At 39.4% G+C, this 45,350-nt stretch carries 42 protein-coding genes and 2 pseudogenes; 10 read left to right on the top strand and 34 right to left on the bottom strand.

The features are described 5' to 3' along the window. Window positions 1-78, bottom strand: a pseudogene (locus EXS92_RS08200) (restriction endonuclease subunit S); the annotation flags it as partial. Further along, window positions 71-1,678 carry a type I restriction-modification system subunit M gene (locus EXS92_RS07450; RefSeq protein ID WP_165516046.1) on the bottom strand — a complete coding sequence of 536 codons (1,608 nt, stop codon included), beginning with the start codon at window positions 1,676-1,678 and terminating at the stop codon, window positions 71-73. The gene EXS92_RS07450 and the pseudogene EXS92_RS08200, both read right to left, overlap by 8 nt. Window positions 1,679-1,858: 180 nt before the next feature. Between EXS92_RS07450 and EXS92_RS07445 the strand changes: the two genes are divergently transcribed. Then, window positions 1,859-2,542: a phosphatase PAP2 family protein gene (locus EXS92_RS07445; protein WP_165516045.1), complete on the top strand. Its 684-nt coding sequence runs from the start codon at window positions 1,859-1,861 to the stop codon at window positions 2,540-2,542. A 243-nt stretch (window positions 2,543-2,785) separates the two neighbouring features. Here EXS92_RS07445 and EXS92_RS07440 read toward each other — a convergent pair whose 3' ends face one another. Then, window positions 2,786-3,730, bottom strand: coding sequence for a COG2958 family protein (locus tag EXS92_RS07440; protein ID WP_165516044.1), 945 nt, complete (start codon window positions 3,728-3,730; stop codon window positions 2,786-2,788). After that, window positions 3,727-5,328 (bottom strand): ABC-F family ATP-binding cassette domain-containing protein, encoded by a 1,602-nt coding sequence (locus EXS92_RS07435; RefSeq protein ID WP_165516043.1) that lies wholly within the window; start codon window positions 5,326-5,328, stop codon window positions 3,727-3,729. Before EXS92_RS07435 ends, EXS92_RS07440 begins: the two co-directional genes overlap by 4 nt. Window positions 5,329-5,525: 197 nt before the next feature. Between EXS92_RS07435 and guaC the strand changes: the two genes are divergently transcribed. Then, window positions 5,526-6,503 carry a GMP reductase gene (gene guaC, locus EXS92_RS07430; RefSeq protein ID WP_165516042.1) on the top strand — a complete coding sequence of 326 codons (978 nt, stop codon included), beginning with the start codon at window positions 5,526-5,528 and terminating at the stop codon, window positions 6,501-6,503. A gap of 18 nt (window positions 6,504-6,521) precedes the next feature. On the opposite strand, the gene gmhA is transcribed toward guaC, so the two are convergent. The 15 genes from gmhA to cdh all read right to left on the bottom strand — a co-directional run bounded on the left by gmhA (window position 6,522) and on the right by cdh (window position 19,913). Next, window positions 6,522-7,100: a D-sedoheptulose 7-phosphate isomerase gene (gmhA, locus tag EXS92_RS07425; RefSeq protein WP_000564558.1), complete on the bottom strand. Its 579-nt coding sequence runs from the start codon at window positions 7,098-7,100 to the stop codon at window positions 6,522-6,524. Continuing rightward, window positions 7,093-8,484, bottom strand: a complete 1,392-nt coding sequence (gene rfaE1, locus EXS92_RS07420) for a D-glycero-beta-D-manno-heptose-7-phosphate kinase (RefSeq protein WP_165516041.1) — start codon at window positions 8,482-8,484, stop codon at window positions 7,093-7,095. Before rfaE1 ends, gmhA begins: the two co-directional genes overlap by 8 nt. Further along, a complete protein-coding gene (gene rfaD / locus EXS92_RS07415; RefSeq protein ID WP_165516040.1) occupies window positions 8,481-9,470 on the bottom strand; it encodes an ADP-glyceromanno-heptose 6-epimerase in 990 nt (329 codons plus the stop codon). Before rfaD ends, rfaE1 begins: the two co-directional genes overlap by 4 nt. 8 nt (window positions 9,471-9,478) lie before the next feature. Next, window positions 9,479-10,000, bottom strand: coding sequence for a D-glycero-beta-D-manno-heptose 1,7-bisphosphate 7-phosphatase (gene gmhB, locus EXS92_RS07410; RefSeq protein WP_165516039.1), 522 nt, complete (start codon window positions 9,998-10,000; stop codon window positions 9,479-9,481). Next, window positions 9,990-10,730, bottom strand: coding sequence for a sulfite exporter TauE/SafE family protein (locus tag EXS92_RS07405; RefSeq protein ID WP_165516038.1), 741 nt, complete (start codon window positions 10,728-10,730; stop codon window positions 9,990-9,992). Before EXS92_RS07405 ends, gmhB begins: the two co-directional genes overlap by 11 nt. Continuing rightward, complete coding sequence (locus EXS92_RS07400) at window positions 10,721-11,392, bottom strand: type III pantothenate kinase (RefSeq protein WP_165516037.1); 672 nt, start codon at window positions 11,390-11,392, stop codon at window positions 10,721-10,723. The genes EXS92_RS07405 and EXS92_RS07400 overlap by 10 nt, the downstream gene beginning before the upstream one ends. A 4-nt stretch (window positions 11,393-11,396) precedes the next feature. Beyond that, on the bottom strand, window positions 11,397-13,070 hold the full coding sequence (gene pgbB / locus EXS92_RS07395) for a plasminogen-binding protein PgbB (protein ID WP_165516036.1): 1,674 nt from the start codon (window positions 13,068-13,070) through the stop codon (window positions 11,397-11,399). Between the two features lie 4 nt (window positions 13,071-13,074). Further along, on the bottom strand, window positions 13,075-13,731 hold the full coding sequence (locus EXS92_RS07390; protein ID WP_165516035.1) for a hypothetical protein: 657 nt from the start codon (window positions 13,729-13,731) through the stop codon (window positions 13,075-13,077). After that, window positions 13,728-14,165: a dUTP diphosphatase gene (gene dut / locus EXS92_RS07385; protein WP_000694189.1), complete on the bottom strand. Its 438-nt coding sequence runs from the start codon at window positions 14,163-14,165 to the stop codon at window positions 13,728-13,730. The genes EXS92_RS07390 and dut overlap by 4 nt, the downstream gene beginning before the upstream one ends. Beyond that, on the bottom strand, window positions 14,155-14,649 hold the full coding sequence (gene greA, locus EXS92_RS07380; protein WP_001031339.1) for a transcription elongation factor GreA: 495 nt from the start codon (window positions 14,647-14,649) through the stop codon (window positions 14,155-14,157). The genes dut and greA overlap by 11 nt, the downstream gene beginning before the upstream one ends. 40 nt (window positions 14,650-14,689) lie before the next feature. Next, window positions 14,690-15,772 (bottom strand): lipid-A-disaccharide synthase, encoded by a 1,083-nt coding sequence (gene lpxB, locus EXS92_RS07375; RefSeq protein ID WP_165516034.1) that lies wholly within the window; start codon window positions 15,770-15,772, stop codon window positions 14,690-14,692. Continuing rightward, on the bottom strand, window positions 15,772-16,233 hold the full coding sequence (gene mua, locus EXS92_RS07370) for a nickel-binding protein Mua (protein WP_165516033.1): 462 nt from the start codon (window positions 16,231-16,233) through the stop codon (window positions 15,772-15,774). Before mua ends, lpxB begins: the two co-directional genes overlap by 1 nt. A 6-nt stretch (window positions 16,234-16,239) precedes the next feature. Beyond that, window positions 16,240-16,593: a hydrogenase/urease nickel incorporation protein HypA gene (hypA, locus tag EXS92_RS07365; RefSeq protein ID WP_000545280.1), complete on the bottom strand. Its 354-nt coding sequence runs from the start codon at window positions 16,591-16,593 to the stop codon at window positions 16,240-16,242. 58 nt (window positions 16,594-16,651) lie between these two features. Continuing rightward, window positions 16,652-18,808 carry a flagellar hook protein FlgE gene (flgE, locus tag EXS92_RS07360; protein ID WP_000946402.1) on the bottom strand — a complete coding sequence of 719 codons (2,157 nt, stop codon included), beginning with the start codon at window positions 18,806-18,808 and terminating at the stop codon, window positions 16,652-16,654. A 208-nt stretch (window positions 18,809-19,016) separates the two neighbouring features. Next, entirely contained in the window at window positions 19,017-19,913 is an 897-nt protein-coding gene (gene cdh, locus EXS92_RS07355; RefSeq protein WP_165516032.1) for a CDP-diacylglycerol diphosphatase, read from the bottom strand. 191 nt (window positions 19,914-20,104) lie between these two features. On the opposite strand from cdh, the gene EXS92_RS07350 reads away from it, so the two are divergent. Beyond that, complete coding sequence (locus tag EXS92_RS07350; protein WP_033776381.1) at window positions 20,105-20,434, top strand: zinc ribbon domain-containing protein YjdM; 330 nt, start codon at window positions 20,105-20,107, stop codon at window positions 20,432-20,434. A 57-nt stretch (window positions 20,435-20,491) separates the two neighbouring features. Here the strand turns inward: EXS92_RS07350 and EXS92_RS07345 are convergent, their stop codons facing one another. The 3 genes from EXS92_RS07345 to EXS92_RS07335 all read right to left on the bottom strand — a co-directional run bounded on the left by EXS92_RS07345 (window position 20,492) and on the right by EXS92_RS07335 (window position 23,329). Further along, entirely contained in the window at window positions 20,492-20,707 is a 216-nt protein-coding gene (locus EXS92_RS07345; protein WP_001206523.1) for a hypothetical protein, read from the bottom strand. 84 nt (window positions 20,708-20,791) lie between these two features. Continuing rightward, the gene (locus tag EXS92_RS07340) at window positions 20,792-21,667 is read right to left on the bottom strand and encodes a twin-arginine translocation signal domain-containing protein (protein WP_165516031.1); all 876 of its coding nucleotides are present in this window, start codon (window positions 21,665-21,667) and stop codon (window positions 20,792-20,794) included. Between the two features lie 144 nt (window positions 21,668-21,811). Further along, window positions 21,812-23,329: a catalase gene (locus tag EXS92_RS07335; RefSeq protein WP_165516030.1), complete on the bottom strand. Its 1,518-nt coding sequence runs from the start codon at window positions 23,327-23,329 to the stop codon at window positions 21,812-21,814. 320 nt (window positions 23,330-23,649) lie between these two features. On the opposite strand from EXS92_RS07335, the gene EXS92_RS07330 reads away from it, so the two are divergent. Then, window positions 23,650-26,025, top strand: a complete 2,376-nt coding sequence (locus EXS92_RS07330) for a TonB-dependent receptor (protein WP_165516029.1) — start codon at window positions 23,650-23,652, stop codon at window positions 26,023-26,025. On the opposite strand, the gene ruvC is transcribed toward EXS92_RS07330, so the two are convergent. Further along, window positions 26,026-26,499: a crossover junction endodeoxyribonuclease RuvC gene (gene ruvC, locus EXS92_RS07325; RefSeq protein ID WP_064436646.1), complete on the bottom strand. Its 474-nt coding sequence runs from the start codon at window positions 26,497-26,499 to the stop codon at window positions 26,026-26,028. 130 nt (window positions 26,500-26,629) lie between these two features. Between ruvC and EXS92_RS07320 the strand changes: the two genes are divergently transcribed. Next, complete coding sequence (locus EXS92_RS07320; protein WP_000646774.1) at window positions 26,630-27,361, top strand: NYN domain-containing protein; 732 nt, start codon at window positions 26,630-26,632, stop codon at window positions 27,359-27,361. Window positions 27,362-28,447: 1,086 nt separating this feature from the next. On the opposite strand, the gene EXS92_RS07315 is transcribed toward EXS92_RS07320, so the two are convergent. The 3 genes from EXS92_RS07315 to EXS92_RS07305 form a co-directional block, all read right to left on the bottom strand. Continuing rightward, the gene (locus tag EXS92_RS07315; protein WP_158077642.1) at window positions 28,448-28,798 is read right to left on the bottom strand and encodes a DUF3519 domain-containing protein; all 351 of its coding nucleotides are present in this window, start codon (window positions 28,796-28,798) and stop codon (window positions 28,448-28,450) included. 100 nt (window positions 28,799-28,898) lie between these two features. Continuing rightward, entirely contained in the window at window positions 28,899-29,450 is a 552-nt protein-coding gene (gene ruvA / locus EXS92_RS07310; protein WP_165516028.1) for a Holliday junction branch migration protein RuvA, read from the bottom strand. A gap of 25 nt (window positions 29,451-29,475) precedes the next feature. After that, window positions 29,476-31,320: a FapA family protein gene (locus tag EXS92_RS07305; RefSeq protein WP_165516027.1), complete on the bottom strand. Its 1,845-nt coding sequence runs from the start codon at window positions 31,318-31,320 to the stop codon at window positions 29,476-29,478. Window positions 31,321-31,412: 92 nt separating this feature from the next. On the opposite strand from EXS92_RS07305, the gene murJ reads away from it, so the two are divergent. The 3 genes from murJ to vacA all read left to right on the top strand — a co-directional run bounded on the left by murJ (window position 31,413) and on the right by vacA (window position 38,421). Further along, window positions 31,413-32,873: a murein biosynthesis integral membrane protein MurJ gene (gene murJ, locus EXS92_RS07300; RefSeq protein WP_165516026.1), complete on the top strand. Its 1,461-nt coding sequence runs from the start codon at window positions 31,413-31,415 to the stop codon at window positions 32,871-32,873. Then, window positions 32,874-34,271 (top strand): cysteine--tRNA ligase, encoded by a 1,398-nt coding sequence (gene cysS / locus EXS92_RS07295; protein ID WP_165516025.1) that lies wholly within the window; start codon window positions 32,874-32,876, stop codon window positions 34,269-34,271. A 286-nt stretch (window positions 34,272-34,557) separates the two neighbouring features. Next, window positions 34,558-38,421 (top strand): autotransporter vacuolating cytotoxin VacA, encoded by a 3,864-nt coding sequence (vacA, locus tag EXS92_RS07290; RefSeq protein WP_165516024.1) that lies wholly within the window; start codon window positions 34,558-34,560, stop codon window positions 38,419-38,421. A 128-nt stretch (window positions 38,422-38,549) separates the two neighbouring features. On the opposite strand, the gene EXS92_RS07285 is transcribed toward vacA, so the two are convergent. The 4 genes from EXS92_RS07285 to EXS92_RS07270 form a co-directional block, all read right to left on the bottom strand. After that, window positions 38,550-39,674: a glycosyltransferase family 8 protein gene (locus EXS92_RS07285; RefSeq protein ID WP_341848057.1), complete on the bottom strand. Its 1,125-nt coding sequence runs from the start codon at window positions 39,672-39,674 to the stop codon at window positions 38,550-38,552. Between the two features lie 63 nt (window positions 39,675-39,737). Then, window positions 39,738-40,505: an ABC transporter ATP-binding protein gene (locus tag EXS92_RS07280; RefSeq protein ID WP_000242348.1), complete on the bottom strand. Its 768-nt coding sequence runs from the start codon at window positions 40,503-40,505 to the stop codon at window positions 39,738-39,740. Beyond that, window positions 40,505-41,485, bottom strand: a complete 981-nt coding sequence (locus tag EXS92_RS07275; protein ID WP_000921461.1) for a FecCD family ABC transporter permease — start codon at window positions 41,483-41,485, stop codon at window positions 40,505-40,507. Before EXS92_RS07275 ends, EXS92_RS07280 begins: the two co-directional genes overlap by 1 nt. Further along, a complete protein-coding gene (locus tag EXS92_RS07270) occupies window positions 41,478-42,326 on the bottom strand; it encodes an SDR family oxidoreductase (RefSeq protein ID WP_165516023.1) in 849 nt (282 codons plus the stop codon). The genes EXS92_RS07275 and EXS92_RS07270 overlap by 8 nt, the downstream gene beginning before the upstream one ends. A gap of 139 nt (window positions 42,327-42,465) precedes the next feature. On the opposite strand from EXS92_RS07270, the gene EXS92_RS07265 reads away from it, so the two are divergent. Beyond that, window positions 42,466-42,990 (top strand): acyl-CoA thioesterase, encoded by a 525-nt coding sequence (locus tag EXS92_RS07265; protein WP_001135632.1) that lies wholly within the window; start codon window positions 42,466-42,468, stop codon window positions 42,988-42,990. A 195-nt stretch (window positions 42,991-43,185) separates the two neighbouring features. On the opposite strand, the gene vapD is transcribed toward EXS92_RS07265, so the two are convergent. Continuing rightward, window positions 43,186-43,470 (bottom strand): endoribonuclease VapD, encoded by a 285-nt coding sequence (gene vapD, locus EXS92_RS07260; protein WP_165516022.1) that lies wholly within the window; start codon window positions 43,468-43,470, stop codon window positions 43,186-43,188. Between the two features lie 122 nt (window positions 43,471-43,592). Here vapD and EXS92_RS07255 point away from each other — a divergent pair, with 122 nt between their 5' ends. Continuing rightward, complete coding sequence (locus EXS92_RS07255) at window positions 43,593-43,823, top strand: hypothetical protein (protein ID WP_165516021.1); 231 nt, start codon at window positions 43,593-43,595, stop codon at window positions 43,821-43,823. A gap of 12 nt (window positions 43,824-43,835) precedes the next feature. On the opposite strand, the pseudogene EXS92_RS07250 reads toward EXS92_RS07255, so the two are convergent. From EXS92_RS07250 to EXS92_RS07240, 3 genes and pseudogenes are all read right to left on the bottom strand, one after another. Next, a pseudogene (locus EXS92_RS07250) lies at window positions 43,836-44,088 on the bottom strand (hypothetical protein). 78 nt (window positions 44,089-44,166) lie between these two features. Next, complete coding sequence (locus EXS92_RS07245) at window positions 44,167-44,433, bottom strand: HP0894 family type II toxin-antitoxin system mRNA interferase toxin (RefSeq protein WP_013356424.1); 267 nt, start codon at window positions 44,431-44,433, stop codon at window positions 44,167-44,169. Beyond that, window positions 44,414-44,791: a type II toxin-antitoxin system HP0895 family antitoxin gene (locus EXS92_RS07240; protein WP_165516020.1), complete on the bottom strand. Its 378-nt coding sequence runs from the start codon at window positions 44,789-44,791 to the stop codon at window positions 44,414-44,416. The genes EXS92_RS07245 and EXS92_RS07240 overlap by 20 nt, the downstream gene beginning before the upstream one ends. Window positions 44,792-45,350 lie beyond the last annotated feature (559 nt).

The raw sequence follows: 45,350 nt of genomic DNA, 5'->3' as shown, positions 1-45,350 counted from the left end.
TTCAAAAACCTCTTCAAGCGTTTTAAACTCCACCCCCTTAGGCGCTAAGGTTTGGAGCAAGCGCTCTATTTTATGCATTTTGCCCCTCTTCTAACTCTTTGATGATACGATCAAGGCTGTTTCTTAAAGCGCTTTGTTTTTCTACGATTTGAGAAATCTCACCATTGAGCGCTTTAATGTCAATGATCTCTTTAGTGTCTTCTTGCTCCACATAGCGATTCACCGATAGGTTGCAATCGTTTTCTTTGATTTGCTCCATAGTGGCTAGGGCGGAAAAATGCTTGATGGTTTTCCTTTCAGTATAGGTTTGCAAAATCTTTTCTCGGTTGTGTTCTTTGAGCTTGTTTTTCTTGCCTTCTTTGACAAATTCCTTACTCGCATCAATAAAAAGCGTGGTGTCGTCTTGTTTGTTTTTCTTAAGCACTAAAATACAAGTAGCGATACTCGTTCCAAAAAAGAGGTTGTCTGGTAAAGCGATCACGCAGTCAATGAAATTATTTTTGACTAAATATTCTCTGATTTTGCTTTCAGCATTCCCCCTATAAAGCACCCCGGGAAATTCCACGATCGCAGCAGTGCCGCTATTGGATAAATAAGAAAGCATGTGCATGGTGAAAGCGAGATCGGCGGCGTTTTTGGGCGCTAACACACCGGCCGGGCTAAAGCGCTCATCATTGATTAAAAGGGGGTTGCTATCGCCTATCCATTTAGTGGAATAGGGAGGGTTGGAAACGATCGCATCAAAAGGCTCATCGTCTTCATGCTTTGGGTCTAAAAGCGTGTCTCCTAGCGCGATATGGAATTTAGAATAATTGATGTCATGCAAAAACATGTTGATACGGCAGAGGTTGTAAGTGGTCAAATTGATTTCTTGCCCAAAATACCCTTTTGAAACATTTTTATCGCTTAGCACTTTAGAAAATTGTAAGAGTAAGCTCCCGCTCCCACAGCATGGGTCATAAACTTTATTAATACTCTCTTGGTTGTGCAGGGCGATTTTAGCGAGCAGTTCGCTCACTTCTTGGGGGGTGAAAAATTCCCCTCCGCTTTTGCCGGCATTGCTCGCATACATCGCCATTAAATATTCATAAGCGTCGCCAAAAACATCAATCCCGCTTTTTAAATAATCGCCTAATTGCATGCCCCCTATGGCTTGAAGGATTTTAGTCAATTTTTCCACCCTAGTTTTATGAGAGCTCCCTAATTTATTGCTATTGACATCTAAATCCGCAAACAAGCCTTTGACGTTTTCTTCTGATGGAGTGCCTAGGCTGGATTTTTCTATTTCGTTAAAAATATTTTGTAGGGTTACATTGAGATCTTCGTTATTGGGTGCGTTTTTTAACACGTTACAAAATAAAGCGCTTGGCGGGATGAAAAAGCCTTTTTCTTCAATCAGGTGTTCTCTTGCGCGCTCAGCCTCTTCATCGCTTAATGAAGCGTAATCAAAACTCGGATCGCGCTTTCGCTCTTCTTTATTGATGTAATGAGTCATGTTTTCTGAAATGTAGCGGTAAAAAAGAATGCCTAAAACGTATTGCTTAAAATCCCAGCCATCCACTGAGCCTCTCAATTCATTAGCCACTTTCCAAATGGTGTTGTGCAATTCGTTGCGCTCTAATGAAGAAGATGCATGCTCGTTGTTTTTCTCATTCGCTTGAGTGTTTTTGTTTTCCATGATATAAGCCCCTTTTTTGTTTTTTTGATTGGCGGTTTTGTTTGGCGTTTTTAGCACACCCTTTAAAGGTTTCATTATATCAAAGAATATTATTTTTTTATTCCTTGCGTTTTGTGTGCGTTTGTGGGGTAAATAAGCTATAATCGCCTTTTTTAAAGTCATTTTTTAAAAGGGGTTTGAATGGTATTTGACAGAACGATAAGCGTGAGAGAAAAAAAAGCGGCTAAAACGCTTGGGATTATTGGGGTGATCTTTTTTATTTTGTTTGGCATTGTGATAAGCGGGGTGGCTTTGCGTCAAGAGTGGATCCAACAATTGGATTTGTTTTTTATAGATTTGATCCGTAACCCTGCCCCCATTCAAGGGAGTGCGTGGCTTTCTTTCGTGTTTTTTAGCACATGGTTTGCACAAAGCAAGCTCACCACTCCTATAGCCCTACTCATTGGCTTGTGGTTTGGGTTTCAAAAACGCATCGCCTTGGGGGTGTGGTTTTTCTTTAGCATCTTATTGGGTGAATTCACCTTAAAATCCCTTAAGCTTTTAGTGGCACGCCCACGGCCTGCAACCAATGGCGAATTGGTTTTCGCGCATGGCTTTAGTTTCCCCAGCGGGCATGCTTTGGCTTCAGCGCTTTTTTATGGCTCTTTGGCGTTGTTGTTATGCTATTCTAACGCCAACAATCGCACCAAAACTATTGGCGCTATTATCTTGCTTTTTTGGATTGTTTTAATGTCGTATGATAGGGTTTATTTAGGGGTGCATTACCCTAGCGATGTTTTAGGAGGGTTTTTATTAGGGATTGCTTGGTCGTGCTGCTCTTTAGCGCTTTATTTGGGGTTTTTGAAACGCCCTTATGATCAATAAAGGCTTTATTTAACCAAACACTGACAACTAAAATTTTTAGAATTCTATTTTTTGATAAAACTCATTCTCTTAAGGGGATAGGGGGTATTTTGCGATAATACCCCCTTAACCACCTTAAGAAACCCCCTAACCCCCAAGACCGCTTTTTCAATAAGCTATCGCTTGATTAAAATCAAGCTCTTTGCTATTTTTTACAAAAACGCTTGAAGCGTTTTTTAAAATCTCATTTTTTAAAAAGAAAGTTTATGAGTTAGGGTATAGCTCCTCTTTCTTTTTAACCTCATCAAATTCATCTTTATAGCGGTGTTGGTGGTTTGGGTCATAATCCACAACGCTCTTTAAAAAACCGCTGAATTTTGGATTTTTCTCGCTAAGCTCTTGAGCCATAGTGTAATCAATTTTTTCTTTGTATTTAGCGTTCAATAAAATAGCGCTTTTATCCTCATCAGTTCTTAAATCAATCACGCCAATCCCAAAACTCGCATGCAAACGCTTCAACAAATCCATGAGTTGGGGGTTATGCGTATCAATATGATGGCCCACTAAATACCCCTCATTAGCCCACGAGCTGTTAGAAATCGCTTGAAAATAACACTCCCTGCAATTATTCACGCTGATTTCTTTTTTCAATTCAAAGCTCACCAGTTTAACGGGTAAAGTGTCAAATTTCTTAGAAAAAGCGATTAAATTTTCATTAGACAATTCAGCATGCAAAAACCTAACCCCCACCATGTCTGGATAAAGCCACCTGTCCATGCCTTTTGGCGATTTTGAACTCTCTTCATGAAAAATGGTTTTCGTGTAGCATTTCAAATTTTCATTATGAAAAGCCATGTAAGTTAAAAAGGGGTGCAAATCCCTTTCATGCGCGATTTTATTATGCACGATTTTAACGCTTGGAGCGCTTGGCTTTTGAGTATTCAAAACCGGCTCATTCATCGCACTTTTTAAAGCGATTAAAGCTGGCTTTTCTTGCACCTTAAAAAAAGGCAGTTCTTCGCCCTTGTTTAAGGCTGTATAAATAGAAGCGCTAACGCTTCTATCTGGAGTATTGCCCCCATAATCAAACATGTTTGTAATCTCGCCTTTTTCAAAAAGCTCTTTGGCTTTATCATACACTTCAGTAGGGCTAATCGGCCCTGTGATCTCTAAAACGCTTTGAACGATTTCAACGTCTTGCGGTTTCATTTTTTGCTCGCTAAATACTCTTCATAACTGCCTTTAAAATCAATGATTGAAGCGCCTTTAGGGCTTGGGACTAATTCAATGATCCGGTTCGCATACGCATCAATGAGCTCTCTGTCATGGCTTATGCAAATCACTGCCCCATCAAATTTAAAGAGCGCTTCACCTAGTGCGATAATCGCTTCTAAATCTAGGTGGTTGGTTGGCTCATCTAAGACTAAAAAATTCCCCCCCTCTAACATGAGCTTGGATAAAACCATTCGGTGTTTTTCGCCTCCGCTTAAAGCGTTCACGCACTTTTCTTGCTCTTCGCCATTAAAAAGCATCCTCCCTAAAGCGTTTCTCACCTCGGCGCTTTCAATCTTTTTATTGAAATTAAAAAGCCATTGATACAAGGTTTCTTCGCCACTAATTTCTTCGCTCACGTTTTGAGGGAAATAGCCTTTTGAAACGGTCGCTCCCCATTTCACCACGCCCTTATCCGGCTTTAACTCTTCTACTAAAATTTTACAAAGCGTGGATTTACCCACGCCGTTTGGCCCTATGAGAGCGATCTTATCTTTAGGCATCACTTTCAAGCTCACTTGATTTAAAACAATTTGCCCATCATAACTTTTAGAGATGTTTTCGCACTCTAAAGCTTCATTACCAATGGTGCGTTTGGGTTTAAAAATAATGCTAGGATCCCTCCTACTAGATACCGCTAAACTTTGAATGTCTAATTTATCCAATTGTTTTTGGCGGCTTGTGGCTTGCTTGGCTTTAGAAGCGTTAGCGCTAAAACGAGCGATAAATTTTTCTAGCTCTTCTTTTTCTTTGAGTTTTTTATTGCGTTCGGCCTCTTGCTGTTTAGCGATCAAGGTAGAAGCGATATACCAATCGTCATAATTCCCGCTGAATTCGCGCACGCTGTGAAAATCCAAATCCAAAATATGCGTGCATACCGCATTTAAAAAATGCCTGTCATGGCTAATGACTACCATCGTGCCTTCATGGCGTTTGAGGTTGTTTTCTAGCCATTCAATGGCGTTTAAATCCAGGTTGTTCGTAGGCTCATCTAACAGCAAAATATCCGGTTTAGGGAATAAGACTTGAGCGAGAAGGATTTTAAATTTATCGCTGCTTGGCAAGGTTTTCATCAAATCGTTGTGCCTAGAGCTAGGAATGCCTAAATCTTCTAGGATTTTTTCAATCGCCACCTCGCATTCATACATGGGATCTTCTTCCACGCAAATGGTTTCTAACTCCCCTAATCTCGCATTCACTTTATCATCGCTCAAATCGCCTTCGGTGTATAAGCGCTCTTTTTCTTTGATAGCGTCATACAAACGCTTATTGCCTATCAAAACCGCATCTTTAAGGCTCAAATCTTCAAAAGCGTATTGATCCTGCCCTAAAACCCCCATTTTCATCCCACTTGTGATGATGACTTCCCCACTGCTACAATCAATACTCTTGCTTAAAATCTTTAAAAAAGTGGACTTCCCTGCCCCATTAGCCCCAATCAGCCCGTAGCGTTTGTTTTTATCCAGCTTGATATTCACGTTTTCAAACAATTTTTTAGTCGCATAGCGTTGCGTTAAGTTGATGGTTTGCAGCATCTTATGATTTCCTTATTTTTTGTGATTAGAGAAAGTTTATTGTAGCGTTTTCTTTACAATATTGTAACCCTTGCTTATTATGGTTATTCATAAGGCCTTTGACGCCCAAAATTTGATCGAGCCTGTATCATTTTCTCTTGATTTTTTATTCAAATTAAGGTAAAAATAATGTTTCAAAGCAAAAAAGGATCAAGTCATTGAAAGTATTTGATTACGAAGATGTCCAACTCATTCCTAATAAATGCATCGTGAATAGCCGTTCAGAGTGCGATACGACCGTTATTCTAGGCAAACACGCATTTAAAATGCCTATAGTCCCGGCCAACATGCAAACAATCATCAACGAATCGATCGCAGAATTTCTAGCAGAAAATGGCTATTTCTACATCATGCACCGCTTTAATGGATCGACAAGAATCCCGTTTGTCAAAAAAATGAAAAAACGCCAATGGATTAGTTCAATCAGTGTTGGGGTGAAAAAGGAAGAATATCTTTTTATAGAAGAATTAGCCAAACAAGGATTAGCACCAGACTATATCACAATCGATATTGCGCATGGCCATTCAAATTCTGTCATTGAAATGATCCAACACATCAAAACGCATTTGCCAGAAACTTTTGTGATTGCCGGGAATGTTGGCACGCCAGAAGCGGTCCGTGAATTAGAGAACGCTGGTGCTGACGCTACAAAAGTTGGCATCGGGCCTGGGAAGGTGTGTATCACTAAAATCAAAACAGGCTTTGGCACGGGTGGTTGGCAACTGGCAGCTCTTAGGTGGTGCGCCAAAGCAGCAAGAAAACCCATTATTGCAGATGGCGGCATTCGCGTGCATGGGGATATTGCAAAATCCATACGCTTTGGCGCGACAATGGTGATGATTGGCTCGCTTTTTGCAGGGCATGAAGAATCATCTGGAGAAACAAAAATAGAAAATGGTATCGCATACAAAGAATATTTCGGTTCGGCATCAGAGTTTCAAAAAGGTGAAAAGAAAAATATAGAAGGTAAGAAAATTTGGATCCAACATAAAGGATCACTAAAAGACACGCTGATTGAAATGCAACAAGATTTGCAATCTTCAATCTCCTATGCAGGTGGGAGAGATCTTGAAGCGATCCGGAAAGTGGATTATGTCATTGTGAAAAATTCAATTTTCAATGGGGACACGATCTAAAGAAATCCAAAATTAGGGCTAATTTTTATGAGCGAAATGCCTTTCAATGCAATCGCATAAAATGTGGATCATAAGAATGTGCATTTCTTGGATTCGTGGGGTATCATCGCTAGGGACAATCAAAGCCATATCGCTTAAAGGCTTCATTTTCCCCCCATCACGCCCCGCTAAACTAAGCGTTTTCATCCCTAAATCTTTGGCTTTTTCATAAGCTTTTAGGACATTTTTGGAATTACCGCTTGTAGAAATCCCTATCAAAACATCGTTTTTTACCCCCAACGCTTCCACTTGTCTGGCAAACACTTCTTCATAACCATAATCGTTCGCAATGGCGGTAAGGGCTGAGGTATCGGTATTAAGGCTTATCGCGCTCAAGCCTTTCCTTTCTAATTTATAGCGCCCGGTCAATTCAGCGGCAAAATGCTGCGCGTCGCTCGCACTCCCCCCGTTACCGCAAATAAGGATTTTCCCTTGATTTTCTAAAGTTTCTGTCAAAAGATGAACACTTTGTTTTAACGCTTCTTGCAAACTTTCTAAACTTTTTTCTAACGCTTCCTTATGGGCTAAAAATTCTTTTTGAATCAAATCATCAATCACTGCATGTCCTTTTAATTTTTTCTATGATAGCGCTTGTGGAATAACCTTCTCCAAACTCCATCAAATGGGTTTCTTTAGCAAACTCGCTCCCTATGACTTCTTTATTGAGATAGTCCGCTCCCTTGACTAAAATATCAGGCTTTAGGGCTTGAATTAATTTAATTGGCGTGTCTTCTTCAAACACCACAACATAATCCACGCAAGACAAACTCGCTAAAAGAAACGCTCTGTCTTTTTCGCTCACTATGGGGCGTTTATCCCCCTTAAGCCTTTTAATGGAATTATCGCTATTTAACCCCACAATGAGAATATCCCCTAAAGCTTTAGCCTTTTGCAAATAACTCGCATGCCCTTTATGGAGGAGATCAAAACAGCCATTGGTGAAAACGATTTTTTGCTGATGGTGTTCTAAAGTTTCTAACAGCTTTTCTAAAGGGAGGATTTTGGGGTGCGTTTGGTTTAAAATCAAAGCGATTTCTTCTAAACTCGCTAACGCGCTCCCCATTTTACCCACCACCACCGCCGCAGCCGCATTGGCAAACTCGCAAGCATCTTTTAGGCTCATCGATTCTAATAAAGAGAGCGTTAAAGACGCTATCACCGTATCGCCTGCTCCCGTGACATCATAAACTTCTTTAGCGATAGTGGGGCAATTGACTAACTCGTTTTTTTCTAAAAAAGCGATGCCTTGTTCGCTCAAAGTGACTAAAGGCATAGCGATTTGATAAGTTTCTTTTAAGATTTGGAGTGCTTTTGATAAATTCGCATGGCTGTCTAACTTCAAATGGAGCGCTTGCTCTAATTCAGCGCGATTAGGCGTGATCAAACTCGCATGGGAATATTTGCTATAATCTTTCCCTTTAGGGTCGCATAAAATGAGCTTGTGGTGTTGGTTGGCCAGAGTGATGATAGTTTGAGTGAGTTCAAAATCCAACACGCCCTTATTGTAATCTGAAAGGATCGTGCCGTCTATTTCTTGGATTTTTTCTGTGATAAAATCTAAAAGATTCTTTCTTAAATCAGCACTTAAGGGGTCTTTGATTTCCTTATCCACGCGCGCGATTTGCTGGTTTTGCGCGATAATGCGCGTTTTAAGCGTGGTGCAACGGGTTTTATCTATTAAGACGCCTGAAGCGTCAATCCCTCTTGCTTTTAAAGCGCTAATAAAATGCTTGCCCTCTAAATCATCGCCCACTACCCCACATAAAAAGACTTTAGCTTTTAAAGAGATAAGGTTATTAGCCACATTGGCCGCTCCGCCTAAATTCTTGCTCTCTTTTTTGACTTCTAAAACAGGCACAGGGGCTTCAGGAGAAAGGCGTTCGCTCTTCCCCCACAAATAATAATCAGCGATCAGATCGCCTATGACTAAGATTTTTTTCATGCGCGCTGTCCTTTAAAAATCGCATGGATATGGGGCAAATAATCTTTAATGCCACTTTCTAAATCGTATAAAGGGGTGTAATCTAAATCCAAAATAGCAGGCTCAATATGCGCTTGGGTGTGCTTTTGGAAAAAAGCGTAAGGGTTTTTGATATAACTCACTTTAAAATCCCCTAAATGCTCTTTTAAAATGCTAACGATTTCATTATAACTTCTGGCTTGGGAATAACCCACATTATAAACCCCGCTTTTTTGAGCCTTCATCGCTTTCACATTCGCTTGGATCACGTCTTCAATATAGACAAAATCCCTTAATTGCTCGCCAAATTCAAAGAGCTTGACTTCCTTAAACGCCATTGCGCTTAAAGCGAGCTGCAAAACCATAGAAGCGGTTTTTTCTTTATAAAATTCCCTAGGCCCATAGACATTGAAATACCTTAAGCCCACAACGTTATCGCTTGAATGGAATCGGACAAATTCGTCCATGCAAAGCTTGGAAAAGCCATAAACGTTTTCAGGGCTTTCGTTTGAGCCTACCACATTGGGGGCTTTGGTGTTGCCATAAACGCCCGCTGAAGAAGCGTAAATCACTTTAGCTTTTTTGGGGCGAGCGATTTCTAAAAGGTTTAAAAAAGCCTGATAATTGGTTTTCATCACTAATTCTTGATTGAGCATGGTCGTATCAGAAACAGCGGCTTGGTGGAACAAATAATCAAAATGCAACTTTTCTAAACGCCTTAAATCTAAGGGATTATTAATATCAGCTATGATCACTTCGCCCTTAAAACCGATTAAATTCTTAAAATGCCCTAAAGAACTGGGGCGGTTATTACTGAAAAGCGTGTTACTGCGAAACTTATCCAAAATGATTACTTTAGCTTTAGGGTGGTTCTCTTGAAAATAAAAGGCCAGATTACTGCCTACAAAGCCAGCCCCACCGGTGATTAAAATCGTTTGATTTTCTAATCCATCATCAATATAACGCATTACTATCCTTATTTAATCCAATCAATCATCTCTTTAAGATTTTTACATTGTATCCAAGAATGAGGAGTTTTTAAAAAATTTGTAGTCAATAAAAGGTTATTTTTAACTTTAGCGTTCAAGCCGGCTAACATGTCGCTCTCCTTATCGCCTATCATAAAAGATCGCTCCAAGCAAATTTGATGCTCTTTAGCGGCTTGCAAAATCAAAAAGGGCTTTGGCTTCCTGCAAGCGCAATTTTCTTCTGGGGCGTGCCTGCAAAAATAGACGCCATCTAAGTTAAAACCTAATTCTTTAAGCAAGCTTTCTTGGAGGTATTCAGTGAGTTGTTCAAAATCTTTAAGGGTGTAATAGCCCCGATTGATCCCAGATTGGTTAGTGATTAAAAGCAGTTTGTAGCCTAAAGATTTCGCATGCTTTAGCAATTCAAAAATCCCTTTTTGAAACTCAAAATCTTCTTTTTGACTCACATAACCTTTGTCAATATTGATAATGCCGTCTCTGTCCAAAAAAAGGGCTTTGTTAGTGTTCATGCGAATGCACTCCTTTATGATCATGCTGAGTGGTGCTGTTTTGATGATGCATCGCATGAGGCATTTTGTGGCTAATGAGCATGATCCCCATATAAAGGACATAAAGCCCAAAAACCCCCATTAAACCTTTAGACAAAAGATTAAAAAATTTCCTGTAAGAAACGGAAATTTTGCTTAAAAAAATCCCCATTAAAAACAACGGCACGCTAGTGCCAAGCCCAAAAGAAAGGCCTAGCATCGCTCCCATAAACGCACTATGACTGAGAATCACGCTCGCTAAAAACGAATACACCATCATGCAAGGTAAAAATCCATTCAACACACCTAAAAAATACAGCCCTAAAATGTTTTGAGATTGCAAGGTTTTTTTCATCAAAAAAGAGATGAAAGGGATTTGAAAGCTTAATTTTTCCGCTTTAGATCCCAAGAGCGCTAAAAGGATTAAAACAACTCCCATGCTCATCAATAAAACACCCCTAAAACCCATGTTCACGCTAAGACTACGCCCTAAACCCGCCACTATAGCCCCTAAGAGCATGTAAGTGCTGATCCTCCCCACATTATAAAGGGCATGGCAAGTGAGCTGGTAAGAAAAGCTTGTAACTTTAGAAAATCTTATTTGACTAAACGCACTCACAATCCCCCCACACATGCCCACACAATGCCCTAAAGACATGCTCAAAGCGGCTAAAAACATGCCCAAAAAACTCAAATTCTGCATCATTTGCATTCTAGTATCCCTGCTTTTTTAAGAGCGATTTCCATCCCGTCAAAAACCAAACGCTCCTTGCAAACAGAATGGGGTAAAAACGCGCTCAAATACTTCGCATCGCCCCCACAAAGATAGATTTTTTGATCTTTGGCTAAATGCTGGATACAAGAGATGACGCTCAAAACCATGCCGTAATTCACAGCGTCTCTGGTGTTTTTAGGTAAAACTTCTAAAGAATCCAAAGCCTTGAAAGGTTGCTCTAAAATTTTAGCGCTTTTTTTATACGCATGGGTATATTGGGCTAAACCGGGTAAAATACACCCTCCTAAATGCTTGCCCTCTTTAATTAAATCAATCGTAATCGCGCTCCCCGCATCCACTATAACCCCATTAGCCACCGCTAAACACGCCATTTGCCGGTCTATCCCAAGCCCTACATAGTCGGTTTCTAAATGAAAAAATCCTGCAATATTTTTAGCGTTAGGGTAACAATTCAAAAGGGCTTTTTCATTTTCTTCATTCACGCTAATGTAAAAAATTTCCTTTTGAATACCCAAACGCTTTAAATCTTCTTTAGCGCTTGAAAAGAGCTGATAGTTTTGCGCGAAATGGATGCGCGTATTGCCTATATCGCACAAAACCAGGTTTTTCAAATCTGTAAAAGATTGCCTAGCTGGCATAGACTCACTTCTTATTCATTTCTAAAGCTTTTCTTCTTTCTTCAAGCTCTTTTTCATCTCTTTCTTGATGCTCTCTCGCTCTTTGCTCAAATTCTCTCGCTCTTTGTTCGGCTTTGGCTTTTTTCTTTTCTTCTTTCAAGCGGCGTTTTTCTTCTTTAGGGCTGAGTTTTGGCACTTCTTTAAAAGCGTTATTCTCTTTTGAAATAGGAGCGTTTTCTGCGCCTTTTTCGTTACTCTCTTTTGAAGCAGGAGCGTTTTTGTTTTCTTGATTTTCTTTCATGCCTTTTTGGATAGCGTTATTTTGATTGTTAATAGGCTCCATATCGCGCCTTCTGGTTTTAACTTCTTCTTCTTCAAACCCGCTATTTCTTGGCTTAACTTTGTTTTCTTCTAAAGGCTTTTCTTTAGCTTTATGCCTTTCTTGCAAATAAATAGGAGCGTTCCCTTTTTCGCCTTTTTGAGATTTTTTAGATGCCGATTTTTCCACAACGGGATAAAGTTTTGGTTTAAAATCATTATAATCTAAATAGTAACGATCATAATACACCCGATTTTTATCATAAAACACCCCTTTATCCAAACGATTAGATGAAAAAAACTTAAAACTGCCTATAGTTGGCGTTTTATAAACATTATATGAATCAAAATCATTCAAATCCACCTCTATCACATACCCACGCTTTTCTAAAGAATACAATTTATTATGGTTTAATACAATGGTATTGAGCGAAGCAAAGGGCAGTTTCACGCTGTTTAATTCCCTCAAACTCTTATCCATTTGCAAAATCTGCCCGTCTAGCGTGAGCACATATAAAGTCCCCTTATCATAAAGCAAATCCACAATATCCCCATCATAGTTGAACTCTTGACCGCTCACCACTGAAAGGATGCGTTTCCCTGTAGAAGCGATCATGTTATTGCCATCTACGATAAGGTAAGTGATATTGTTAAAAAACTTATCGCTGCTGATAACAATGTTTCTAATAGGCGTAGGGTTTCCATGCACATAATCCACGACCAACAAGCGCCCATCTAGCATAGGGAACACCACGACCGTATCCATAAAAATAGGCATCGCCATTAAAGAATTGATCGTGGTGCTTGGGGAACCTTTTTCGCTAAAAAGCAATTTTTGAGAAGTGATGTCGTATAAATTCGCTGAATTGTCCGCTAACACCACCGCTAAAAGATTCCCTTTAACGCTCGCGCTCAAGGCAAAAGTTTCCAAAGGAATGATGATGGATTGTTGGCTGGCGTTAGGGTTATTGCTAATCAATTCCACTTGATGACAGACTTTATCTTGGACTTCCGCTTCAACGCCCTTTAATTTCAATTCCGTTTCTTCAGTCTTAGCCACCTTTCTTTTGCTTGTTTTTTTATCAATCTTGTTCAAACAATCTTGCGCAAGGATGAAAAACCCCTGACTCTCATTTAAAAAACTGCTTTCATAATTGAAATTCTTACCGATTCTTAGCTGCGTTAAACCTTTATCGCCTATAACCGCCCCATTTTTCAAAATGGCTCCATAACGATTGGATGAAACGATACTTTCTTGCAAATGGTTAGGGAAATACGCTTCGCCTTTAACTTGGTGTTTAGCGGGTTTGAAGTATTTTTTCATGTTACAGCCGCTAAAGACAATTAGGGCTATGAGTGAGATTAAAAATGGTTTATTCATCAAATCAATGCGTTCCTTGAATAGTTTCTTTCTTTAGATTGGTTGGTTTGGAAAGGTTTTGCTGAATATATTCTAACATTCCATAGTGTTTTAAAACAGAAATTATAGCATAGAGTGAAGAACTTAGAGGGATAGTGGATAAAATTTGATGCGCTTTTTTGATCGCGTCTTTAGAATTTTCTCCATACAACAAATTCACTTCTTGTAAAGCGCTCATTTCTTTAAGAATGGGGCTTTTTTCAAGCAGGTTTTTATCTCTAGAGAGCGATGCGTAAGAATACTCTGCAAAAGTTTTAACGATTTCATTAGAAGATTGCGAAAGTTTTTTAAACTCGTTTGCATCGTTTCTTTCACTCGCTCTGGCGAATTGATACAAATCATACAACTCTGGGGCGACTTCTTTCAATCTTTTTTGCAAAGCTATATTATTAGGACTCTCTAGAACTTCGTTATAAATTTGAGTGATCCGCTCTTTAGTTTGCTCACGCTTATAATCTTGTAATTTTGTATCCCCTAAATAAGCGATAAAAGCCACGATAATAAACAATAACACCCATTTGTAGCGTTTGAAAAACTTTTCTAATCTAAACGCCCCCTCTAAAAGCTTTTCATCGCTTTTAAATTCGCTTTTAACCTGCTCTAAATTTTCCTTAATACTCATGCCTTGCTCACTCCCGTGCTGCCAAACCCCCCGCTCCCCCTTGAAGTTTCATCTAATTGCTCGCATTCTATAAATTCGGCTTTATAAGTTTTTTGAACCACCCCTTGAGCAATCCTATCCCCTACTTGAACTTTAAAATCTTTATCGCTCAAATTCGCTAAAATCACCTTAATTTCGCCCCTATAATCATTATCCACCGTGCCAGGGGAATTTAACACCATCACCTGATGATTCAAAGCCAAGCCGCTACGGGTGCGCACCTGCAATTCATACCCCACTTCTAAAGACAAACAAATCCCTATTTTCACCAACCCCACGCTATGAGATTTGATCGTTACTTCTTCTACAGCATGCAAATCAAAACCTGAAGAACCCTCGGTTTGGTATTTAGGGATAAGGGCGTTTGGGTGGATTTTTTGGATTTTAATTTTCATCAAAACAAATCTCTTTATAATAAATGTCTAAAATTTCAAAATCGCTCTCGCCATTGGGTAATTGAATGCTCACCATATCGCCCTTGCTCTTACCGATCAAACTCTTAGCGATCGGCGAACCAAAAGAGATCAACCCTTTAGCCGGATCGCTCTCCACACTCCCTACTATCGTGTAAGAAAACTCTTTATCGTTATCCAAATTAAGGATTTTAATCGTGCTGCCAAAACTCACTTTATTATGGGCTAAAGCGCTCGGATCAATCACTTGAGCGTTAGCGACAATTTCGCTTAAATCCACGATTCTCGCTTCAATGAAGCGTTGTTTTTCTTTAGCGGCATGGTATTCAGCGTTTTCTTTCAAGTCCCCATGCCCTCTAGCAATATCAATTTCTTTCACAATATTAGGCCGTTCCACCTCTTTTAATTGCTTTAATTCCGCACAAATTTTATTGTATCCATGCATGCTCATAGGTTCTTTATTCATTTAATCTCCTAAGCTTATTCAGTAGAGATTATAGTAAAAATTAAGTTAAATTCAGCAAAAAAGCCATTTCATTAGCGACTTTTCTCGTGCTCCCACTGGCTAAATATTCCCTTAATCTCAAACTTTCTTTAAAATAGCGTTCTCTGTCCATTTCTTTATACGCTTTTAACAAACCCTCTACGCTCAAAAAATGCTGGATCAATTCCGGGTGTAATTGGCTCTCCCCAAGCCCTGGAGTCTCATCATTTAAGGCGTTATAAAAGATATTCGCTAAACCTATGTAATGCAAATTGACCAACATTCTAGCGATCAAAAAATCCATCGTTTTAGCCCTATACGCTAACACAAAAGGCGTGCCAATCAAAGCGGCCTCTAAAGTCGCTGTGCCGCTGCAAATGAACGCAAACTCCGCTTCAAACAAACTCTTATGCGCATCATAAGAAATTTCAAATAGTTTAATATCTTCTCCATAAAGGGCTTTCAAATCCAACCCCTTAAAGAAACTCGGCACGACTAACACACGCCTTTTAAACCCTTCGTTTTGTTCTAAAATTTGAGCCGCTTTGACAAACAAAGGGAACATTTTAGCGATTTCGCTTTTTCGACTCCCTGGCATAAACACCAGAGTTTCGCCCTTAATATCTTTTTTATAATATTTAATTTCATCTAGTAAAGGGTGTCCCACATATTGGGCTTTTTTTTGGTAATAGCCCACTTCAAAAGGCAAAATCGCCCCCAAAAAGTCGCAGTATTTTTCAAGGCTTTTAGCACGCCATTTTTTCCATGCCCAAACTTGCGGTAAAATATAATACATGATTTTTTTATGCGGGTCTTGTTTTTTGATTTTTTTGGCTAGGGGGATATTGAAAGAAGAAGAATCCATTAAAAGCACCATATCCGCTTGTTTGGCTAATTGGACCATTTCTTTATGGGCTTTGAGTAAAAACCCCAAACGGCCTATCACATCTCTAAAACCCATGATGGAAAATTCTCTAGGGCTATAGAGCGCGTTTTTCCCTTCAAACACGCCAATGAAACGATAATCTTTAGGCAAATTGTGGCGTAATTCCTCTAAATGAATATTAGAACTCGCTTCTAAAGCGCTCACTAAAATCGTGGGCATTATTTGTCTTTCAAAAGGTTTTGGACTTGATAGAGCTTGATTTCTTTATGCAAATCCCTCAATTCAATTTTGAGCAACGAATTTTCAAAATCTTTTTTAGAGAGATGGTTTTTTAAAAGCCTGTTTTCGCGCAAAACGCTACGGTATTGCAAATAAATCCCTTCACCAAACACGCGCTTGCTTGGTTTTGCCATGATAACCTGATTGTCCTTAGTGTAAACCTCCACTTCTTCAAGGGCTTTAGGGAAAATCACATCCTCTTGTGTATTTTGCGTTTCTTTGTTTGAGCGGGAGTTTTCTTTTTCTGATTTTTTTTGATAGATTTCTTGCTTCAAACCTTTTAAAGCGCTCTTTTTCTTACGCAAGATTTCTTGGACTTGTTTCAATTCCAAACGGATTTTTTTTAAAACCTCTCTAGTGTCTTCAATTTCTTGCTGGTAAGCGTTCAATTCATCTTGCATCGGTTTTTATTCCGCTAACATTTCTAAAGACAACAAACGCATTTCATTGCCTTGAGTGATAATGACATTCTTGCTGTGGCATTTCTCACACACCCCATAATCTAGGGCGTTAGGCTTAAAAACATGCGAACAATCCTTGCATTCCAATTCAACCTTTTCATCTACAATGTCTAAAATAGCGTCTTTACACACCAAAGATTCTTCTCTAAAAGTCTCAAATGCACTCACAAACAAGCTCTTATCCATAGCGCTTCTTTCACCAATACCGACCACAACTCTTTCAATCTTATGGGCTTGATTTTTCTTCGCATGCTCTTCGCAAAGAGCGATTAAAGAAGAAACGACCGAGTATTCATGCATACTAAACCTTAATCTTTAAATTAGCCCCTATTATATTGTATTAGAGTAATCTTTTAGTTTATTGCTTAAGATTCAATAGGGTGTTAAGGATTTGATCGGATGTGGTTACCGCTTTAGAGTTCGCTTGAAACCCCCTTTGAACCACAATCAAATTCGTTAAACTCCGGCTCAAATCCACATTACTAGACTCTAGTTTAGATCCTGAAATTGAACCCCTGCGCCCCGTATTAGCCGCACCGATTAAGGCTTGCCCTGAGTTTCCGGTTTGAGAAAAGACATTCCCGCCCAAAGCCTGCAAGCCCGCATCGTTAGCGAAATTCGCTAAAGCCACTTGAGCGAGCGCTAAAGTCCTGCCATTACTGAACGCTCCTAAAAGCACCCCGTCTGAATCAAAGCGGACATCCATCAAATCGCCCGCCTGATAGCCGTTTTGCTCAATCGCATAAGTTTCAGAAATCTTATCCACGCTTGTCAATCCATCAAAACTCCCTGAGGAACCAAAAGCTAAATTGATGCGTTGGGGGGCATCAGCGCCATTTTTAGGGTCAAATTGCAAAAGAGGCGGGTTCATGCCTGCAAGCGATCCGTCGTTATTAAAATGCAAACGGCCTCCTTCAAACACATTAGGCCTAGCCGCTGACCCCCCTACTAATTCCCCAGGCTCAGGCACGATCACTCTAAAATTCCATTCCGCTCCCCCACTCCTATAAAACTCAATGCGCATGGCGTGTTTAGTGCCTAAGCTGTCTATCACATCAATGCTTGTCGCATGCGTAGCGTGGGTGAATTTAGAACTGCTCGCTGACGCTCCCCCTTCAATCAAAGAAGCGGTATTAAGCCCTTTCATGGCGTTTTTAAACAAAACATTGTTCGTTACGCTGTCTGAAGAATACCCGCTCACAAAGATATTAAGATTTTCTTTAATGACATTTTTATTGTCTTTATTATTGATTTCAAACATGCCGTATTGGTTGATTGTAACCCCTATAGAAGCCGCTGAGTCCTGGTAATTGTCCGCTAAACTAGGATCTTTAACGATATTAGCGTCATGCTGGATTAATGCACGCAAGTCTTCAGTGGTCCTAAACTGCCCAATATCCGCATTAGGGCTGATAGAATGCGTATAACTATATTTGAAAGCCGTTACATCTTTATCGCCGTCTAAAAAGTTAGCGAACGCCCCGGTCCCGGCTTGAGTGACCACAATGTTTTTAAGCTTTTCATCGCCGTCTAATTCATTGGTGTTTTCCAAACGCAATTGCTTGCCGTCCAAATAAGCTTCAATCCCTGTTTGGCTTTTAACCGCATTGATCGCATTTTTAGCCGCCACTAAGCTTGAAGTCCGGCTCACCGCTGAATCGTTCGTGAAAGAAATCTTAACCCCATTCAACTCAAGCGTGCTGTTTTCTGCAGAAGGGAGGATGTCTTTGACCATTTTCGCGCTCTTATAGCTCACCCAAATCCCTTGGTTTTCATTCAATAAAAGAGCGTCGCCATCTTCATTATATAAAGATCCCATGTCCTCGGCGACTTGAGCAAGATTCGTTCCTGAATCATACACCGGATTAATGCCATCTGAAGGGGTTTTGGCTGAAGAATCCAAAGCAAATATCGCCGCTGTTTGATCGGCATGCCTTCCAGCGTTTAAATTCGCCCTCATAGAAATGCGGTTACTCGCTCTGGCTGGCATCACCATTCCAGGATCAATTCTAATGTTTTCTAAAGGGCCGGTGTTATCCACTTTTAAGGCGTCCGTATCGCTCCCTTTATTGCCGGTATCGCTCCCATTTCTCACCCACCCTTGCACCACAAGCCCGCCGGTGGTAACCAAACTCCCTTGCGAGTCAAAAAGGAACTCCCCATCTCTGGTGAAATTGCGCGTGATCCCCCTATCAGGGCTAATGATAAAAAAGCCATCGCCTTGAATCGCTAGATCGGTTTTGACATCCGTGTTTTGGATATTGCCTTGCGAAAAGATTTTAGTCGTCGCATCCACGCCTACCCCAAGCCCCACAGAAAAGTCATTCTGCCCTGCTAACCCGTTTTTATAGGGCGCGGTAGCGATGAGTTTGACTTGAGAGAGCATATCCACAAAAGAAGCCCTAGAATACTTAAAACCAGTGGTATTCACGTTCGCAATATTGTTACTCTCAATATCCAAAGCGATTTGGTGGGCTTGCATCCCATTGACACCAGACCATAAAGACCTAAGCATGGTTATCCTTTAATTTAAAGAAATTCAATCTATGCGAAATAAAGCAAAAGTTGTTCCTAAATGGCTTTTTAGAATGATTGGTTGCGGATTTTAAAGTTTTGTCAATAAAAAAGATCAGTCAAATTCACAAATAAATAGGGGGTTTTGCAACACCACCCCCATAACGCTTTTTAAAGACTATCGCTCAAATTTAAGAACTTAACTCGCTTTAGTGCAAAATCGCGCATTCATGATCTTGAATTTCTTCAGCTGAAGCGCGATTTAAAGTCAATGGGTTAAATTGTGTTGCTAACAAGACAAAGGAGTTATCGCTCTGTTGCACCACCGCTAAGCCATAGTCCCCCATGCGTTTGTGCGCGTTAGGCACTTCTTTATTAAGCATGATGAACGGGCTTTTTTGCGCTAATTCGCTCTCTGTTACCCGACGCGCCAAATATTTATGCCCGTTCAAGCCACCTGATAATGGCGACCAACGGCTGTTGATTTTTTTTAGATGATTGTCCAATTGTTTGCGTGCATCAAGGCTAATGCAAGAGATATGGATGTGAAAATGGTTTTGCGATCGCCCTTTGCTAGAGTTGATCGTCAAAGAAATTGCGCTATCAGGAATGGGTTTGCCGTATTTTTTACTCATAAAATCGCGCGCTTGCCATGACAAGTAAAAAAAGTTAGGCGTAGAAGGATCAAGCAGCAAAGGGTTTTCAATACCGCTAATGTGAGTCGTTGGCATCAACAAATATTGCAACGGGCCGTTAATATCTTTTAAAACCACATAGCCGGCATCGGGTTTGACTTCTATGCATGGCGAAGGATTTTGATTTTTCTCATAATTGGGCAAACATTTCTCAAAAACAATCTTACGCAACACGTTCGGATCTTTGGCGCTTAAACTCACAACAGCGATAGCCATCAGCACCAAAAAAAGAAAGCCCGCTTTTTTCATCTTTTTTGCTCCTTGTTTTTTGGTGGGAATTTTTACAAACCCTCTCGTTATTTTTCTACAATAGTGGTTAAAAGCTTTAATCATTATGGTTATTTTCACGAATTTTAACTTATTAGTAACGTTTAGTAACCTATTTTTAAAAAAGGGCTTTTTGAATACCAACGAGAAAAAATTTAAATTGATAACATTAAAAAAGCTAAAAGAATTTTTTAAAATATTAAATAGCTTGCGCTAAGCAGGCGATAATTTTTCGCCATGCGATCTTAGGGGGTTGATACTTATCAAATTAAAGCGTTTTATAACCTTGCTTTAGATAACATGGTAGCGATAACACCACGATAAGGATAATTATCATGCAAGATTTACCCCCATGCCCTAAATGCGACGACGCCTATACCTACCATGATGGCACGCAGTTCGTTTGCTCTAGCTGTTTGTATGAATGGAATGAAAATGAAGTTAGTAATGAAGGATTGATCGTTAAAGATTGCCATAATAATCTTTTACAAAATGGGGACTCGGTCATTCTCATTAAAGATTTAAAGGTTAAAGGTTCATCTTTGGTGCTTAAAAAAGGCACTAAAATCAAAAATATCAAGCTTGTCAATAGCGATCACAATGTGGATTGTAAAGTGGAAGGGCAGAGCCTGTCTTTAAAATCTGAATTCCTCAAAAAAGCTTAGGAAAATACAAAAAGCTTAAAAATAAAAAAAGCTCGGTGGTTTTTAAGCTTGTAAAAATTATTTTTTAGAAAAAATCAACTTATCCAACTTGAAAAAAATCACCGCTCCAATGGTTTGCCCCAAGAAAAGATTGAGCCACAACGGAAAATTGAAATAATAAAAAACCTCCATAAAAGGCAGCATCACCAACGCGCTCAACATCCATCTAAGCCAATAAACCAAAAACAACTTGGAAGCGTATTCTGTGCCAAGTTTCTTAAAAAATTCTCGCATAAAGACAACCCTTTCAAATCCTTTTTGCAAACCCTCCTAAAAAGGAAAGCTCACCATTAAGGAATATTCCTAAACTTCATGCCTTTAGACAATCGTATAGGACACTCTTTTTTCAAAAAGTTTGCTCTCGTAATTGCCTAAATCCCTACCATCTACAAGGGCAAAGGCATCGCCAAAAGTCGCCAATAAAGCAGAATCTAACTGCATGTCTTTATGACGATTCAATGGGATAAAGACTTCCTTGTGATTATTTTGAAAATCAAACGCTAGAAATGAATCTTTCAAATACACTTCCACTCTAGGGGCGTTTTTCACCACGCTGTTTTGAGCCAATTTCAAGCCTTGCACTTCAGCGCTTTTAATCCCACACGCATGGCATAAGGACACAAACATGCTCTCTTGTGAAATGGTTGCAAACCAAGGCAAACTCTCTTTTTTAGGCAAATTTTCTTTACCCTCTAAAGCCTTCTGTCTCTTAGGCATCTCATGTTTGATGAACGCATAAAAATTACGAACGCTTTCTTTAGGGGTTGCTCCCTTGAGCTGGTTGGCAATGTTAGCCACGCTCGCATCGTCTCTTTCATAACGCCCCATTGCTACAAAATCGCTCGCATCAAACAAACGCTCATTCAATTGATAGCTAGCGATCTCATACGACAAATGAACTCGTTTTTTTTGAGCGCTTTTTAAAAATTCCACTTGCAAATAAGGCACTCCAAAATTGAGCATGCTTTTATAGCTGGCATGATTGCCTTGTAAATACACATTGCTCGCTACAACACTCGGCATGGGAATGAAAAGTGAAGTGTGCTCTGCAGAATCAAAATCAATGCTGTATTGAGCTTCTATTTTATATTTTGCAGCACTCCCTTTGCTTTCTTCTGCCTGCAAAATCTGTGCTCCTAAAACAGCACCTGTAGCGCCTAAAGCAGTCGTTTTAATAAAATCCCTTCGTTTCATAACTATAACTCTTTATTGTAATTTTTAAATCCGTTGAATGAATGAAAAAATAGGACACACCACCAAAGGAATGATGAGTATCCAAAAACCTAAATTTTGAAAGACAAAGCGTTCCTAAAAAATAAGAACGCTTAAAGAAAAGGGTTACTTTTTCTTTTTTGTGTGGTGCATGTCTTTTCCATGCATGTCTTTCATCATTTTTTGGTGTTTTTCAAGAGCTTTTTTAACTCCCTCAGCGTATTTGGGGTCAGCTTTCTTGAAATGCTCCAATTGTTTATCCACAATTTCTTTATGGGTAACATGAGCTAAAGACTCTCCAATAGTGTCATGCAACCTTTCTTTTTCATCAGCTGGCAATGAGCGGTAGTAATCACCTGGTTGGGTGTAGTAATCGCTATCCTCAGCTCTGTAATCCCAATTCCACACTTCAAACTCTTTCTCAATATGAGCTAAGTTGAACTTAGGATCTCTTGCACTCTTATCTTCTTTATAACCTGGCAATGAGCTAGGCGTATAGTTTTGTAAAGAGCCGTAGTATCCGTTTTGCATGTAACCATCTCTACTAGAAGAGTGGAACGGACACCTTGGTTTATTGACCGGTATCTGAGAATAATTAACCCCTAAGCGGTAGCGGTGTGTGTCTCCATAAGAGAACAAGCGAGCTTGTAACATCCTATCAGGGCTATAGCCAATTCCAGGAACGACATTAGCCGGAGTGAATGCCGCTTGCTCCACTTCTGCGAAATAGTTTTCAGGATTTTTATTCAACTCTACAATGCCCACTTCCATCAATGGATAATCTTTGAGATACCAAATTTTAGTTACATCAAACGGATGGAATCGATACTTTTTAGCATCTTCTTCTGGCATCACTTGAATGCTTAATTTCCATTTTGGGAAATCCCCTCTAGCGATCGCATTGAATAAATCCCTTTGATTGGAATCAGGATCATGCTTTCTGATTTCTGCAGCTTCTTCGTTAGTCAAGTGCTTAACGCCTTGCATGGTTTCAAAGTGGAATTTCACCCAAAAGCGTTCGCCTTTCGCGTTGATAAGGCTGAAAGTGTGGCTACCAAAACCATCCATGTGGCGGAAAGATTTAGGAATACCTCTATCGCTCATAACCCATGTTACTTGATACAAACTTTCAGGAACATTACTCCAAAAATCCCATACCATGTCATGATTAGGCAAATTGGTTTGAGGATCTCGTTTTTGAGTGTGGATGAAATCAGGGAATTTGATCCCGTCACGGATAAAGAAAACAGGCGTGTTGTTCCCTACTAAATCCCAGTTACCTTCTTCAGTGTAATACTTCATCGCAAAACCTCTAGGGTCTCTCACCGCATCCGCACTGCCTTTTTCCCCTGCCACAGTAGAAAATCTGAAAAAGCATTCGGTTTTTTTGCCCACTTTAGAGAAAATTTTCGCTTTAGTGTATTTAGTGATGTCTTTAGTCACGGTAAAAGTGCCATAAGCCCCGCTTCCTTTAGCATGCACGACCCTTTCAGGGATTCTTTCTCTGTCAAATGCCGCTAACTTTTCCAAAAACCAAGTGCTTTGTAATAAAACAGGACCTCTAGGGCCGGCCGTAATCACATTGTTGTCATCCCAAACGGGAGCGCCAAAAGCAGTGGTTTGTTTCACATCTTTATTAACCATCTTTTTTCCTTTTATAATCTCAAATCTTCGTAATCCGACACTAGGCCAATTACTTGTGGTGATTATTACATAATTTGTTATACAAAGACTAACAAGATTCAATTTCCTTAAAAAATCTTTTTTTTAAGAATAAAAAACCCCCTTAAGTATTTCTATTCGTAACAATTAATGAAAATAAGAAAGATTAAAAACAAAATTTTATTTTTAATCTGGTTTTAATAATAATTATTATACTATTCTATCTCAATGTTTTAGCGGATTTTGTTTTTTTTTTTTTGATTTTTATTTTTTGAATTTTTAAATTTAAGGAGAGTTGTTGGATGTTTTTAAGATCATACCCAAAGCTTAGATACGCTTTATGTTTACCCCTACTCACTGAGACTTGCTATAGTGAGGAACGCACTTTAAATAAGGTTACCACCCAAGCCAAAAGGATTTTCACTTATAACAATGAATTTAAGGTTACTTCTAAAGAATTGGATCAACGACAAAGCAATGAAGTCAAAGACCTGTTTAGGACTAACCCTGATGTGAATGTGGGCGGAGGGAGCGTGATGGGGCAGAAAATCTATGTGAGAGGCATTGAAGACAGGCTTTTAAGGGTTACGGTGGATGGGGCTGCACAAAATGGCAATATCTACCACCACCAAGGCAACACCGTGATTGACCCTGGCATGCTCAAAAGCGTGGAAGTTACCAAAGGTGCGGCGAATGCGAGTGCAGGGCCAGGAGCGATCGCAGGGGTGATTAAAATGGAGACTAAAGGAGCGGCTGATTTTATCCCTAGGGGGAAAAATTATGCAGCCAGTGGGGCGGTGAGTTTTTATACCAATTTTGGCGATCGAGAAACTTTTAGATCGGCTTATCAAAACGCGCATTTTGATATTATCGCTTACTACACGCACCAAAACATCTTCTATTATAGAAGCGGCGCTACAGCGACAAAAAACCTTTTCAATCCCACACAAGCCGATAAAGAGCCAGGAACTCCTAGCGAGCAAAACAACGCTTTAGTTAAAATGAATGGTTATTTGAGCGACAGAGACACGCTCACTTTCAGCTGGAACATGACACGAGATAACGCTACACGCCCTTTAAGGAGTAACGCTATAGGGTTAGCCTATCCTTGTGAAGCCCCCTTTAGCCCAGATAGCGACCAAGGGTGTCCTAATGTGTTGGATAGTTTCACTAGATACATGTATCACTCCGTCAATACCGCTAACAATCTTTCCTTACAATACAAAAGGGAAGCGGGAAATTCTTTTGGCGACCCACGATTAGATTTTACCCTTTATACAAGCATTAGAAACGCTCAGTTTGATCCTCTATTTGATCCTAATGGCGTTTATGCTAAATTCCCCACTTCTCAAGCGAGTGCATGGGAAAAAGAAAATTACCCATGCGTTGAAGGCGGGTATTGCACCCCAAGCTTTTCAGATGTGGATAAACCAAGCTCACAGCCTAGGAATTTGTTTTTAAACAACACCGGCTTAAACCTTAAAGTCGCGCATGTGATTGATGAAGCCACAGACAGCCTTTTTGAATACGGATTCAACTACCAAAATTTAAGCGTTTTTGACGCTCGCATCCCTAAATCAGAATTATACAGGCCTAATCAAGTTTATACTGATGATAAAGGGCAAAAACAAACCGCTTGCAGTCTTGTGGATAATAACCCCAATGACCCTACGCTATGCCAAAGAGGGAAAGCCAATGGGAATATTTATGGAGGCTATGTGCAAGCGAATTACTCGCCTCATAAAATCATCACTTTTGGAGCCGGGGTAAGGTGGGACGCCTACACGCTTTATGATAAAGACTGGAACCACCGCTACACTCAAGGCTTTAGCCCTAGCGCGGCTCTTGTGATCAGTCCCATTGAGCCTTTATCGTTAAAAATCACTTATTCTCAAGTTACAAGGGGGGTGATGCCAGGAGATGGCGTGTATATGCGCCAAAACGATTTGCGATACGCTAAAAACATCAAGCCTGAAGTGGGCTCTAACGCTGAATTTAATATTGACTATTCAAGCCAGTATTTTAGCGGGAGGGCTGCGGCGTTCTATCAAGCTTTGGATAATTTCATCTCACAATACGCGCAACGCTTGATCGTAACCAATTTGAGTCAAGCGATTAGGATTTATGGCTATGAAGTGGGTGGGACTTTCAGATACAAGGGCGTGAGTTTGAATGTGGGGATCTCGCGCACTTGGCCCACCACTAGGGGGTATTTAATGGCGGACAGCTATGAGCTTGCCGCAAGCACCGGTAATGTTTTTATCATTAAATTGGATTACACCATTCCAAAAACAGGGATCAATCTTGCTTGGCTTAGCCGCTTTGTTACCGGTTTAGATTATTGCGGGTTTGATATTTACTTGCCTGATTACGGGACGGCTGAGAAACCCAAAACCCCTACCGATTTAGCCAAATGCGGATCCCAATTAGGGTTAGTGCATATGCATAAACCGGGCTATGGCGTGAGTAATTTTTATATCAATTGGAGTCCCAAAACCAAAAGCCGCTGGAAAGGTTTGTTGCTTTCAGCCGTGTTTAATAATGTTTTCAACAAATTCTATGTGGATCAGACAAGCCCCTATGTCATGAGCCCGGATATGCCAGGCACTGACGCCATTAAAAGAGCGATCGCAGAGCCTGGTTTTAACGCGCGCTTTGAAGTGGCTTACAAATGGTGATTAGTGGAGCTTTAAGCGTTGCGCATGCGTGATAGCAACGGCTATCGCATCGCTAATATCCAAAGGCTTGATTTCGCTTGTGATGTTAAGCAAGCGTTTGACCATAAAGGCCACTTGCTCTTTAGCGGCTTTCCCGTTACCGGTAAGGGCTTTTTTGACTTGTAAGGGCGTGTATTCGCTAAAATTACCGATCCTTTCTAAAATCTTTAAAGACAACGCCCCCCTGAATTGCGCGAGTTTGATCACGCTTTTTGGGTTATACCCAAAGAAAATATCTTCAATCGCCACTTCATGGACTTCGTAACGATCCAATAAGCAATCTAAGGCTTCTATCAAGTCTAAAATCTGTTCTTGCAAGCGTATTGTGGTGATATTAATGAACCCAGCCGTGATTAAAGAAAGCTTGTTAGAAGCGTGAGAAATGATAGCATACCCGCATTTCCTACTGCCCGGATCTATTCCTAAAATACGCATCAATCATTCCTATTATTTAATTGCAAGGTTTAAAAATGTTATTATTATATCCATGTTTCTTGTTGGCGCAAAATACAAGATTGCATTAAGAATTTTTAAAAAATTTAGCGTATAAATAAGGGAGCAATAAATGAAAGCAAACACAATCATACTAGTGGATTGGGAGAATTTCAGGCGCGATATTAAACAAACAAAATGCGTTAATTACAATATCGCTTTAGATGTGATCGTTACTATCAGAGCTTTTTTACTAGATGATGAATGGATCAGTCGCATTTACTTTTATACCACCCCACCCTTTGATTTTGAACATGCGTTGTGGGATAAAAGGAACGACACCCTCCAAAATGAAAAAAATCCGGGAACAGAAATGAAAATCTTCACCAGCAGCGACATTGAAGAAATCTTACAAAGCAGTGAAGCGACTAAATGGGAGAAGATTTATAGCGATGTGGAAAATTTCCAACACGATCTGGCTTCATTGGATCAAGTGGAATTGAGGTTAGGGAGGACTAAGTTAAACGCAATAAGAGTGGAGTTTGATGGGAGTTATAGGGCGTTATTAGAACAAAAGCAGGTGGATATGCTCATGGGTCTTGACATTCAAAGAATAGCCTTTAAAAAAATAGCTGATAGGATTTTGATATTTTCAAAAGATACGGATCTAATCCCCGCGCTCAAATTAGCCAGAGATGAGGGGTTAAGGGTGGATATTGCCGATTTGTCTAACAGGCTGTCTCTCCTTAGCCAGGATTTGAAATACAATTCTGATAAAGTGAGGAAATTGAGCAGTAACGAAGTCAAAGACAAGCTGTTTTCAATCAGAGAAAATCTCACTAAAACCAACTGGGCTTTAAACTAAACCATAAAAAGGGTTATTTCATTTTTATAGAGTTTAAAAAATCATTTTTTAAAAGCTCAATTATTGACGTTTGATTAGAACAAAGCCAGAATTTTAAAGGGGTTTTTGGGCTTATTTTTCTCATACTCACTGGGTAAGCTCGGGTAGTTCGTTACTTCTTGCTTATTTTTTTGTGGTAGGATTGGGGTTATCAAGGTTTAGGGGATTGGTATCTTTCCCCTTGTAATTTTGTGCTAAAGGCGACTCAATTAGCCCATTCCTTGTTTTATCTGCTTTAAACTTTGTAATAACCCACTCACTCTTTAATCATTCGGTCTTATCCATTATCGTTCTCGCTTTTTCTAGGATTTGGTTATAGCTTTCGCTCGTTTTCATTTCTTGACTCCCTTGACTTATTAAAATTTTTGTTTTACGGTTTCAATGGTAACCCACTCATTGCTTTTTAGCATTTTCAGCTATCCTGCGGAATGAAAGAGTGGATAATGTCCGCCTTGTTCATCTCTGCTTTAACATCGTTTTTTGTTTTTCATTTATTCTCCTTGCGTTCTCTTTGAAAAGATTTAGGTCGTTATTTGGCTTTGCTAGGGTTTTTATGGTAACATTCTTACAGACATCGCTATAGGAACTCAACCTATGGTTGCCCCTTAGAGGGTTTGGTGTCTTGTAACGCTTTTCGTATTATTCTTAAAACTTTAATTTATATATCGTTTTTAAAGCTAATCCACTATTTCTATTTTTTATTGTTTAATGTTTTTGTGCTAATATTATCAAGGCGTGGGCTAGAGAATATTTTCTAACCCATACTAAAAACGCTTTAAGTGTGCCAATAGACCCTGGCACATAAGACGAAAGGGCTTGTGTATGGTCAAGGTGAGGCTTTTTAATCCTTTTCATTTCTCACTCTTTGTGTTTAATTTTTTATGTTAAAGTTCCAACGCATTAGCTTTATCAAATATGTCTAGCACTCAGCTCATAACTGATGGTCAATTGCTATTTTTGAGATTTTGCTAATGTTTTTTATAGATTTATCCTTATCATTTCGTTTTACGCATTTTTTTGCATTGTTTTTAGCATTAGATCATGCTTTTATGCTTGCATTTGTGTTAAGGGGCTTAAATGGGTAGGCTCTTTTGTAAATTCGTTTAAACTTTCTTGTTGTTTTAATAAATCCTCTTGACTTGTTAGCGGTTTTTGTGTAGGATTATTTTCAATAGAGTTTAAGGGTAGAATCTCGCTCTTTGTGATTAGTGGAGATGTATATAAACTTCCGCTACTCTCTGTCTTCTCATATCCTGTTATAATCCAATGATTAGGTAATTTTTCTCCTTTCCAATTATCCTTTAAACCTACTCTTATATTTTGGTATTCAATAGCTACTCTTCCGTTTCGTTCAACCTTAACGCCTTTGTCAATCACTTCCGGTATCGTTTTAATCACGCTTATGGCGTAATCTTTGGCTTCTGTTTCACTCGCTCCCTACTTTATCTTATTAGGCTATCCTACGCTCTATTATGTGCGCTAAACTAAAAACCTTTTTTTAAGAGTGCAGTTGTTGTAAGGCTTCTTTAATCGCTGCTTCTATGCTGAGATTGGGTTTTAGGGTTTTTAAGACTTGGTTGATTTCAGCGCTTTTAAAGCCCAAACTCTCTAGGGCTAAAAAAACCTCATTGCGTGCGGGTCTGTTTTCATCTTGAATGAAAAAGCCAATCAAATCCACCATGATCTTATCAGCGAGCTTTTTCCCTATACCTGGGACTTGCTGGAGTCTTTTGACTTCTTTGGTGGCGATAATGTTTTCAAATTCATTCGGCGAAAAGCTTGAAAGAATGGCTAAAGCGATACGCCCCCCTACCCCATTGATTTTCAAAAGCCTTTCAAAAAGGATTTTTTCGCCCTCTTCTAAAAACCCGTATAAAAGATGCGCATCTTCTTTAATCACTTGTAAGATTTTCAAACGCGCTTTTTGGCCCGCTTGAAGCAAAGCAGCCGTTCGCATAGAAACTTGCACCCCATAAACAACCCCTTGCACTTCTATATGCACTTCTAAAGCGGAGATTTTTTCCACAACCCCTATCAAACCCACTATCATTTTTATCCCTTTTTTATTTCTTGTTCTAGCCTTTTATCGCGCTTTTAGGGACTTTTTTGATTTTATGATCTTCATAGATCACGTTCACGCTTTCATTATGGCTTAACATAGCGCTCAAGTTGCTCACTTTAGGGTAATTGCGATGATAAATCACGATATTTTCTTGCTTGAAAGGGTTTTTAGTCGTAATGTTTGCATGCTGGAAGCTGTTTTCTATACTAATGAGTTTAGCGTAACATTCGTTATTGATTTTTTGCAATTCCAGCATCTGGGCTTTTAAGATTTTCAAACGCTTTAAAGCAAACATAAACTCGCTATAAGCGTCTTTCACGCTTTCTTGTTGCATTAAAGATCGTTTGATTTCTTCAGTGGCGTTTTTAAGCTTTTCCATGATGGCTTGATGGTTTTTAACCAAATGGTTTAAGGACTGGTGCTGAGCGATGATTTTTTTAGATTTTACCCCTAAGGCATTGAGTTTTTGTTTAGCGTTTTTCAATTCTTCTTGGTTTTCTCGCCCCCCAAAAGCGTAAAAAATAAAGCGGTTGCCATTGCCATCCACCTCATCAATCCAACATTGCTTGGAAAAATACAGCTTGTTGTCGCTTTTGAGCTTTTCTAAAGCGATTTCTTTCGCATAGACCACGCTCCCTGCGCTCGCTTCCACTTTAACGCTATTGGCATACACTTTAGCGCGCTCTAAATACTTACACTCAAACTCTTTAGCGTAGCACACGCCCTTATGGTTAGTGATACGCGCTTGATTGGCATAGACATAGCTTTCAGGGTGGATTTGCCCCTCTATAGTGATTTCTTTGGCCACTAAGATCACATTCTTGCCCACATTGCCCTTAACATTAATCGCGCTCGCTTCTAAAATGAGATTAGAATCGATCGCATCGCTCAATTCGTCTTTAGCTTGGATCTCTAAAACTAGCCCGCTCTCCACTCCCCCTAAAAGATTAGGCGTTTCAATGGACTTGATCCCGTTTTTAAAGATAAAATTTTGCTTAGAAACCAAACGTCCCTTTTCCATTTTAACCCCTTGTAAGGCTTTGGAGTAATACACTAAAGCGTTATCTTCTTCTCTTTCTTCAAAAGCGTTTTTGTCATGCCCTATGGGGGTGGGCGAATGAGCAACTTTAGGCAATTCAATATAAAGGCCTTTAAGGTTACGGCCGTCTCTGCCTTGTTTGGGGCAATTCACGCAAGCGACTTTTTGGTTTTCTTTAGCGATATAGTAATTTTCTTTAACAAAAGATTCTTCTTGATCGCTTAAAAAAATGGTATGGGTTGGAAGGTATTCTTCTTCTAGTAAAAAATGCGATTTTTCTTCTGTATTAGGGATAAAAGTTGGAGAAGCGTATAAAATAAAGCGCTTGTTTTGGGCTTCTTTTTGATATTTTCTTAATTCTGTTTTTAAATTTTCATACATTTGTGAAAAATGCCTAAACACTACGCCCTCAAAAGCCAAACGCTCTTTAATATACGCAAACATTTCTTGGTAATGCTCTTCAGTGTCTAGGACAATAAAACACTCGTCTAAAATAATTTCTATTTTGCTTAAATCTTCATCCACTTGCACTTCAAAAAAGCGTTTATAGGCGTTTGATTTGATTTTAATGTCGTGGGTTTGATAGAGGGTTAGCTCTTTTTTTTCATAGTATTCCTCTTCTTCTAATTGCTGCAATTCCCCACCAAAAGCCTCGCTAAAATCGTCTTTAGCGCTGTTTTTGATAAAAATAGAAGTTTTTAAAATCTCAAACCACAGATCTTCTGTTTGTAATTTATTTTCAGCGGCCGCTTTTTTTAATTCTTTTTGAATGTCTTTGCACCGCTCAACTTTTATAGGGGCAAAACGCTCCAAGCTCATTTTTTAATCCTTAAATGGTATAATATAAGAATTTGAAAAAAGAAATATGCTAACAAAAAAACACTGAAAATTAGGTAATAAATACAACTAGTATGCTAAAAAAAATATTTTTAACCAACAGCTTAGGGATTTTATGCTCTAGGATTTTTGGCTTTTTACGGGATTTGATGATGGCCAATATCCTAGGGGCTGGGGTGTATAGCGATATTTTCTTTGTGGCTTTCAAATTGCCTAATTTATTCAGGCGTATTTTTGCGGAGGGCTCTTTTTCTCAAAGCTTTTTACCGAGCTTCATACGGAGTTCCATTAAGGGGGGTTTTGCGAGTTTGGTGGGGCTTATTTTTTGCGGCGTTTTATTCATGTGGTGCTTATTAGTAGCGCTCAATCCCTTATGGCTAACCAAACTCCTAGCTTACGGCTTTGATGAAGAGACGCTCAAACTATGCGCCCCTATTGTAGCGATCAATTTTTGGTATCTTTTATTGGTGTTTATCACCACTTTTTTAGGTGCGCTTCTACAATACAAACACAGCTTTTTTGCCAGCGCTTATAGCGCAAGCTTACTCAATGTATGCATGATTTTAGCCCTTTTCATTTCCAAAGAAAAAACGCATTTAGAAGCGTTGTATTATTTGAGCTATGGCGTGCTTTTAGGGGGCGTGGCTCAAATTTTATTACACTTTTATCCTTTAATGGAATTAGGCTTATGGGATTTATTATCTAAAGGGCTGTTGGGTTTTAAGACTAAAAACGCAAACAAAAAAGAATATCGTTTGAATAGGGTTAAAAGGGATCTGAAAGGGTTTTTCAAGCAGTTTTTCCCCAGCGTTTTAGGCAATTCTAGTGCTCAGATCGCTTCTTTTTTAGACACCACGATCGCCTCTTTTTTAGCGAGCGGGAGCGTGTCTTATTTGTATTATGCTAACAGAGTCTTCCAGCTCCCTTTAGCCTTATTTGCTATCGCTATCTCCACAGCCCTTTTCCCCAGCATTGCGATCGCGCTTAAAAACAATCAGCAGGATTTAATCTTACAGCGCTTGCAAAAGGCGTGGTTTTTTTTGGTGGGGGTTTTGCTCTTTTGCAGCATTGGGGGGATCATGCTAAGTCAAGAAATCACCGAGCTTTTATTTGAAAGGGGGCAGTTTAGCCCTAAAGACACTTTAATCACTTCGCAAGTCTTTTCGCTCTATCTTTTAGGTTTGCTCCCTTTTGGGCTAACTAAACTCTTTTCTTTGTGGCTTTATGCGAAGTTAGAACAAAAAAAAGCGGCTAAAATCTCTTTAATTTCGCTTTTTTTAGGTTTGGTGGCTTCTTTGAGTTTAATGCCTTTGTTAGGGGTTTTAGGTTTAGCGTTAGCGAATAGTTTGAGCGGGCTGTTTTTATTTGTTTTAACGATAAAAGCGTTTGGCTTTCAATTATTCTTGGGTATAATCAAGAATTTAAAATCATGGCTTGTAATCCTTTTCCTCGCTTGCGTGGAAATCTTATTACTCTTAGCGTTCAAATCGTGGGTTACACATTTATATTTATTTTATTATTTTCAAGGTTTTTAAATGTTTATTTATGATACCAAATTAAAGCAAAAAGTCCCTTTTGAGCCTTTAGTTAAAAATAAGGCGAATATTTATGTGTGCGGGCCTACGGTGTATGATGACGCTCATTTAGGGCATGCCAGGAGCGCGATTGCTTTTGATTTGTTGAGGCGCACGCTTGAATTGAGCGGCTATGAAGTGATGCTAGTAAGGAATTTCACGGATATTGACGATAAGATCATCAACAAAGCCTTCAAAGAAAACAAAAGCATTCAGGAATTAAGCAACATTTACATTGAATCTTACACGAGGGATTTGAACGCTTTGAACGTGAAAAAACCCAGCCTAGAGCCTAAAGCGAGCGAGTATTTAGACGCTATGGTGCGCATGATTGAAACGCTTTTAGAAAAAAATTTCGCTTATCAAGTCTCTAATGGGGATATTTATTTAGACACGAGCAAGGATAAAGATTACGGATCTTTGAGCGTGCATAATAGCAGCGTGGAATTTAGCCGTATCGGTTTGGTGCAAGAAAAACGGCTTGAGCAGGATTTTGTGTTGTGGAAAAGCTATAAGGGGGATAATGATGTGGGCTTTGATAGCCCTTTAGGCAAAGGGCGCCCTGGTTGGCATATAGAATGCTCTAGCATGGTTTTTGAAACTTTAGCGCTCGCTAACGCCCCTTATCAAATTGATATTCATGCAGGCGGATCGGATTTGTTATTCCCCCACCATGAAAATGAAGCGTGCCAAACCCGTTGCGCTTTTGGCGTGGAAATCGCCAAATACTGGATGCACAATGGCTTTGTGAATATCAATAACGAAAAAATGTCTAAAAGTTTAGGGAATAGCTTTTTCATTAAAGACGCCTTGAAAAACTATGATGGCGAGATTTTGCGCAATTATTTATTGGGGGTGCATTACCGCTCTGTTTTGAATTTCAATGAAGAAGACTTGTTAATGAGTAAAAAACGCTTGGATAAAATCTATCGCTTGAAACAGCGCGTTTTAGGGACTTTAGGAGGAATAAATCCAAATTTTAAAAAAGAAATTTTAGAATGCATGCAAGATGATTTAAACATTTCTAAAGCGTTGAGCGTTTTAGAAAGCATGCTTTCTTCTACCAACGAAAAACTGGATCAAAACCCCAAAAATAAGGCTTTGAAAGGCGAAATTTTAGCGAATTTGAAATTCATAGAAGAACTGCTTGGCATCGGGTTTAAAGACCCTAGCGCGTATTTCCAATTAGGCGTGAGCGAAAGCGAAAAACAAGAAATTGAAAGCAAGATAGAAGAAAGAAAACGCGCCAAAGAACAGAAAGATTTTTTAAAAGCCGATAGCATCAGAGAAGAGCTTTTAAACCACAAAATCGCTTTGATGGACACCCCACAAGGCACGATTTGGGAGAAGCTTTTTTAAACGCCTCCAATTTTACCTTTTTACACATTCTAACCAAAATTTTCAGTAAGAGAGGCTTTTTAAGCTTTTCAAATTTTACCTATTTACATATTCTAACCACAAATTCTAGCAATATTGCTCTTTAATCTTGTTAAGTTTTATGTTCATTTACTTTAATTTGATAAAAATTGAACAATGGTTGTAGATACTATATATTTATAACCTTAATCGTAAATGCAACAGAAATTTTCTAGTCTAAAGTCGCACCCTTTGTGCAAAAATCGTTTTACAAAAAGAAAGGAAAGAAATGGAAATACAACAAACACACCGCAAAATCAATCGCCCTTTAGTTTCTCTTGTTTTAGCAGGAGCGTTGATTAGTGCCATACCGCAACAAAGTCATGCCGCCTTTTTCACAACCGTGATCATTCCAGCCATTGTTGGGGGTATCGCTACAGGCACCGCTGTAGGAACGGTCTCAGGGCTTCTTGGCTGGGGGCTCAAACAAGCCGAAGAAGCCAATAAAACCCCAGATAAACCCGATAAAGTTTGGCGCATTCAAGCAGGAAAAGGCTTTAATGAATTCCCTAACAAGGAATACGACTTATACCAATCCCTTTTATCCAGTAAGATTGATGGAGGTTGGGACTGGGGGAACGCCGCTAGGCATTATTGGGTCAAAGGCGGGCAGCAGAACAAGCTTGAAGTGGATATGAAAGACGCTGTAGGGACTTATAAACTATCAGGGCTTAGAAACTTTACTGGTGGGGATTTAGACGTGAATATGCAAAAAGCCACTTTACGCTTGGGCCAATTCAATGGCAATTCTTTTACAAGCTATAAGGATAGTGCTGATCGCACCACGAGAGTGGATTTCAACGCTAAAAATATCTCAATTGATAATTTTGTAGAAATCAACAATCGTGTGGGTTCTGGAGCCGGGAGGAAGGCCAGCTCTACGGTTTTGACTTTGCAAGCTTCAGAAGGGATTACTAGCAGTAAAAATGCGGAAATTTCTCTTTATGATGGCGCCACGCTTAATTTGGCTTCAAACAGCGTTAAATTAATGGGTAATGTGTGGATGGGCCGCTTGCAATATGTGGGAGCGTATCTGGCCCCTTCATACAGCACGATAAACACTTCAAAAGTAACAGGGGAAGTGGATTTTAACCATCTCACTGTGGGCGATAAAAACGCCGCTCAAGCGGGCATTATCGCTAGCAATAAGACTCATATTGGCACACTGGATTTGTGGCAAAGCGCCGGGTTAAACATTATCGCCCCTCCAGAAGGCGGCTACAAGGATAAACCTAATAATACCACTCCTCAGAGTGGCGCTAAAAACGACAAACAAGAGAGCAGTCAAAACAATAGTAACACTCAGGTCATTAACCCACCCAATAGCGCGCAAAAAACAGAAATTCAACCCACGCAAGTCATTGATGGGCCTTTTGCTGGCGGCAAAGACACGGTGGTCAATATTGATCGCATAAACACTAAAGCCGATGGCACGATTAGAGTGGGAGGGTATAAAGCTTCTCTTACCACCAATGCGGCTCATTTGCATATCGGCAAAGGCGGTGTCAATATGTCCAATCAAGCGAGCGGGCGTTCTTTATTAGTGGAAAATCTAACTGGGAATATCACCGTTGATGGGCCTTTAAGAGTGAATAATCAAGTGGGTGGTTATGCTTTGGCAGGATCAAGCGCGAATTTTGAGTTTAAGGCTGGTACGGATACCAAAAACGGCACAGCCACTTTTAATAACGATATTAGTTTGGGAAGATTTGTGAATTTAAAGGTGGATGCTCATACAGCTAATTTTAAAGGTATTGATACGGGTAATGGTGGTTTCAACACCTTAGATTTTAGTGGTGTTACAGGTAAGGTCAATATCAACAAGCTCATTACGGCTTCCACTAATGTGGCCGTTAAAAACTTCAACATTAATGAATTGATTGTTAAAACCAATGGGGTGAGTGTGGGGGAATACACTCATTTTAGCGAAGATATAGGCAGTCAATCGCGCATCAATACCGTGCGTTTGGAAACTGGCACTAGGTCAATCTTTTCTGGGGGTGTTAAATTTAAAGGCGGCGAAAAATTGGTTATCAATGAGTTTTATTATAGCCCTTGGAATTATTTTGACGCTAGGAATATTAAAAATGTTGAAATCACCAGAAAATTCGCTTCTTCAACCCCAGAAAACCCTTGGGGCACATCAAAACTTATGTTTAATAATCTAACCCTGGGTCAAAATGCGGTCATGGACTATAGTCAATTTTCAAATTTAACCATTCAGGGGGATTTTATCAACAATCAAGGCACTATCAACTATCTGGTCCGAGGCGGGAAAGTGGCAACCTTAAATGTAGGCAATGCAGCAGCTATGATGTTTAATAATGATATAGACAGCGCGACCGGATTTTACAAACCGCTCATCAAGGTTAACAGCGCTCAAGATCTCATTAAAAATACAGAGCATGTTTTATTGAAAGCGAAAATCATTGGTTATGGTAATGTTTCTACAGGTACCAATGGCATTAGTAATGTTAATCTAGAAGAGCAATTCAAAGAGCGCCTAGCCCTTTATAACAACAATAACCGCATGGATACTTGTGTGGTGCGAAATACTGATGACATTAAAGCATGCGGTATGGCTATCGGCAATCAAAGCATGGTGAACAACCCTGACAATTACAAGTATCTTATCGGTAAGGCATGGAAAAATATAGGCATCAGTAAAACGGCTAACGGCTCTAAAATTTCGGTGTATTATTTAGGCAATTCTACGCCTACTGAGAATGGTGGCAATACCACCAACTTACCCACAAACACCACTAATAATGCGCGTTCTGCTAACTACGCCCTCGTAAAGAACGCTCCTTTCGCTCACAGCGCCACTCCTAATTTAGTCGCTATCAATAAGCATGATTTTGGCACTATTGAAAGCGTGTTTGAATTGGCTAACCGCTCTAAAGATATTGACACGCTCTATACTCATTCAGGCGCGCAAGGCAGGGATCTCTTACAAACCTTATTGATTGATAGCCACAATGCGGGTTATGCCAGACAAATGATCGATAACACAAGCACCGGTGAAATCACCAAGCAATTGAATGCGGCCACTACCGCTTTAAACAACGTAGCCAGTTTAGAGCATAAAACCAGCGGCTTGCAAACTTTGAGCTTGAGCAATGCGATGATTTTAAATTCTCGTTTAGTCAATCTCTCCAGAAGGCACACCAACCATATTGACTCGTTCGCTCAACGCTTACAAACTTTAAAAGACCAAAAATTCGCTTCTTTAGAGAGCGCAGCAGAAGTGTTGTATCAATTTGCCCCCAAATATGAAAAACCCACCAATGTTTGGGCTAACGCTATTGGGGGAGCGAGCTTGAATAATGGCTCCAACGCTTCATTGTATGGCACAAGCGCCGGTGTAGATGCTTACCTTAATGGGGAAGTGGAAGCCATTGTGGGCGGGTTTGGAAGCTATGGTTATAGCTCTTTTAGCAATCAAGCGAACTCTCTTAACTCTGGGGCTAATAACGCTAATTTTGGCGTGTATAGCCGTATTTTTGCCAACCAGCATGAATTTGATTTTGAAGCTCAAGGGGCGCTAGGGAGCGATCAATCAAGCTTGAATTTCAAAAGCGCTCTATTACAAGATTTGAATCAAAGCTATAATTACTTAGCCTATAGTGCCACAACAAGAGCGAGCTATGGTTATGACTTCGCGTTTTTTAGGAACGCTTTAGTGTTAAAACCAAGCGTGGGCGTGGGCTATAACCATTTAGGTTCAACCAACTTTAAAAGCAACAGCCAATCACAAGTGGCTTTAAAAAATGGCGCGAGCAGTCAGCATTTATTCAACGCTAACGCTAACGTGGAAGCGCGTTATTATTATGGGGACACTTCATACTTCTATTTGCATGCGGGAGTTTTACAAGAGTTCGCTCACTTTGGATCGAATGATGTGGCGTCTTTAAACACCTTTAAAATCAATGCCGCTCGCAGTCCTTTAAGCACCTATGCAAGAGCGATGATGGGTGGGGAATTGCGATTAGCTAAAGAAGTGTTTTTGAATTTGGGCGTGGTTTATTTGCACAATTTGATTTCCAACGCAAGCCATTTCGCTTCCAATTTAGGAATGAGGTATAGTTTCTAATACCGATCTAAGTATCGCTCTTAAACCCATGCTCTGGCATGGGGTGCGATAGGTTTAAAAAGTATAATTGGGGGAGCGTATTAGCAAACCAACCCCAAATAAGGGGTTAGCCTTCAAAATGAACTCCACTAACGCAAACAAAAAGACTCTAGCTTTTTAAAAATCTTAAACAAAACGTATTGTATAAGGAATTTTTTATTCAGCTTGGTGTTTAAAAATTCAAAAAAACTCTTTTTGTTGTGGTCATTGAGTTCAGTAAAAGTTTCAATTTTACCCACTAAATTCTCAAAAACCAAAGATTCAAAAGAAGTTTTAAAAGCGACTTGATGCCATTCTTTAGAATACGGGTAGCCAAAATGCTTCCAAGGCTTTTCATCAGCATAAAAATGCAACATGCAAGCGTCAGATTTTTTAGGTATCATTCTTGTCCCAACCATGCGTGGATGGACATTATACTTGCAAGGCATTTCTAAAATACACCCTTGACAAACAAGCACAAATAAATCTTGCTCTGGCAACAACAGCCCTTCATCTCTTGTTTTAAAAAAATCAATCAGCTTTTCTTCCAAATGACTCTCCCTCCACAACGCCAAATTGACCAGCATAAAACCTGCATTAAAAGGGTTTTCATATAGAATTCCCACTTCTTGAAAGCTCAGGCTTTTATGATTGAGTTTGACACCCATTCCCCTAGACCAATTAAGCCGAGATACAAACAAATCATTAGCGCTATGAATGTTAATCAATGAGAGGTCTTCTTTGGTCGCTCCAAAATACGCTCCATCCATAGGGATAAAAAAGCTCTCGCTAATATCGCCCACAAACAAGGTATCCACATCAAACATGATTATTTTTTCGTATTGAGGGAAAATACTCGCCAGCAACAAACGGCATAAAATCATTTTGGAAAAACGCTTTTTAGCGAAAGGATTGAGTCTTAAGAAAAGTTGAGAAACCAATGTAAAAGGGTAAGCGTCATTCTTTGAAATATCACAAAATTCAATACCAGAAAACGCGTTAAAGGGGGCTATAGTCCGCTTTAATTTTTCTGCATTTTCAGCACTCAAACTATCCACTAAACAATGGATTTGATAAAAGAGTTTTACCCCATCTCTTTCTCGCTTCGCGTTAAGAAGCATGGAATATAAACTCACACCCGCAGGGATGCAATAAATATTGTCAAAAGCTACTACTATGGGGATAGTTTGAAATGAGAGGGGGGGGGGGGGGGTAACAGATGCGCTAATTTTCACATAAACTCCTTGAAAATAAAAATAAACGAAATATTATAACTCAAAATCCCCTTTTTTCAACCCCTACAACGCATACACTACAAGCTTATCATCATGCCAGATCGCTTCTAAGGGCGTGTCATAAAGCGCGCTTAAATTGTGTGAAGTCATAGCGATTGGTGTGGAAGCTTGCAAAAAAAGTTTTTTATCTTTGAGCATGACCACATGCGTGGAGTGCCTGGCAACCAAATTGGGATCATGGATATTGACTAAAACGCTCAATTCTCGTTTTTTCATCTCATCTTTAATCGCATCAAAAAAAAGGGCTTGGTTTTTTAAATCTAACGCGCTCGTAGGCTCATCCAGTAATAATAAGGGCGTTCTTTGCAACAAACTCCTGGCTAAAAGCACCATTTGCCTTTGACCGCCGGATAAATCATTGATGCCTTGATCTTTTAAGGACTCTAAATCCAAGCGCTCTAAAACGCTAGTCGCTTCTTTAATGTGCTTAGCTTTAGGCATAGCGAACAGATTCAAATGCGTCGCCTTCCCCATTAAAACAAAATCTAGCACGCTGAAATTGAACGCATAATATTCCACTTGGGGGATATAAGCGATCAATTTGGCTTTTTCATAAGGCTTTAAGGGTAAAATATCTTTGTTACACGCCTTGATTTCGGTTTCTTCTAAAGGTTTCAAAAGCCCTAAAAGGCATTTTAAAAGCGTGGTTTTACCCGAGCCATTAGGCGCTAAAATGCTGGTGATGCTGTTTTTTGGCACGCTAAAACTCAATTTATCCAAAATGAGTTTTTGAGAATATTTAAAGGACAGGTTCTTAACTTCTAAGACCATCACACCCCCCTAGTCCTAAATAAAAGCCACAAGAAGAAAGGCGCTCCTAAAACGCTTGTCGCAATGCCTACCGGCAAATCATAGGGGGTAATGGTTTTAGCCACCACATCCGCTAGAAGCAAGAAAAACGCCCCCATTAACAAAGAGCTTAAAAGCAGTTTTTGCAAATTCGCCCCAAAAAACAACCTCGCCACATGCGGAATGACTAACCCAATCCAGCCAATCGTGCCGGACACGCTCACCGCTAAAGCGCTCGCCACGCTCACACACACCAAACAAAGCGATCGCAACAACACCGGGTTAATCCCCAAGCTCAAACTTTGCGCATCGCTCAAGCTCAATAAATTGATGCGCCACCTTAACAAAAAAAGCGGGATAAAGCCCAAAGATAGCCCTATGAAAGCGATCAAACAATCCTTATAACTGCTCAAAGACAAGCTCCCTAAAAGCCACACGACAATCGCTTGCGCTTTTTGGGGGATCACAAAGAATTTTATCGCCCCGGCAAGTGCGCTTAAAAACGCGCTCAACACCACCCCTGAAAGCACCAACGAAAGGACGGAATTGCCTAAAACCCTATTCATCGCCAAAACAGCAAGACTAGCTAAAATCGCCCCAAAAAACGCTAAAATCGCAATGTTAGACTCCACTACCGCTATCGCCATCGCCACGCCTAGCATCGCCCCGCTAGAAATCCCTAGTAAAAAGGGATCGACTAAGGGGTTTCTAAAAATCGTTTGCATCACCACCCCACTCCCAGACAAACTCGCTCCCACCAGGAGCGCTAAGATCACTCGTGGTAATCGTATTTCTAAAATAATAACACTTAAAGAGCTCAGTTCTTCATTGTGTAAAAAGTGGTTTTTCACATTAAGGCACACTTCTTGCCATTCTTCCAAACTCAAGGACTCCCCTCCAAACAACAGCACCACCACCGCTAAAATCACGCAAGCTAAGGCAATATGATAGGTTTTAAGCATCGTGCTTCCTTTTAAGAACGATTAATCTGAACAAAGAATCATACCAACTACTCGGGAGGATTTGATACAACGCCAACAACAATTGGGTTTTTAAGCCGATCAAATAGCGGGCCTTGATTTTTTGACTCATGCTAAGAAAAACAATTTTTTGCGCCACGGCTTTAGCGCTTAGGGCGTTTTCATACACGCTCGCATAAAAAGTTTTAGCCGCATTCACTTCTAACGCATAAAGGCTATCTTCACTCTCAAAATTCTCAACTGAAAAAGCGGTTTTTTCCCAATTGCTTTTCACCGGGCCTGGCTCAATCAAACACACTTGAACGTTAAAGGGTTTAAGCTCTAAACGCAAAGCATCGCTATAAGCCTCTAAGGCATGCTTACTCGCGCTATAATGACCTAAAAAGAGCATGCTCACACGCCCCGCTATGGAAGAAAGATTAAAAATCTTAGAATAGGGCTTGTTTTTTAGTAAGGGCAAACAAAACTGCACCACTTCACAAAGAGCGAAAAAATTCACGCCAAATTGTTTTTTAACCTCTTCAATAGGCGTGTCTTCTACGCTCCCAAACACCCCATAACCAGCAGAATTGATCAAAACATCGCAATGATCTTCTTTAGCGCTGATGTTTAAAAACACTTCTTTTAAAGCGTTAGAATCGCTCACATCAATATCAACGCTCTCGCATAACGCATGGTTTAACGCTACGCACAAAGTCGCATGCCTAGAGAGTGCATAGACTTTATACCCTTGATCTAACAGCATTAACGCACACTCTAACCCAATCCCAGAACTCGCCCCAGTGATAACCGCCACCTTTTGGCTTTCTTTTTTCTCGCCCATTATCTAACGCTAACCCTCTTATTATTTTTCTAATGCCTCTAATATTCACTTAATATTACTTAATTTTGACTAATATATAGTTCTTGGAATGTTTTTTACAAAAGACATTTTTAACACCAATTTTAATTAAGGAGAAGCAATGCCTCAAATACAATCATCGCATTCTAGTCATTTTGATTTCACTATAGACACAGCGGATCGCACTAAATTATTGATGAGCTATTTAGTCGTGCCTACAACCGCTAATTTCAACAATGTCATGCATGGGGGGGAATTATTGAATTTGTTGGATAAAGTGGCTTATGTGTGTTCGACTCGTTATTGCACTAAAGGAACGGTCACTTTAAGCGTGGATGGGGTTACTTTTAAATACCCCATTCCTGTAGGGAATTTGCTCACTTTTTTAGCCAGCATCAATTATGTGGGGAACACCTCGTGCGAAGTGGGGATTAAGGTTTTGAGCGAAGATATTAAAACTCGTGAAATCACGCACACCAATTCATGCTATTTCACGATGGTGGCTGTGGAAAATGGCAAACCCACCCCCATGCCTAAATACGAGCCTAAAACAGAGGTTGAAATCCGCCGCTATGAAGGGGCTTTGAAGCGCAAGGAAATGCGCACGCGAGGGTATTTAAAAAGCGGCAAACACGAGGGTGTTTAAAAAATAAAAAAGCGTGAGCGGTGTTTTAACCCTAAATTTATCCCTAAAAAGGGAGGGGGTAGTTGGTGAGCGATTCATTTAGGCGTTATGAGTGGTGTGGGCGGTTCAAAACGACTCGCTATGACTGCCTAAGCCATAAAAAAGCGTTATTTTTCACTCTATAAGTGCCAAGAATTTTAAAAATTTGGCTAAACACTAGGATTTCACAATCTCAGTAAAATCGCTAAAGTCCTCTACCTTAAACGCTCTAATATCCCTAACAGACTTTTTAAACCACTCAATTTGAGAGAGTTTATTGATCGCTTTATAGATTTGCGCTAGAGTGTTTTCTTTAGAATAATTAACATAAACGCTCCCTTGAGTCCATTCAAACCCTAATAGCTCTAATTCTTGCCTTAAATCATCATAGGCTTTATTGTAGGGTTCTCCGTATTCTTTTTTTAAAATCTCAATCTTTAAATCAAACGCTAAAGCATACATTTTCAAAACCTTTACTATTTTCTCTTTTTAACTCGTTTGTAAAATCATCTAAACTATCAATTTGAGTGAGATTAACCCCATTTAACGCCTCCCTCAAGTTCTAACTGATTGATCAAGTTAAATTGTGGAGGTCATTAGACCCCACTAACACGCCCAAGCTATTCTTTAGCGAACCATTCAACCAACAACAATCCCAAGATAACAAGCCAGCCCTAACAAGCACGATAGGAACAACGACTAACTATGGCAAGCTAAACTATATTAAGATAGGGCTAAATCAAAACTTTAACGCTAATGTAGGCGCTAATCAAGGCTACCCCTTTTTAACAAGTTTTTTAAAATCTTTTTTGTAAAGGGCATGGTGCTTAATTTTCAGCATTCACTTCTTTATTTGATTTCATTTGCCCATGCAGAAAAATCTTCAATAACCTCTAAGTTTTCGCCATTTAACGCATCTCTTATGGCTTGTTGCGTTTCAATATTTGGGATCTCATGCCCCAAACAACAACCTCTTTTATCATCAAACGCTTGGCTAATTTTTTGCTCTAATTGATTGATGAGATTAAAAAGCTGTTTTTGGCTGTATTTTGTGTAATCTTTTTTGGTGGTGTTAGGCATGCTTATTCCTTTTTTAAAAATATCAGCTCATTATAGCGCAAGCGATTTGGTTTAAGCGTTATAAGGGGTGTGGGTGGATTAAAACAACTCACTATGACTGCCTAACCTTAACAAAATCAGCTCATCATCTTTCACTAAATACACAAGCAAAATGTCGGATTTAATATGGCATTCCCTAAAAGGTTTCCACTTGCCTTTTAGGGCATGATCTTGAAATCGTGGATCTAGCGGTTCTTTTTTTCTTAAGGTTAGAATGACTTCCTTCAAAACGCTATCATCAAACCCATTCAAAAGCAATTTATCAAAATCTTTTTGAAAAGATTTTTTAAGATTGAGCTTCAACACCTAAAGCCTTTTTTCTCTCATTGCTATAACTAGAAAAATCCTCAACGAACAAATCTGTTTCTTTGTTATCCGCATCTCTCATGGCTTGTTGCGTTTGAATGTTTGGGGTTTCATGCCCAAAACAACAATCTCTTTTATCATCAAAAGCTTGGCTGATTTTTTGCAAGAGTTCATTTAATGCGTCTATTTTATCCTTAAAGTTTTGATCCCTTTTTTCCAATTCTTTAGCCATTTTTTCTTTAAAAGAAACTCTATCATTTTGCATCTTTTTGATTTTTCGCTCTAATTGATGGATTAAATTAAAAAGCTGTCTTTGGCTGTATTTTGTGTAGTCTTTTTCTGCGGTGGTGTTTGGCATGCTTTATTCCTTTAAAAATATAAGATGACAAGTTCATTATAGCGCAAGCGATAGAGCAAGATTAAAAAGCTAGAAATCAAAACTTAAAGATTGAAAAGCGGATTGGGAAGTTAATGAAAAGATTAAAGATTAAAAAATTAAAGATCAAAAGATTAAAAAAGAAGCGGATTGAAAAATCAGTGAAAAGATTAAAAGATCTTTTAGTAAAAAATTTTAAAAAAGTTTAAAAGAATAAAAGTTCTGTGAGTGAAAAATAATCGTTTTAGATTTGATTTTATAATAAACTCATTTTATTGAGTTTTATTTTATTTTCTTAAAGAGATAGAAAGTATTTGAAATCATTCTCCCCCTTTTAATCTCCAACTTAAACCCCCTAAAAAAGCGCTTTTTAAAAACTACCGCTTAAATTAGCGACAAGTTTTCCACTAACCAAATCGTCAAAAACGCTAAAAAGGATTTTTCATCAAACCCCCCAAAAAAAGAAAGTTCAAAAAAAGAAAGTTCAAAAAAACAAAGGGTTCAAAAACAAGAAGTTCAAAACAAAGGAATTTAAAAAAAA

The sequence above is a fragment of the Helicobacter pylori genome, from assembly GCF_011175115.1.
GTDB lineage: Bacteria > Campylobacterota > Campylobacteria > Campylobacterales > Helicobacteraceae > Helicobacter > Helicobacter pylori_DF.
The sequence above is the reverse complement of the archived record's forward strand: the minus strand, read 5'-3'. Positions and strand labels throughout refer to the sequence as shown.

What these genes read in the sequence shown, in the direction of transcription:
- EXS92_RS07305 (WP_165516027.1), bottom strand. Translation starts at nt 31,320, where the DNA reads ATGAGCTTGGAGCGTTTTGCCCCTATAAAAGTTGAGCGGTGCAAAGAC.
- dut (WP_000694189.1), bottom strand. Translation starts at nt 14,165, where the DNA reads ATGAAAATTAAAATCCAAAAAATCCACCCAAACGCCCTTATCCCTAAA.
- ruvC (WP_064436646.1), bottom strand. Translation starts at nt 26,499, where the DNA reads ATGCGTATTTTAGGAATAGATCCGGGCAGTAGGAAATGCGGGTATGCT.
- EXS92_RS07445 (WP_165516045.1), top strand. Translation starts at nt 1,859, where the DNA reads ATGGTATTTGACAGAACGATAAGCGTGAGAGAAAAAAAAGCGGCTAAA.
- gmhB (WP_165516039.1), bottom strand. Translation starts at nt 10,000, where the DNA reads ATGAACACTAACAAAGCCCTTTTTTTGGACAGAGACGGCATTATCAAT.
- EXS92_RS07345 (WP_001206523.1), bottom strand. Translation starts at nt 20,707, where the DNA reads ATGCGAGAATTTTTTAAGAAACTTGGCACAGAATACGCTTCCAAGTTG.
- greA (WP_001031339.1), bottom strand. Translation starts at nt 14,649, where the DNA reads ATGAATAAAGAACCTATGAGCATGCATGGATACAATAAAATTTGTGCG.
- flgE (WP_000946402.1), bottom strand. Translation starts at nt 18,808, where the DNA reads ATGCTTAGGTCTTTATGGTCTGGTGTCAATGGGATGCAAGCCCACCAA.
- murJ (WP_165516026.1), top strand. Translation starts at nt 31,413, where the DNA reads ATGCTAAAAAAAATATTTTTAACCAACAGCTTAGGGATTTTATGCTCT.
- EXS92_RS07275 (WP_000921461.1), bottom strand. Translation starts at nt 41,485, where the DNA reads ATGCTTAAAACCTATCATATTGCCTTAGCTTGCGTGATTTTAGCGGTG.
- EXS92_RS07405 (WP_165516038.1), bottom strand. Translation starts at nt 10,730, where the DNA reads ATGCAAATGATGCAGAATTTGAGTTTTTTGGGCATGTTTTTAGCCGCT.
- EXS92_RS07330 (WP_165516029.1), top strand. Translation starts at nt 23,650, where the DNA reads ATGTTTTTAAGATCATACCCAAAGCTTAGATACGCTTTATGTTTACCC.
- EXS92_RS07350 (WP_033776381.1), top strand. Translation starts at nt 20,105, where the DNA reads ATGCAAGATTTACCCCCATGCCCTAAATGCGACGACGCCTATACCTAC.
- EXS92_RS07270 (WP_165516023.1), bottom strand. Translation starts at nt 42,326, where the DNA reads ATGGGCGAGAAAAAAGAAAGCCAAAAGGTGGCGGTTATCACTGGGGCG.
- hypA (WP_000545280.1), bottom strand. Translation starts at nt 16,593, where the DNA reads ATGCATGAATACTCGGTCGTTTCTTCTTTAATCGCTCTTTGCGAAGAG.
- pgbB (WP_165516036.1), bottom strand. Translation starts at nt 13,070, where the DNA reads ATGAATAAACCATTTTTAATCTCACTCATAGCCCTAATTGTCTTTAGC.
- vacA (WP_165516024.1), top strand. Translation starts at nt 34,558, where the DNA reads ATGGAAATACAACAAACACACCGCAAAATCAATCGCCCTTTAGTTTCT.
- EXS92_RS07240 (WP_165516020.1), bottom strand. Translation starts at nt 44,791, where the DNA reads ATGCCAAACACCACCGCAGAAAAAGACTACACAAAATACAGCCAAAGA.
- EXS92_RS07335 (WP_165516030.1), bottom strand. Translation starts at nt 23,329, where the DNA reads ATGGTTAATAAAGATGTGAAACAAACCACTGCTTTTGGCGCTCCCGTT.
- vapD (WP_165516022.1), bottom strand. Translation starts at nt 43,470, where the DNA reads ATGTATGCTTTAGCGTTTGATTTAAAGATTGAGATTTTAAAAAAAGAA.
- cysS (WP_165516025.1), top strand. Translation starts at nt 32,874, where the DNA reads ATGTTTATTTATGATACCAAATTAAAGCAAAAAGTCCCTTTTGAGCCT.
- EXS92_RS07435 (WP_165516043.1), bottom strand. Translation starts at nt 5,328, where the DNA reads ATGCTGCAAACCATCAACTTAACGCAACGCTATGCGACTAAAAAATTG.
- ruvA (WP_165516028.1), bottom strand. Translation starts at nt 29,450, where the DNA reads ATGATAGTGGGTTTGATAGGGGTTGTGGAAAAAATCTCCGCTTTAGAA.
- EXS92_RS07265 (WP_001135632.1), top strand. Translation starts at nt 42,466, where the DNA reads ATGCCTCAAATACAATCATCGCATTCTAGTCATTTTGATTTCACTATA.
- mua (WP_165516033.1), bottom strand. Translation starts at nt 16,233, where the DNA reads ATGCAAGATGAATTGAACGCTTACCAGCAAGAAATTGAAGACACTAGA.
- EXS92_RS07450 (WP_165516046.1), bottom strand. Translation starts at nt 1,678, where the DNA reads ATGGAAAACAAAAACACTCAAGCGAATGAGAAAAACAACGAGCATGCA.
- EXS92_RS07390 (WP_165516035.1), bottom strand. Translation starts at nt 13,731, where the DNA reads ATGAGTATTAAGGAAAATTTAGAGCAGGTTAAAAGCGAATTTAAAAGC.
- rfaE1 (WP_165516041.1), bottom strand. Translation starts at nt 8,484, where the DNA reads ATGAAAAAAATCTTAGTCATAGGCGATCTGATCGCTGATTATTATTTG.
- EXS92_RS07440 (WP_165516044.1), bottom strand. Translation starts at nt 3,730, where the DNA reads ATGAAACCGCAAGACGTTGAAATCGTTCAAAGCGTTTTAGAGATCACA.
- EXS92_RS07340 (WP_165516031.1), bottom strand. Translation starts at nt 21,667, where the DNA reads ATGAAACGAAGGGATTTTATTAAAACGACTGCTTTAGGCGCTACAGGT.
- lpxB (WP_165516034.1), bottom strand. Translation starts at nt 15,772, where the DNA reads ATGCCCACGATTTTAGTGAGCGCTTTAGAAGCGAGTTCTAATATTCAT.
- EXS92_RS07280 (WP_000242348.1), bottom strand. Translation starts at nt 40,505, where the DNA reads ATGGTCTTAGAAGTTAAGAACCTGTCCTTTAAATATTCTCAAAAACTC.
- EXS92_RS07320 (WP_000646774.1), top strand. Translation starts at nt 26,630, where the DNA reads ATGAAAGCAAACACAATCATACTAGTGGATTGGGAGAATTTCAGGCGC.
- rfaD (WP_165516040.1), bottom strand. Translation starts at nt 9,470, where the DNA reads ATGCGTTATATTGATGATGGATTAGAAAATCAAACGATTTTAATCACC.
- EXS92_RS07400 (WP_165516037.1), bottom strand. Translation starts at nt 11,392, where the DNA reads ATGCCAGCTAGGCAATCTTTTACAGATTTGAAAAACCTGGTTTTGTGC.